General features: G+C 59.8%; 49 protein-coding genes (1 of these 49 running past the window's edge). 32 read left to right on the top strand and 17 right to left on the bottom strand.

From position 1 onward, the window contains the following. Positions 1-204: 204 nt before the first annotated feature. A complete protein-coding gene (gene clpA, locus N8H71_RS26205; protein ID WP_007951436.1) occupies positions 205-2,475 on the bottom strand; it encodes an ATP-dependent Clp protease ATP-binding subunit ClpA in 2,271 nt (756 codons plus the stop codon). A 30-nt stretch (positions 2,476-2,505) separates the two neighbouring features. Next, positions 2,506-2,889, bottom strand: a complete 384-nt coding sequence (clpS, locus tag N8H71_RS26210) for an ATP-dependent Clp protease adapter ClpS (RefSeq protein WP_011334948.1) — start codon at positions 2,887-2,889, stop codon at positions 2,506-2,508. A 224-nt stretch (positions 2,890-3,113) separates the two neighbouring features. Between clpS and N8H71_RS26215 the strand changes: the two genes are divergently transcribed. Next, positions 3,114-3,395 carry a cold shock domain-containing protein gene (locus tag N8H71_RS26215; RefSeq protein WP_262196215.1) on the top strand — a complete coding sequence of 94 codons (282 nt, stop codon included), beginning with the start codon at positions 3,114-3,116 and terminating at the stop codon, positions 3,393-3,395. A 79-nt stretch (positions 3,396-3,474) separates the two neighbouring features. Here N8H71_RS26215 and icd read toward each other — a convergent pair whose 3' ends face one another. After that, positions 3,475-4,731: an NADP-dependent isocitrate dehydrogenase gene (gene icd / locus N8H71_RS26220; RefSeq protein ID WP_007951441.1), complete on the bottom strand. Its 1,257-nt coding sequence runs from the start codon at positions 4,729-4,731 to the stop codon at positions 3,475-3,477. 481 nt (positions 4,732-5,212) lie between these two features. Between icd and N8H71_RS26225 the strand changes: the two genes are divergently transcribed. The 24 genes from N8H71_RS26225 (at position 5,213) to N8H71_RS26345 (ending at position 32,422) form a co-directional block, all read left to right on the top strand. Then, positions 5,213-7,438: an NADP-dependent isocitrate dehydrogenase gene (locus tag N8H71_RS26225; protein ID WP_127798716.1), complete on the top strand. Its 2,226-nt coding sequence runs from the start codon at positions 5,213-5,215 to the stop codon at positions 7,436-7,438. Positions 7,439-7,637: 199 nt separating this feature from the next. Further along, complete coding sequence (locus N8H71_RS26235; protein ID WP_262196216.1) at positions 7,638-8,084, top strand: NUDIX hydrolase; 447 nt, start codon at positions 7,638-7,640, stop codon at positions 8,082-8,084. Between the two features lie 59 nt (positions 8,085-8,143). After that, positions 8,144-9,268: a tRNA 2-thiouridine(34) synthase MnmA gene (gene mnmA, locus N8H71_RS26240; RefSeq protein ID WP_074688946.1), complete on the top strand. Its 1,125-nt coding sequence runs from the start codon at positions 8,144-8,146 to the stop codon at positions 9,266-9,268. Then, positions 9,265-9,888, top strand: a complete 624-nt coding sequence (gene hflD / locus N8H71_RS26245) for a high frequency lysogenization protein HflD (RefSeq protein WP_262196217.1) — start codon at positions 9,265-9,267, stop codon at positions 9,886-9,888. The genes mnmA and hflD overlap by 4 nt, the downstream gene beginning before the upstream one ends. A 127-nt stretch (positions 9,889-10,015) precedes the next feature. Continuing rightward, positions 10,016-11,386 (top strand): adenylosuccinate lyase, encoded by a 1,371-nt coding sequence (purB, locus tag N8H71_RS26250; RefSeq protein ID WP_262196218.1) that lies wholly within the window; start codon positions 10,016-10,018, stop codon positions 11,384-11,386. Between the two features lie 86 nt (positions 11,387-11,472). Beyond that, a complete protein-coding gene (locus N8H71_RS26255) occupies positions 11,473-12,648 on the top strand; it encodes a cupin domain-containing protein (protein WP_007951451.1) in 1,176 nt (391 codons plus the stop codon). After that, positions 12,641-13,066, top strand: a complete 426-nt coding sequence (locus N8H71_RS26260; RefSeq protein WP_007951452.1) for a GNAT family N-acetyltransferase — start codon at positions 12,641-12,643, stop codon at positions 13,064-13,066. The genes N8H71_RS26255 and N8H71_RS26260 overlap by 8 nt, the downstream gene beginning before the upstream one ends. A gap of 213 nt (positions 13,067-13,279) precedes the next feature. Beyond that, positions 13,280-14,032, top strand: coding sequence for a secretin N-terminal domain-containing protein (locus tag N8H71_RS26265; protein WP_262196219.1), 753 nt, complete (start codon positions 13,280-13,282; stop codon positions 14,030-14,032). Between the two features lie 476 nt (positions 14,033-14,508). Beyond that, a complete protein-coding gene (aceA, locus tag N8H71_RS26270; RefSeq protein ID WP_011334956.1) occupies positions 14,509-15,834 on the top strand; it encodes an isocitrate lyase in 1,326 nt (441 codons plus the stop codon). Positions 15,835-16,478: 644 nt separating this feature from the next. After that, a complete protein-coding gene (locus N8H71_RS26275; RefSeq protein ID WP_003223812.1) occupies positions 16,479-16,892 on the top strand; it encodes an NADH-quinone oxidoreductase subunit A in 414 nt (137 codons plus the stop codon). Between the two features lie 10 nt (positions 16,893-16,902). Beyond that, positions 16,903-17,577: a NuoB/complex I 20 kDa subunit family protein gene (locus N8H71_RS26280; RefSeq protein ID WP_007951456.1), complete on the top strand. Its 675-nt coding sequence runs from the start codon at positions 16,903-16,905 to the stop codon at positions 17,575-17,577. Between the two features lie 69 nt (positions 17,578-17,646). Then, positions 17,647-19,431: an NADH-quinone oxidoreductase subunit C/D gene (gene nuoC, locus N8H71_RS26285; protein WP_179694430.1), complete on the top strand. Its 1,785-nt coding sequence runs from the start codon at positions 17,647-17,649 to the stop codon at positions 19,429-19,431. 2 nt (positions 19,432-19,433) lie between these two features. Continuing rightward, positions 19,434-19,931 (top strand): NADH-quinone oxidoreductase subunit NuoE, encoded by a 498-nt coding sequence (gene nuoE, locus N8H71_RS26290; RefSeq protein ID WP_003223804.1) that lies wholly within the window; start codon positions 19,434-19,436, stop codon positions 19,929-19,931. Further along, positions 19,928-21,283, top strand: a complete 1,356-nt coding sequence (gene nuoF, locus N8H71_RS26295; protein WP_064597744.1) for an NADH-quinone oxidoreductase subunit NuoF — start codon at positions 19,928-19,930, stop codon at positions 21,281-21,283. Before nuoE ends, nuoF begins: the two co-directional genes overlap by 4 nt. Positions 21,284-21,419: 136 nt before the next feature. Continuing rightward, positions 21,420-24,134 (top strand): NADH-quinone oxidoreductase subunit NuoG, encoded by a 2,715-nt coding sequence (gene nuoG, locus N8H71_RS26300; protein WP_262196221.1) that lies wholly within the window; start codon positions 21,420-21,422, stop codon positions 24,132-24,134. Further along, entirely contained in the window at positions 24,131-25,138 is a 1,008-nt protein-coding gene (nuoH, locus tag N8H71_RS26305; protein WP_007951460.1) for an NADH-quinone oxidoreductase subunit NuoH, read from the top strand. The genes nuoG and nuoH overlap by 4 nt, the downstream gene beginning before the upstream one ends. 11 nt (positions 25,139-25,149) lie before the next feature. After that, positions 25,150-25,698, top strand: a complete 549-nt coding sequence (gene nuoI, locus N8H71_RS26310; RefSeq protein ID WP_007951461.1) for an NADH-quinone oxidoreductase subunit NuoI — start codon at positions 25,150-25,152, stop codon at positions 25,696-25,698. A 9-nt stretch (positions 25,699-25,707) separates the two neighbouring features. Beyond that, positions 25,708-26,208, top strand: a complete 501-nt coding sequence (gene nuoJ, locus N8H71_RS26315) for an NADH-quinone oxidoreductase subunit J (RefSeq protein WP_007951462.1) — start codon at positions 25,708-25,710, stop codon at positions 26,206-26,208. Positions 26,209-26,211: 3 nt separating this feature from the next. Beyond that, the gene (gene nuoK / locus N8H71_RS26320) at positions 26,212-26,520 is read left to right on the top strand and encodes an NADH-quinone oxidoreductase subunit NuoK (RefSeq protein ID WP_003180046.1); all 309 of its coding nucleotides are present in this window, start codon (positions 26,212-26,214) and stop codon (positions 26,518-26,520) included. Then, positions 26,517-28,370: an NADH-quinone oxidoreductase subunit L gene (gene nuoL, locus N8H71_RS26325; protein ID WP_262196222.1), complete on the top strand. Its 1,854-nt coding sequence runs from the start codon at positions 26,517-26,519 to the stop codon at positions 28,368-28,370. The genes nuoK and nuoL overlap by 4 nt, the downstream gene beginning before the upstream one ends. A 39-nt stretch (positions 28,371-28,409) precedes the next feature. Next, positions 28,410-29,942, top strand: coding sequence for an NADH-quinone oxidoreductase subunit M (gene nuoM, locus N8H71_RS26330; RefSeq protein ID WP_007951464.1), 1,533 nt, complete (start codon positions 28,410-28,412; stop codon positions 29,940-29,942). A gap of 7 nt (positions 29,943-29,949) precedes the next feature. Further along, a complete protein-coding gene (gene nuoN, locus N8H71_RS26335) occupies positions 29,950-31,413 on the top strand; it encodes an NADH-quinone oxidoreductase subunit NuoN (protein ID WP_007951465.1) in 1,464 nt (487 codons plus the stop codon). 203 nt (positions 31,414-31,616) lie between these two features. Beyond that, on the top strand, positions 31,617-32,048 hold the full coding sequence (locus tag N8H71_RS26340) for a type II toxin-antitoxin system Phd/YefM family antitoxin (RefSeq protein WP_262196223.1): 432 nt from the start codon (positions 31,617-31,619) through the stop codon (positions 32,046-32,048). Next, positions 32,045-32,422: a type II toxin-antitoxin system VapC family toxin gene (locus N8H71_RS26345; RefSeq protein ID WP_262196225.1), complete on the top strand. Its 378-nt coding sequence runs from the start codon at positions 32,045-32,047 to the stop codon at positions 32,420-32,422. The genes N8H71_RS26340 and N8H71_RS26345 overlap by 4 nt, the downstream gene beginning before the upstream one ends. 71 nt (positions 32,423-32,493) lie before the next feature. Here N8H71_RS26345 and N8H71_RS26350 read toward each other — a convergent pair whose 3' ends face one another. Continuing rightward, positions 32,494-32,958 (bottom strand): GNAT family N-acetyltransferase, encoded by a 465-nt coding sequence (locus tag N8H71_RS26350; RefSeq protein WP_262196226.1) that lies wholly within the window; start codon positions 32,956-32,958, stop codon positions 32,494-32,496. A 359-nt stretch (positions 32,959-33,317) separates the two neighbouring features. Between N8H71_RS26350 and N8H71_RS26355 the strand changes: the two genes are divergently transcribed. After that, a complete protein-coding gene (locus tag N8H71_RS26355; protein ID WP_262196227.1) occupies positions 33,318-34,643 on the top strand; it encodes an OprD family porin in 1,326 nt (441 codons plus the stop codon). Positions 34,644-34,792: 149 nt separating this feature from the next. Here the strand turns inward: N8H71_RS26355 and N8H71_RS26360 are convergent, their stop codons facing one another. The 5 genes from N8H71_RS26360 to N8H71_RS26380 form a co-directional block, all read right to left on the bottom strand. After that, positions 34,793-35,125 (bottom strand): DUF2790 domain-containing protein, encoded by a 333-nt coding sequence (locus N8H71_RS26360; RefSeq protein WP_262196228.1) that lies wholly within the window; start codon positions 35,123-35,125, stop codon positions 34,793-34,795. A 79-nt stretch (positions 35,126-35,204) separates the two neighbouring features. Further along, entirely contained in the window at positions 35,205-35,405 is a 201-nt protein-coding gene (locus tag N8H71_RS26365; protein WP_179694427.1) for a co-regulatory protein PtrA N-terminal domain-containing protein, read from the bottom strand. Between the two features lie 216 nt (positions 35,406-35,621). Beyond that, positions 35,622-38,777: an efflux RND transporter permease subunit gene (locus N8H71_RS26370; protein WP_262196229.1), complete on the bottom strand. Its 3,156-nt coding sequence runs from the start codon at positions 38,775-38,777 to the stop codon at positions 35,622-35,624. Positions 38,778-38,792: 15 nt separating this feature from the next. Further along, on the bottom strand, positions 38,793-39,986 hold the full coding sequence (locus N8H71_RS26375) for an efflux RND transporter periplasmic adaptor subunit (RefSeq protein ID WP_262196230.1): 1,194 nt from the start codon (positions 39,984-39,986) through the stop codon (positions 38,793-38,795). 49 nt (positions 39,987-40,035) lie between these two features. Further along, complete coding sequence (locus N8H71_RS26380; protein ID WP_262196232.1) at positions 40,036-41,283, bottom strand: TolC family protein; 1,248 nt, start codon at positions 41,281-41,283, stop codon at positions 40,036-40,038. A 408-nt stretch (positions 41,284-41,691) separates the two neighbouring features. Between N8H71_RS26380 and N8H71_RS26385 the strand changes: the two genes are divergently transcribed. From N8H71_RS26385 to N8H71_RS26395, 3 genes are all read left to right on the top strand, one after another. Next, positions 41,692-42,366 (top strand): heavy metal response regulator transcription factor, encoded by a 675-nt coding sequence (locus N8H71_RS26385; RefSeq protein WP_262196233.1) that lies wholly within the window; start codon positions 41,692-41,694, stop codon positions 42,364-42,366. Continuing rightward, a complete protein-coding gene (locus N8H71_RS26390) occupies positions 42,363-43,772 on the top strand; it encodes a heavy metal sensor histidine kinase (RefSeq protein ID WP_262196234.1) in 1,410 nt (469 codons plus the stop codon). Before N8H71_RS26385 ends, N8H71_RS26390 begins: the two co-directional genes overlap by 4 nt. Before the next feature lie 456 nt (positions 43,773-44,228). Continuing rightward, positions 44,229-45,107, top strand: a complete 879-nt coding sequence (locus N8H71_RS26395) for an alpha/beta fold hydrolase (RefSeq protein ID WP_262196235.1) — start codon at positions 44,229-44,231, stop codon at positions 45,105-45,107. A 43-nt stretch (positions 45,108-45,150) separates the two neighbouring features. On the opposite strand, the gene N8H71_RS26400 is transcribed toward N8H71_RS26395, so the two are convergent. From N8H71_RS26400 to N8H71_RS26425, 6 genes are read right to left on the bottom strand one after another with little or no spacing between them, the layout of a single operon-like run. Beyond that, positions 45,151-46,893, bottom strand: coding sequence for an ABC transporter substrate-binding protein (locus N8H71_RS26400; protein ID WP_262196236.1), 1,743 nt, complete (start codon positions 46,891-46,893; stop codon positions 45,151-45,153). Between the two features lie 47 nt (positions 46,894-46,940). Beyond that, positions 46,941-47,213 carry a DUF2160 domain-containing protein gene (locus tag N8H71_RS26405; protein WP_039767461.1) on the bottom strand — a complete coding sequence of 91 codons (273 nt, stop codon included), beginning with the start codon at positions 47,211-47,213 and terminating at the stop codon, positions 46,941-46,943. Positions 47,214-47,223: 10 nt separating this feature from the next. Next, positions 47,224-48,024 (bottom strand): carbohydrate ABC transporter permease, encoded by an 801-nt coding sequence (locus N8H71_RS26410; protein ID WP_007951486.1) that lies wholly within the window; start codon positions 48,022-48,024, stop codon positions 47,224-47,226. Positions 48,025-48,033: 9 nt separating this feature from the next. Then, the gene (locus N8H71_RS26415) at positions 48,034-48,900 is read right to left on the bottom strand and encodes a carbohydrate ABC transporter permease (RefSeq protein ID WP_262196238.1); all 867 of its coding nucleotides are present in this window, start codon (positions 48,898-48,900) and stop codon (positions 48,034-48,036) included. Then, the gene (locus N8H71_RS26420; protein WP_262196239.1) at positions 48,897-50,009 is read right to left on the bottom strand and encodes an ABC transporter ATP-binding protein; all 1,113 of its coding nucleotides are present in this window, start codon (positions 50,007-50,009) and stop codon (positions 48,897-48,899) included. Before N8H71_RS26420 ends, N8H71_RS26415 begins: the two co-directional genes overlap by 4 nt. Then, positions 50,009-51,103, bottom strand: a complete 1,095-nt coding sequence (locus N8H71_RS26425; protein WP_007951489.1) for an ABC transporter ATP-binding protein — start codon at positions 51,101-51,103, stop codon at positions 50,009-50,011. Before N8H71_RS26425 ends, N8H71_RS26420 begins: the two co-directional genes overlap by 1 nt. Before the next feature lie 364 nt (positions 51,104-51,467). On the opposite strand from N8H71_RS26425, the gene N8H71_RS26430 reads away from it, so the two are divergent. Next, positions 51,468-53,318: a sigma-54-dependent Fis family transcriptional regulator gene (locus tag N8H71_RS26430; RefSeq protein WP_262196241.1), complete on the top strand. Its 1,851-nt coding sequence runs from the start codon at positions 51,468-51,470 to the stop codon at positions 53,316-53,318. A 124-nt stretch (positions 53,319-53,442) separates the two neighbouring features. Here the strand turns inward: N8H71_RS26430 and cysS are convergent, their stop codons facing one another. Both cysS and N8H71_RS26440 read right to left on the bottom strand, forming a co-directional pair. After that, positions 53,443-54,825 carry a cysteine--tRNA ligase gene (gene cysS / locus N8H71_RS26435; RefSeq protein ID WP_262196243.1) on the bottom strand — a complete coding sequence of 461 codons (1,383 nt, stop codon included), beginning with the start codon at positions 54,823-54,825 and terminating at the stop codon, positions 53,443-53,445. A 20-nt stretch (positions 54,826-54,845) separates the two neighbouring features. Next, positions 54,846-56,546: a glutamine--tRNA ligase/YqeY domain fusion protein gene (locus N8H71_RS26440; RefSeq protein WP_262196245.1), complete on the bottom strand. Its 1,701-nt coding sequence runs from the start codon at positions 56,544-56,546 to the stop codon at positions 54,846-54,848. A 250-nt stretch (positions 56,547-56,796) separates the two neighbouring features. Here N8H71_RS26440 and N8H71_RS26445 point away from each other — a divergent pair, with 250 nt between their 5' ends. Both N8H71_RS26445 and lpxH read left to right on the top strand, forming a co-directional pair. Beyond that, complete coding sequence (locus N8H71_RS26445) at positions 56,797-57,303, top strand: peptidylprolyl isomerase (RefSeq protein ID WP_085690022.1); 507 nt, start codon at positions 56,797-56,799, stop codon at positions 57,301-57,303. Then, a protein-coding gene (gene lpxH, locus N8H71_RS26450) for a UDP-2,3-diacylglucosamine diphosphatase (protein WP_262196246.1) crosses the window boundary here: on the top strand, positions 57,300-57,671 show its start. It continues 381 nt past the right edge of the window; only the first 372 of its 753 coding nucleotides appear in the window; it begins with the start codon at positions 57,300-57,302; the stop codon falls past the right edge of the window. Before N8H71_RS26445 ends, lpxH begins: the two co-directional genes overlap by 4 nt.

The raw sequence follows: 57,671 nt of genomic DNA on the forward strand, positions 1-57,671 counted from the left end.
GAACCCGAGCCACAGCGAGGGCCGTACGTCAGGGTAAAGCCTTTTGGGTTACCTTTTCGGCGTTTGGAAAAGGTGACTCGCCGTAAGGGCGAAACCCTAAGAAGCCGTTACCGCAGCAACGGATATACAAACAAAACCCGAGGAAACACCCAAAACAAAAAAGGCGCCCGAAGGCGCCTTTTCGCTTTACAGCCAACCCAGCCGTCAGGCCATTTCTGCAGTGGTCTCGAAGTCAAACGTCAGCTCACCATCCTTGATGTCGATGTGAACCACACCGCCATGCTCGGCCAGTTCGCCAAACAGAATCTCCTCCGCCAGCGGACGCTTGATCTTGTCCTGGATCAGACGCGCCATCGGACGAGCGCCCATGGCCGAATCGTAACCACCGGCCGCCAGCCAGCTGCGCGCCGCGTCGGTAACTTCCAGAAGCACACGCTTGTCTTCCAGCTGCGCCTGAAGTTCGGTAAGGAACTTGTCCACCACGCTCTTGATGACCTCATGACTGAGGCGACCAAACTGAATGATGGTATCCAGACGGTTGCGGAATTCCGGCGTGAAGCTCTTCTTGATCACTTCCATCGCATCGGACGAGTGGTCCTGATGGGTGAAACCGATCGAAGCACGTGCCGCCGTTTCAGCACCGGCGTTGGTGGTCATGATCACGATCACGTTGCGGAAGTCCGCCTTGCGCCCGTTGTTGTCGGTCAGCGTGCCGTGGTCCATCACCTGCAGCAGCAGGTTGAAGACTTCCGGATGCGCCTTCTCGATTTCATCGAGCAGCAATACGCAATGCGGTTGCTTGGTGATCGCTTCGGTCAACAGACCGCCCTGGTCGAAACCGACATAACCCGGAGGCGCACCGATCAGACGCGACACGGTGTGGCGCTCCATGTACTCGGACATGTCGAAACGCACCAGTTCGATCCCCAACGCCTTGGCCAACTGACGCGCGGCTTCGGTTTTACCAACACCGGTCGGACCTGCAAACAGGAACGAACCGACAGGCTTGTCAGGCGACTTGAGACCGGCACGGGACAGCTTGATCGCAGTCGACAGCGAATCGATCGCAGCGTCCTGACCGAACACCGTCAGCTTCAGGTCACGCTCAAGGTTACGCAGCAGTTCCTTGTCGGAGCTGGTGACGTGCTTCGGCGGAATCCGCGCGATTTTCGCAACGATGTCCTCGACTTCAGGTACTTCGATGCGTTTCACACGCTTCTCGACCGGTTGCAGACGCTGGTAGGCGCCCGCCTCGTCGATCACATCGATGGCCTTGTCCGGCATGTGCCGATCATTGATGTAGCGCGAAGCCAGTTCCGCAGCGGCGCGCAGCGACTCATCGCTGTATTCGATGTTGTGATGCTGTTCGAAGCGACCTTTCAGACCACGCAGGATACCGATGGTGTCCTCCACCGACGGCTCGACGACATCGACCTTCTGGAAGCGACGTGCCAAGGCACGGTCTTTTTCGAAGATGCCACGGAACTCCTGGAACGTGGTCGAGCCGATGCAGCGAATGTCGCCAGACGACAGCAGCGGTTTGAGCAGGTTCGAGGCATCCATGACGCCACCGGACGCGGCACCCGCACCGATAATGGTGTGGATTTCGTCGATGAACAGGATCGCCTGCGGACGTTTTTTCAGTTCGTTGAGCAGCGCCTTGAAGCGCTTCTCGAAATCACCGCGATACTTGGTGCCCGCGAGCAGAGCGCCCAGATCGAGGGAATAAACGACGCTGTTGGCCAGCAGGTCCGGCACCTGGTTGTCGACGATGCGCTTGGCCAGGCCTTCGGCAATTGCGGTTTTACCCACGCCCGCCTCACCTACCAGCAGCGGGTTGTTCTTGCGACGACGTGCGAGAATCTGCGCGACACGCTCGACTTCCGTTTCACGCCCGACGAGCGGATCGATCCGCCCCTGACGTGCAAGTTCGTTGAGGTTGCTGGCATAAGCGTCCAGCGGATTGCCTGAAGAAGAAGACTCACCGCCCTCGTCGTCCTGCATATCTTGTTCACCTTCAGAGTGATCGCCATGCCCCGGCACTTTGGAAATGCCGTGGGCGATATAGTTGACGACATCAATGCGTGCAACGCTCTGCTGTTTAAGCAGGAACACCGCCTGACTCTCTTGCTCACTGAAAATTGCAACCAGCACGTTGGCGCCGGTCACTTCGCGTTTGCCCGAGCTCTGCACATGAAAGACAGCACGTTGCAGCACACGCTGGAAGCCCAGGGTTGGCTGGGTTTCGCGATCCTCGTCATGGACGGGGATCAGTGGCGTGGTGGAGTCGATGAACTCCTGCAGGTCGTGCTTGAGTTTGTCGAGGTTTGCGCCGCAGGCACGCAATACGGTGGCGGCAGCCTCATTGTCCAATAGGGCCAGCAGCAGGTGTTCGACGGTCATGAATTCATGACGTTTCGAACGCGCCTCCTTGAAGGCAAGATTGAGGGTGACTTCGAGCTCGCGGTTTAACATAGCTTCACCTCATACCCAAGTGGTCGGCGATTAACCGTCCTTCTCGATTTCACAGAGTAGCGGATGCTGGCTTTCCCTGGCGTACTGGTTGACCTGCATGGCCTTTGTCTCGGCGATGTCGCGGGTAAACACTCCACATACTGCCCGTCCTTCTGTGTGGACGGCCAGCATGACCTTGGTCGCCAGCTCGCGATTCAGGTTAAAAAACACCTCGAGCACTTCGACGACGAAATCCATCGGTGTGTAGTCATCATTAAACAAAACCACCTTGTACATCGGCGGCGCCTGTAACGCAGGCTTTGCTTCCTGAACAGCAACGCCTGCCGAATCGTCGTCGTGCTCCTGTGGAAGATCCTTTTGGAGAAGCGGGCGATCCTGATTGAATGTTAGTCGAATCTGGCTGATTGCATGCATGGAAAGAAAGGTTCGTCAGTTGTGCAAATACAGTGGTGGGGGCGGCTTGACACGTTTTCAACTCCGACTGCCCGGTCACCTTGACTATCGGGAAAACGGTGTTACAACCAATAGAACCCACAGTGGGGAAAAAAGATCCGCGGAGTCAATCTTTTTAACGGATTCGACTGCGGATGAATTGGATGATACTCCAGCGATGGAGACTGTTGCAGAGGGATTTGAGCATGGCTGTCGGCAAGGTGAAATGGTTCAACAACGCCAAGGGGTTCGGTTTCATCAATACCGACTCCCGCGAGGGGAAGGACGAGGACGGCAAGGAGATCGATTTCTTTGCCCACTATTCCGCCATTGAAATGGACGGATACAAAACCCTCAAAGCCGGGCAAATCGTCAAATTCGAGATCGTGCAAGGGCCCAAAGGCCTGCATGCCACAAAAATTCAGAATGTCGATGCCGTAAAAGATGCCGCCTCGGCAACCGCTCAGCACCAGTCGGTGACCAGCTGAAGCGACCCGAACACCTGCCAGAAAACAAACCGCCCGGCTCGATCACTCGAGCCGGGCGGTTTCGTTGCAGCTGCCGTTCTTACATGTGCTTGATCAGCGCTTCACCGAAGCCCGAAGAAGACACCAGCGTGGCGCCTTCCATCAGACGTTCGAAGTCGTAGGTCACGGTCTTGGCCTTGATGGCGCCATTGGTGCCCTTGATGATCAGGTCGGCCGCCTCGGTCCAGCCCAGGTGGCGCAGCATCATCTCCGCCGACAGAATCACCGAACCCGGGTTGACCTGGTCCTTGCCGGCATATTTCGGCGCGGTACCGTGGGTCGCCTCGAACATGGCCACGGTGTCGGACAGGTTGGCACCCGGCGCGATACCGATACCGCCCACTTCCGCCGCCAGGGCGTCGGACAGGTAGTCACCGTTGAGGTTGAGGGTGGCGATCACATCGTATTCGGCCGGACGCAGCAGGATCTGCTGAAGCATGGCGTCGGCGATGGCGTCCTTGACGACGACTTCGCGGCCGGTTTTCGGGTTCTTGAATTTCATCCACGGGCCGCCATCGAGCAGCTCGGCGCCGAATTCTTCCTTCGCCACCTCATAGCCCCAGTCCTTGAACGCACCTTCGGTGAATTTCATGATGTTGCCCTTGTGCACGATGGTCAGCGACTTGCGGTCGTTGTCCACTACATATTGCAGGGCCTTGCGCACCAGACGCTTGGTGCCTTCTTTCGAAACCGGCTTGATGCCGATGCCGCAATCCTGGTCGAAACGGATCTTGGTGACGCCCATTTCTTCTTTCAGGAACTTGATGACCTTGGTGGCCTCAGGCGAGCCGGCCTTCCATTCGATACCGGCATAAATGTCTTCGGAGTTCTCGCGGAAGATCACCATGTCGACGTCACCAGGCTTTTTCACCGGGCTCGGCACGCCTTCGAACCAAACCACCGGACGCAGACAGACATACAGATCGAGCTGTTGACGCAAGGCAACGTTGAGGGAACGGATGCCGCCACCGACCGGGGTGGTCAGCGGGCCTTTGATGGAAACCACGTAATCCTTGACGGCGTCCAGGGTTTCCTGGGGCAGCCAGGTGTCCTGGTCATAAACCTGAGTTGCTTTTTCGCCAGCATAAACCTCCATCCAGGAAATCTTGCGCTTGCCCCCGTAGGCTTTTTCTACGGCAGCATCAACCACTTTGATCATCACAGGGCTGACGTCGACGCCAATGCCGTCACCTTCGATGAAGGGAATGATCGGGTTATCAGGGACATTGAGAGAATGGTCTGCGTTGACGGTGATTTTGTCGCCGACGGCTGGAACCTGAATCTTCTTGTAACCCATGCTGAACTCCATTGTTTGGATTGAACATCTGGCTTGGTTCGAGCGTAACCCAGTTGAATCAACACGCAAACCCTCTGTTCCGGGCGCGGCCACATCTCGTTTCGTACAAGCCTGAAAGCAAAGGGAAAAGCGCCAATCTCAAGCATTCACGGCGACTCTACGCCCCACCCCGCCCTGCGACCTTTAGACCAATGGACGAGAATCGTTGCATATGAACCATCGGCAGATTGCCAGCTACCTATGTATAATGCCGCCCGCTGACCAAAGGGTCACGACGGCTGGCCTCTCTAGCACGAGACTTTCCGCCTGATTGGTCGGGTTGTTACCGCAGTCCGACTGCTTGACGCTCTACTGATGCACCCAACATCACCGCGAAGATTCTCGACATTCGGTTCATGGATGACTTTGAACGAACGCGCTTACCCGGCGCCCCTCGAGTTTCTGCGCACGCTTTAGCAAAGAAGAGAGAGTTAATCCGAATATGCCCACCCGCTCGAAGATCATCTATACCTTCACCGACGAAGCTCCAGCCCTCGCCACCTATTCCCTGCTGCCGATCATCGAGGCTTACACCGCCTCGGCCGATATCGCCGTGGAAACCCGCGATATCTCTCTTGCAGCACGTATTCTGGCCAGCTTCCCCGAGCAACTGGGCGACAAAGCCGTAGCCGACCACCTCGCCGAACTGGGCGACCTGGCCGTTACGCCTGAAGCCAACATCATCAAGCTGCCGAACATCAGCGCCTCGGTTCCGCAACTGCAAGCCGCGATCAAAGAACTGCAAGCCCAGGGCTACAACCTGCCGGATTACCCGGAAACCGTGACCAGCGACGCCGACAAAGACGCCAAGGCGCGCTACGACAAGGTCAAGGGCAGCGCCGTGAACCCGGTTCTGCGTGAAGGCAACTCCGACCGTCGCGCGCCGCTGTCGGTCAAGAACTACGCTCGCAAGCACCCACACAAAATGGGCGCCTGGGCCAAGGACTCCAAGTCCCACGTCGCTCACATGAGCACCGGCGATTTCTACGGCAGCGAAAAAGCTGCCCTGATCGACGCCGCTGACGCCGTGAAGATCGAGCTGATCGCCAAAGACGGCACCGCTACCGTCCTGAAAGAAAAAACCACCGTTCAGGCGGGCGAGATCCTCGACTGCTCCGTGATGAGCAAAAAAGCCCTGCGCGCGTTCATCGCCGCTGAAATCGACAGCGCCAAGCAACAAGGCGTGCTGCTGTCGGTTCACCTGAAAGCCACCATGATGAAGGTCTCCGACCCGATCATGTTCGGCCAGATCGTTGCCGAGTTCTACAAGGACGCCCTGACCAAGCACGCCGACGTGCTGGCCGAGATCGGCTTCAACCTGAACAACGGCATCGGCGACCTGTACGCCCGCATCAAATCCCTGCCGGCCGAGCAGCAAGCCCAGATCGAAGCTGACGTTCAAGCGGTCTACGCCGTTCGTCCGTCGCTGGCGATGGTCAACTCCGACAAAGGCATCACCAACCTGCACGTGCCGAGCGACGTTATCGTCGACGCCTCGATGCCGGCCATGATCCGTGACTCCGGCAAGATGTGGGGCACCGACGGCCAGTTGCACGACACCAAGGCCGTGATCCCGGATCGCTGCTACGCCACCATCTACCAGGCCGTGATCGAAGATTGCAAAGCCAACGGCGCTTTCGATCCGACCACCATGGGCAGCGTGCCAAACGTTGGCCTGATGGCTAAAAAGGCTGAAGAATACGGCTCCCACGACAAGACCTTCCAGATCAAGGCCGACGGCGTGGTTCGCGTGACCGACAGCAAAGGCACCCTGCTGATGGAACAGGCTGTTGAAGCCGGCGACATCTTCCGCATGTGCCAGACCAAAGACGCGCCGATCCAGGACTGGGTCAAACTGGCCGTCAACCGTGCTCGTGCAAGCGCAACTCCAGCCATTTTCTGGCTGGACCCGATGCGCGCCCACGACGGCGTGGTGATCGAGAAGGTTCAGGCTTACCTGAAGGATCACGACACCGCCGGTCTGGACATCCAGATCATGGCGCCGGTCGATGCCATGAAATACACACTGCAGCGCACCCGCGAAGGCAAGGACACCATTTCGGTGACCGGCAACGTACTGCGCGACTACCTGACCGACCTGTTCCCGATCATGGAACTGGGCACCAGCGCCAAGATGCTGTCGATCGTGCCGCTGATGAACGGCGGTGGCCTGTTCGAAACCGGCGCCGGCGGTTCGGCTCCGAAGCACGTGCAGCAACTGGTCGAAGAGAACTTCCTGCGCTGGGATTCGCTGGGTGAGTTCCTGGCCCTGGCCGCTTCTCTCGAGCACCTGGGTGTGAACTACAACAACCCGAAAGCGCTGGTTCTGTCCAAGACTCTGGATCAGGCTACTGGCCAGTTCCTCGACAACAACAAGTCGCCATCGCGCAAAGTCGGCAACATCGACAACCGCGGCAGCCACTTCTACCTGGCAATGTACTGGGCACAAGCCCTGGCCGCCCAGACCGAAGACACTGCACTGCAAGCGCAGTTCGCGACTCTGGCCAAGACCCTGACCGAGAACGAAGCGACCATCGTCGCCGAGCTCAACGCCGTTCAAGGCAAGCCAGTGGACATCGGCGGTTACTACCACGCCAATGCCGAGCTGATCAGCAAGGCCATGCGCCCAAGCGCAACCCTCAACGCGGCCATCGCTGCGCTGGTATAAGGTTGTAAAGGGAACATCACAAACCCCGGCCATGCGCCGGGGTTTGTGTTTTCAGCGTTCACACAATCCCCCTGTGGGAGCGAGCCTGCTCGCGAATGCGGTTTATCATTCAGCATCTTCATTGACTGACCCACCGCTTTCGCGAGCAGGCTCGCTCCCACAGAGGATTGGGTTTCAACCAATAGATTGAGGAAGGTTTATGGAATGGCTCCCCCACATCACCGTCGCCACCATCGTCGAGGACAACGGTCGTTTCCTGATGGTCGAGGAACACAAGGCCGGGCGTAACGTGCTCAATCAGCCTGCCGGTCATCTGGATCCGGACGAAACCCTGATCGAAGCCGCCGTGCGCGAAACCCTCGAAGAAACCGGCTGGGACGTCGAGCCCACCGCCGTGGTCGGCATTTATCTGTACACCGCCCCGAGCAACGGCGTGACTTACCAGCGCGTGTGCTTCAGCGCCAAAGCCGTGAAACATCACCCGAATTATCAGCTCGACGACGGCATCGTCGGCGCCAAGTGGCTGACCCGCGAGGAATTAATCGAGCAGCGCGAGCACTGGCGCAGCGAGCTGATCATCCGTTGCATCGATGATTATCTGGCCGGCAATCGCTTCGGCCTCGAACTGATCCGCCCTTCCCTTTAGCCTTGAGGCCGTGAGCCTGATAGAATCGCGTCCTTTTTCAAGACACTCATTGAATCCCTATGCGTGATCCAGCCCCTTCTGACACATCCAAGAAGCGCGTCATTGTCGGCATGTCCGGCGGCGTGGACTCTTCCGTTTCCGCTCTCCTGCTGATCGAGCAGGGTTATGAGGTGGAAGGCCTGTTCATGAAGAACTGGGAAGAAGACGACGGAACGGAATACTGCACCGCCATGGACGACCTGGCGGATGCTCAGGCTGTGTGCGACAAGATCGGTATCAAGCTGCACACCGCCAACTTCGCCGCCGAGTACTGGGACAACGTGTTCGAGCACTTCCTGGCCGAATACAAGGCCGGCCGCACGCCGAACCCGGACATCCTGTGCAACCGCGAGATCAAGTTCAAGGCATTCCTCGACTACGCCATGATGCTCGGCGCCGACCTGATTGCCACCGGTCACTACGTGCGCCGCCGCGACATTGATGGCCGCACCGAGCTGCTCAAGGGCCTGGATCCGAACAAGGATCAGAGCTACTTCCTGCACGCCGTCGGCGGCGAACAGATCGCCAAGACCCTGTTCCCGGTCGGCGAGCTGGAAAAACCGGAAGTCCGTGCCATTGCCGAGAAATACGAGCTGGCGACTGCCAAGAAGAAGGATTCCACCGGGATCTGCTTCATCGGCGAGCGTCGTTTCAGCGATTTCCTCAAGCAATACCTGCCGGCGCAACCGGGCGAGATCAAGACCACCGAAGGTGAAGTCATCGGCCGCCACCACGGCTTGATGTATCACACCATCGGCCAGCGTCAGGGCCTGGGCATCGGCGGTCTGAAAGACGCCGGCGATGAGCCGTGGTACGTGCTGCGCAAGGATCTGGACACCAACGAACTGATCGTCGGCCAGGGCAACAACCATCCGTGGCTGTTCTCCAGCGCCCTGCTCGCTTCGGAAATCTATTGGGTCAACCCGATCGATTTGAGCCAGCCGCTGCGCCTGACCGCCAAGGTTCGTTATCGCCAGAGCGATCAGGCCTGCACCCTGGAAAAAACCGAGACCGGTTATCGCGCCGTGTTCGACGAGCCGCAACGCGCGGTTACGCCGGGCCAGTCGGTGGTGTTCTATGACGGTGAAATCTGCCTCGGCGGCGGCGTGATCGAAGTCGCCGAGCCGTGGAGCGGCCAGGCATGAGCCCGACTCAGGAGCAATTGACCGCTCTGGGCGGCGTGTTTCTCGCCGCCGTGCTGGTCGACCGGATCGCCAAGACCGGCCAGACCAACGAGGCCGGCCTGAGCTGCATGCTCGGCAGCCTGCTGGTTCGCGACCCGAAAGACACCCTGGATGTGTACGGCGGCGACGATATCAACCTGCGCGAGGGTTACCGCGCGCTGGTCGGCGCCCTCGAACGCGACCCGAGCACCTTGCAGCGCGAACCGCTGCGCTACGCGCTGTCGATGCTCGGTCTTGAGCGGCAACTGGCCAAGCGCAACGACATGCTCGACGTGATCGGCAAGCGCCTGCCGCAGATCCAGTCGCAGGTCGAGCATTTCGGCCCGGCCCACGAAAACGTGATCGCGGCCTGCGGTGCGCTGTATCAGGACACCCTGAGCACGCTGCGCCAACGCATTCAGGTGCATGGCGACATGCGCAATCTGCAGCAGCCGAGCAATGCCTCGAAGATCCGCGCCCTGCTGCTCGCCGGCATTCGTTCGGCACGCCTGTGGCGTCAGCTCGGCGGTCACCGCTGGCAGTTGGTCGTCAGCCGGCGCAAATTGCTCAAAGAGCTGTATCCGTTGATGCGCAGCGAGTAAATCGCTGCGCAACAAAAGCTTTGTAGTCTGTAACGCGTAATACGCCGGTCAGTTGGCGACGGACCGGCGGATTTTTTCATGTATGATACGCGCCCCATTTCGTTGCCCGACTGTCCGAGAACACCCCATGCAGCTCTCTTCGCTCACTGCGGTTTCCCCTGTTGACGGCCGCTACGCCGGCAAAACCCAGGCCCTGCGCCCAATTTTCAGCGAGTACGGTCTGATCCGTGCCCGCGTTCTGGTTGAAGTGCGCTGGCTCCAGCGCCTGGCCGCTCACGCCGGCATCCCGGAAGTGCCAGCCTTCTCCGCCGAAGCCAACGCCGTTCTGAATGAACTGGCCGAAAACTTCTCGCTGGAGCACGCCGAGCGCGTGAGAGAGATCGAGCGCACCACCAACCACGACGTAAAAGCGATCGAATACCTGCTCAAAGAGCAAGCGGCCAAGCTGCCTGAGCTGGCCAAGGTCAGCGAATTCATCCACTTCGCCTGCACCAGCGAGGACATCAACAACCTGTCCCACGCCCTGATGCTGCGCGAAGGCCGTGACGACGTGATGCTGCCGCTGATGCGCCAGACTGCCAACGCCATCCGCGAACTGGCCATCCGCTTTGCCGACGTGCCAATGCTGTCGCGCACCCACGGCCAGCCGGCTTCGCCGACCACGCTGGGTAAAGAACTGGCGAACGTGGTTTACCGTCTCGAGCGTCAGATCGCTCAGGTCGCCGCCGTTCCGCTGCTGGGCAAGATCAACGGCGCTGTCGGCAACTACAACGCTCACCTGTCGGCCTACCCGCAGATCGACTGGGAAGCCAACGCCCGCGCCTTCATCGAAGACGAGCTGGGCCTAGGCTTCAACCCGTACACCACGCAGATCGAGCCGCACGACTACATCGCCGAGCTGTTCGACGCCATTGCGCGCTTCAACACCATCCTGATCGACTTTGACCGTGACATCTGGGGCTACATCTCCCTGGGTTACTTCAAGCAGCGCACCATCGCCGGCGAAATCGGTTCGTCGACCATGCCGCACAAGGTCAACCCGATCGACTTCGAAAACTCCGAAGGCAACCTGGGCATCGCCAACGCACTGTTCCAGCACCTGGCGAGCAAACTGCCGATCTCCCGCTGGCAGCGCGACCTGACCGACTCCACCGTTCTGCGCAACCTCGGTGTCGGTTTCGCCCACAGCGTGATCGCGTACGAAGCGAGCCTCAAAGGCATCAGCAAGCTCGAGCTGAACGCTGACAAGATCGCTGCCGATCTGGACGCTTGCTGGGAAGTCCTGGCCGAGCCGATCCAGACCGTGATGCGCCGCTACAACATCGAAAACCCGTACGAGAAGCTGAAAGAACTGACTCGCGGCAAGGGCATCAGCCCTGAAGCGCTGCAGACTTTCATCGATGGCCTGGACATGCCGGCCGCTGCGAAAGCCGAGCTCAAGCAACTGACGCCGGCCAACTACATCGGCAACGCTGTAGCGCAAGCCAAACGCATCTGATCGACTGCTTGACCCGTTTGAGACGCCCGGCCGCGCCGGGCGTTTTTATTCCCGTCTGAAAAATGCTTTTTTTCAATAGGTTACATATGAATCCCGATATTCCTCTTCAACTTCTGGGTGGTCTTACGGCGCGCGAATTCATGCGCGATTACTGGCAGAAAAAACCACTGCTGATCCGTCAGGCGATTCCTGATTTCGAAAGCCCGATCGACGCCGACGAACTCGCCGGCCTGGCCCTGGAAGAAGAAGTCGAATCGCGCCTGGTGATCGAGCACGGCGAGCGCCCTTGGGAACTGCGTCGCGGCCCGTTCGCCGAAGACGAATTCAGCAAACTGCCGGAGCGCGAGTGGACCCTGCTGGTGCAGGCGGTCGATCAGTTCGTGCCGGAAGTCAGCGAGCTGCTGGAAAACTTCCGCTTCCTGCCGAGCTGGCGCGTCGACGACGTGATGATCAGCTTCGCCGCCCCGGGTGGCAGCGTCGGTCCGCACTTCGACAACTACGACGTGTTCCTGCTGCAAGGCCACGGCAAGCGCAACTGGAAAATCGGCCAGATGTGCGACTCCGAAAGCCCGCTGCTGCAACACGCAGATCTGCGCATCCTCGCCGAATTCCACGAGACCGAAGAGTGGGTCCTGGAACCGGGCGACATGCTCTACCTGCCGCCGCGCCTGGCTCACTGCGGCGTTGCCGTCGATGACTGCATGACCTACTCGGTCGGTTTCCGCGCACCGAGCGCCGCTGAAGTGCTGACCCACTTCACCGACTTCCTCAGCCAGTTCCTGACTGACGAAGAGCGCTACACCGACGCCGACGCCAAGCCGGTCAGCGATGATCCACATCAGATCCAGCACGATGCCCTCGGTCGCCTGAAAGCGCTGCTCGCCGAGCACATGAGCGACGAACGCCTGCTGCTGACCTGGTTCGGCCAGTACATGACCGAGCCGCGCTATCCAGAGCTGGTGGTCGGCCCGGAAGAAGTCGAGGAAGAAGACCTCCTCGGCGCGCTCGAAGACGGCGCCATCCTGATCCGCAACCCGAGCGCGCGCCTGGCGTGGTCGGACGTCGATGACGATCTGCTGCTGTTCGCCAGCGGCCAGAGCCGTTACCTGCCGGGTAAGCTGCGCGAACTGCTGAAACTGATCTGCTCCGCCGACGCCCTGCACACCGACAACCTCGGTGACTGGCTGAGCGACGAAGACGGTCGCGGCCTGCTGTGCGAACTGGTCAAACAGGGAAGCCTGGGGTTCGCCGACGATGAATAAGATTCGCGTACGTGTTGCAGACTGGCAAAAGGACAACGCCGAGATCCGCCGCATTCGCGAAACGGTGTTCATTGCCGAACAATCGGTTCCACCCGAGCTTGAGTGGGACGCCGATGACGCCACGGCGGTGCATTTTCTGGCTTTCGAAGGCGACTTTCCGATCGGCACCGCCCGCCTCTTGCCCGACGGGCATGTCGGCCGGGTTTCGGTGCTCAAGGACTGGCGCGGGCTGAAGGTCGGCGATGCGCTGATGCAAGCGGTGATTGCCGAAGCGGAAGCACGCGGCTTGAAGCAGCAAATGCTTAGCGCTCAGGTGCAGGCCACGGCGTTCTATGAGCGCCTGGGCTTCAACCTGGTCAGCGAGGAATTCCTGGAAGCAGGGATTCCGCATGTCGATATGGTTCGTCATTCGGCTTAAGACCGAGGCGCTTTTTTCGCGAGCAAGCTCGCTCCCACAGGATTGACGCTGAACCTGTGGGAGCGAGCTTGCTCGCGATAGCGGCCTCAAGAACACTCAAAACGCCCCGCCATTTTCGGATGCCGGGGCGTTTTGCTGTCTACGATTCAACTTGCCCCACCCCGGGCCGACAAACTGGCAATATCAAGCCTTTCAAAAGCGGAGATAACGGACATGTCCCTACGCACCCTGCTCACCACCCTGCTGCTCGGCTGCAGTATTTCGGTGATGGCAGCCACAGAAATCGTGCCCCTCAAGTACCACACCAGCGCCGACATGCTGCCGGTGGCTCAGGACTTCCTCGGCAAGGACGGCCAGGTCAGCGCTTATGGCAATCAACTGATCGTCAAGGCCGAACCCGGCAAGATCGAAGAACTCAAGGACCTGCTCTCGCAACTCGACACCGTGCCCAAGCGCCTGCTGATCACGGTCGACACCAACGAAAACAACGGTCGTGGCGATGAAGGCTATTCGGTCAACGGCGCGCAAACCCGAATCATCAGCCGCAGCACCGCCAGCCGTGACGGCGGCATTCAGCAGATCCAGGCCAGCGAAGGCGCACCGGCGCTGATCCAGGTCGGCCAGAGCGTGCCAATCACCAGCAGCCAGACCAACTCCTACGGCGATTACAGCAGCCAGACTCAATATCGCAACGTCACCCAAGGGTTTTACGTCACCGCCAGCGTCACCGGCGAAACCGTTCACCTGGCCATCAGTACCAACCGTGACCGCATGAGCCAGGAGCGTCCCGATGTAGTGAACGTACAAAGCACCGACACAACTGTCACCGGGCGCCTCGGCGAATGGATCACCCTCGCCGGCGTGAATCGCCAGACCCAGGCCGACAAACAGGGCCTGGCCCGCAGCTACTCGACTCAAGGCCGGGATGACATGACGTTGCGGGTGAAAGTCGACACGTTGGACTAAAGCACCAAAAACTGACTGATTAGTCGTATTAGACGAAAGATGTAGTGCTTTAAAAAAAGCACTACAAAACGTTTGACGAGCCAAAAAAGCGAAGGCATGATGGCCTCGCTCCCGCTAATCAGAGGCCCTGGCAAGGGCCTTCGAAGCGATGCTCGCAACCATCCCCGCGAGCCGTTTCGTGTCTGTACCGCCCACAAGGTGTGTTTGACGAGGTTGCCGACTGGAACGAAGTTGTCCCGAGGGACGGAAGCGTAATTAGGTAACCCGGCTTTACACTGTAGTTCGTATAAAGGCCCACGACGCCCGAATGCGCCCGCCAGTTCGCCTTTACCTGCTCACTTCCCCTCGAGCCCATCGTTCATCCCGTCGCCTGCCCCGCCGAACCCGACCTGACCACCTAAGCTTCTGGTCAGCGAGCGCAAGGAATTTTCCACCGCAGAACAACTTTTCATAAAGACGCGACGAGGTTTATCTCCATGGCACTGACACGCGAACAGCAAATTGCAGCCCTTGAAAAAGACTGGGCTGAAAACCCGCGCTGGAAAGGCGTGACTCGCAATTACTCCGCTGCTGACGTCGTCCGTCTGCGTGGCTCGGTTCAACCAGAGCACACCTTTGCAAAAATGGGCGCCGAGAAGCTGTGGAACCTGGTTACCCAGGGTGCCAAGCCGTCCTTCCGCCCAGAGAAAGATTTCGTCAACTGCATGGGCGCCCTGACCGGCGGCCAGGCTGTGCAGCAGGTTAAAGCCGGTATCCAGGCGATCTACCTGTCGGGCTGGCAAGTCGCTGCGGACAACAACTCCGCCGAATCGATGTACCCGGACCAGTCGCTGTACCCGGTGGACTCGGTTCCAACCGTGGTCAAGCGCATCAACAACTCGTTCCGTCGTGCCGACCAGATCCAGTGGAAAGCCGGCAAGAACCCGGGCGACGAAGGCTACATCGACTACTTCGCGCCAATCGTGGCTGACGCTGAAGCCGGTTTCGGCGGCGTACTGAACGCCTACGAGTTGATGAAGAGCATGATCGAAGCAGGCGCTGCCGGCGTTCACTTCGAAGACCAGCTGGCTTCCGTGAAGAAATGTGGCCACATGGGCGGCAAGGTTCTGGTTCCAACCCAGGAAGCCGTACAGAAGCTGACCGCTGCTCGTCTGGCTGCCGACGTTGCTGGCGTACCGACCATCATCCTGGCCCGTACCGACGCCAACGCTGCCGACCTGCTGACTTCCGACTGCGACCCGTACGACCAGCCGTTCGTGACTGGCACCCGTACCCAGGAAGGCTTCTACAAGGTTCGTGCAGGTCTGGATCAGGCAATCGCCCGTGGCCTGGCCTACGCGCCGTACGCCGACCTGATCTGGTGCGAAACCGCCAAGCCGGACCTGGACGAAGCCCGTCGTTTCGCCGAAGCGATCAAGAAGGAATACCCGGACCAGATCCTGTCGTACAACTGCTCGCCTTCCTTCAACTGGAAGAAAAACCTGGACGACGCGACCATCGCCAAGTTCCAGCGCGAACTGTCCGCCATGGGTTACAAGCACCAGTTCATCACCCTGGCCGGCATTCACAACATGTGGCACAGCATGTTCAACCTGGCGCACGACTACGCCCGCAACGACATGACTGCCTACGTGAAGCTGCAAGAGCAGGAATTCGCTGACGCCGCCAAGGGTTACACCTTCGTGGCTCACCAGCAGGAAGTGGGCACTGGCTACTTCGACGACATGACCACCGTGATCCAGGGCGGCACGTCCTCGGTGACCGCGCTGACCGGTTCGACCGAAGAAGAACAGTTCCACTGATCGACTTCGCCTGAGCGAACGGCCTTTGCGGACCGTATAGAAAGCTAACCGCACTGCCGAAAAACTGACGCCCCGACTGGTTCGGGGCGTTTTTTTGCCTGCAGGAATCTCACAGACACTACAAATTCCATGTGGGAGCGAGCCTGCTCGCGAAGGCGTTCAGTCAGTTTGCAACTGCACTGACTGATCCGTCGTTTTCGCGAGCAGGCTCGTTCCCACAGATTTCTCAACCTGCGAGAAAAAAACATTGATCCAGAGCGGTACGAGCGCAAGAAAAATCGGCTAAAACGGGGGCTGCCGCTACTTGTAGTAACGCGCATATAAGACAACTTCCCAACTACTGACCCGTTAAACAGTTACCAAACCACTCCAAACGATATTAATTATCATTTAGCGGCAACTATGTTCGTTACATTTCCTACAAAACATAATTCGTGAAATCCCGGCTAATGCCCGCAACGCATGGGCTGCGGGCCCTTCGAGGTGCGCTATGTCCTTATTCCAATAAATAATTTCGCTATAGGAATTTTACTTGCCGGGTGTTTAGCCATAAAATCAGCGCGATTGATTGCTGCGACATATCGTCACTGCCTTATTTCTTTATCAAGCTCAGAGACCTTTGCTCTCTGTTAAGGATTTCCAGCATGCCCGAAGCGACAGGACTCATGGCCCACAACTGGGGCTTTGCCATTTTCCTTCTGGGTGTAGTCGGCCTGTGTGCCTTCATGCTCGGTGTCTCCAGCCTCCTCGGGTCAAAAGCCTGGGGCCGCAGCAAAAACGAACCGTTCGAGTCCGGCATGCTACCTACCGGTGGCGCCCGCTTGCGGCTCTCAGCCAAATTCTATCTGGTCGCGATGCTCTTCGTGATCTTCGATATCGAAGCCCTCTTTCTCTTTGCATGGTCTGTGTCCGTCCGCGAAAGCGGCTGGACCGGATTCGTCGAAGCTCTCGTTTTCATAGCAATTCTGTTGGCAGGTCTTGTCTACCTGTTCCGAGTGGGCGCCCTTGACTGGGCTCCGGAAGCTCGTCGCAAGCGGCAGGCGAAGCTGAAACAATGAGGCTTTGGCAATGCAATACAATCTCACCAGAATCGACCCCGATGCTCCTAACGAGCAGTATCCGATCGGCCAGCGGGAAACCGTTTCCGATCCGTTAGAAGATCAAGTCCACAAAAACATTTTCATGGGCAAGCTGGAAGACGTGCTGAGTGGCGCGGTCAACTGGGGACGTAAAAACTCCCTGTGGCCGTACAACTTCGGTCTGTCGTGCTGCTACGTGGAAATGACCACCGCCTTCACGGCGCCCCACGACATCGCGCGCTTCGGCGCCGAAGTTATCCGGGCATCACCGCGTCAGGCCGACTTCATGGTTATCGCCGGGACCTGCTTCATCAAGATGGCGCCGATCATTCAGCGCCTGTACGAGCAGATGCTCGAGCCCAAGTGGGTGATCTCGATGGGTTCGTGCGCCAACTCCGGCGGCATGTACGACATCTACTCCGTGGTTCAGGGGGTGGACAAGTTCCTGCCCGTTGACGTCTACGTACCTGGCTGCCCGCCCCGTCCAGAAGCATTTCTGCAAGGCTTGATGCTGTTGCAGGAATCCATTGGCCAGGAGCGTCGCCCACTTTCCTGGGTCGTTGGCGATCAAGGCGTTTATCGCGCCGACATGCCTTCGCAGAAGGAACAGCGCCGCGAACAGCGAATCGCAGTCACCAACCTGCGCAGCCCTGACGAAGTCTGATCCAGTCTGTTTCAAAGAAACGAGAAGCTGGCTTCATTCTTTACGTTGACCGAAAGCGAAAAAATAACCATGACTACAGGCAGTGCTCTGTACATCCCGCCTTATAAGGCAGACGACCAGGATGTGGTCGTCGAACTGAACAACCGTTTTGGCGCCGAAGCGTTCACCGCTCAGCCGACCCGCACCGGCATGCCGGTGCTGTGGGTGGCTCGCGCCAGACTCGTCGAAGTCCTGACCTTCCTGCGCAACCTGCCCAAGCCGTACGTCATGCTCTATGACCTGCACGGCGTGGACGAGCGTCTGCGCACCAAGCGTCAAGGGCTGCCGAGCGGTGCCGATTTCACCGTGTTCTATCACCTCATGTCGCTGGAACGTAATAGTGACGTGATGATCAAGGTCGCCTTGTCCGAGAGCGACCTCAGCTTGCCGACCGTCACCAGCATCTGGCCGAACGCCAACTGGTACGAGCGTGAAGTCTGGGACATGTACGGCATCGACTTCAAAGGTCACCCGCACCTGTCGCGCATCATGATGCCGCCGACCTGGGAAGGTCACCCGCTGCGCAAGGACTTCCCGGCGCGCGCCACCGAATTCGATCCGTTCAGCCTGAACCTGGCCAAGCAACAGCTTGAGGAAGAAGCCGCGCGTTTCCGTCCTGAAGACTGGGGCATGAAGCGTTCCGGGGCGAACGAGGACTACATGTTCCTCAACCTGGGTCCGAACCACCCTTCGGCTCACGGTGCGTTCCGCATCATTCTGCAACTGGACGGTGAAGAGATCGTCGACTGCGTTCCGGACATCGGTTACCACCACCGTGGTGCCGAGAAGATGGCCGAGCGTCAGTCCTGGCACAGTTTCATTCCTTACACCGACCGTATCGACTACCTCGGCGGCGTGATGAACAACCTGCCGTACGTGCTCTCGGTCGAGAAGCTGGCCGGCATCAAGGTGCCCGAGAAGGTCGACGTCATCCGGATCATGATGGCCGAGTTCTTCCGGATCACCAGCCACCTGCTGTTCCTGGGTACTTACATCCAGGACGTCGGCGCCATGACCCCGGTGTTCTTCACCTTCACCGACCGCCAGAAGGCGTACACGGTGATCGAAGCCATCACCGGTTTCCGTCTGCACCCGGCCTGGTACCGCATCGGTGGCGTCGCCCACGACCTGCCACGCGGCTGGGAAAAACTGGTGAAAGACTTCGTTGAATGGCTGCCAAAGCGCCTCGACGAATACACCAAGGCCGCCCTGCAGAACAGCATCCTCAAGGGTCGTACCATCGGCGTTGCCCAGTACAACACCAAAGAGGCACTGGAATGGGGCGTCACCGGTGCCGGCCTGCGTTCCACCGGTTGCGACTTCGACCTGCGTAAAGCGCGCCCGTACTCCGGCTACGAGAACTTCGAGTTCGAAGTGCCGCTGGCTGCCAACGGCGATGCCTACGACCGCTGCATGGTTCGCGTCGAAGAAATGCGCCAGAGCGTCAAGATCATCGACCAGTGCCTGCGCAACATGCCGGAAGGCCCGTACAAGGCGGATCACCCGCTGACCACGCCGCCGCCGAAAGAGCGCACGCTGCAGCACATCGAAACCTTGATCACGCACTTCCTGCAAGTTTCGTGGGGCCCGGTCATGCCGGCCAACGAATCCTTCCAGATGATCGAAGCGACCAAGGGCATCAACAGTTATTACCTGACGAGCGACGGCGGCACCATGAGCTACCGTACCCGGATCCGCACTCCAAGCTTCCCACATCTGCAACAGATCCCTTCGGTGATCAAAGGCAGCATGGTCGCGGACCTGATTGCGTACCTGGGTAGTATCGATTTCGTTATGGCCGACGTGGACCGCTAAGCATGAACAGCACGCTTATCCAGACAGACCGTTTCACCCTGAGTGAAACCGAGCGCTCGGCCATCGAGCACGAGCTGCATCACTACGAAGACCCGCGCGCGGCGTCGATCGAAGCCCTGAAGATCGTTCAGAAAGAACGCGGCTGGGTGCCGGACGGCGCTCTGTACGCCATCGGCGAGATCCTCGGCATCCCGGCCAGCGACGTTGAAGGCGTGGCCACGTTCTACAGCCAGATCTTCCGTCAGCCGGTCGGCCGTCACATCATTCGCGTCTGCGACAGCATGGTCTGCTACATCGGCGGCCACGAGTCGGTGGTCAGCGAGATCCAGAACAACCTGGGTATCGGCCTGGGTCAGACCACTGCCGACGGTCGCTTCACCCTGCTGCCGGTCTGCTGCCTCGGCAACTGCGACAAGGCACCGGCGCTGATGATCGATGACGACACCTTTGGCGATGTCCAGCCTGCCGGCGTCGCCAAACTGCTCGAGGGCTACGTATGACCCTGACCTCTTTCGGTCCTGCCAACCGCATTCAGCGTTCGGCCGAGACTCACCCGCTGACCTGGCGCCTGCGTGACGACGGCGAAGCCGTGTGGCTCGACGAGTACCAGGCCAAGAACGGTTACGCCGCTGCGCGCAAAGCCTTCGCCGACATGGATCAGGACGCCATCGTCCAGACCGTGAAAGACGCCGGCCTCAAGGGTCGCGGCGGTGCAGGCTTCCCCACTGGCGTGAAGTGGGGCCTGATGCCAAAGGACGAATCCATCAACATCCGCTACCTGCTGTGCAACGCGGATGAAATGGAGCCGAACACCTGGAAAGACCGCATGCTGATGGAGCAACTGCCCCATCTGCTGATCGAAGGCATGCTGATCAGTGCCCGCGCGCTGAAAACCTACCGTGGCTACATCTTCCTGCGTGGCGAGTACACCACCGCCGCCAAGCACCTGAACCGTGCCGTGGAAGAAGCCAAGGCAGCCGGCCTGCTGGGCAAGAACATTCTGGGCAGCGGCTTCGATTTCGAGCTGTTCGTCCACACCGGCGCCGGGCGTTACATCTGCGGTGAAGAAACCGCACTGATCAACTCCCTCGAAGGCCGCCGCGCCAACCCGCGCTCCAAGCCGCCCTTCCCTGCCGCCGTTGGCGTGTGGGGCAAGCCGACCTGCGTGAACAACGTTGAAACCCTGTGCAACGTGCCGGCGATCATCGCCGACGGCGTGGACTGGTACAAATCGTTGGCCCGCGACGGCAGCGAAGACATGGGCACCAAGCTCATGGGCTTCTCCGGCAAGGTCAAGAACCCCGGCCTGTGGGAACTGCCATTCGGCGTGACCGGTCGCGAGCTGTTCGAAGACTACGCCGGCGGCATGCGCGACGGTTACAAGCTCAAGGCCTGGCAGCCAGGCGGCGCCGGTACCGGTTTCCTGTTGCCGGAACACCTCGACGCACAAATGTACGCCGGCGGCATCGCCAAGGTGGGCACCCGTATGGGTACCGGCCTGGCCATGGCGGTGGACGACAGCGTCAACATGGTGTCCCTGCTGCGCAACATGGAGCAGTTCTTCGCTCGCGAATCCTGTGGTTTCTGCACCCCTTGCCGTGATGGTTTGCCATGGAGCGTCAAGCTGCTGATGGCCATCGAACAAGGCCGCGGTCAGCCAGGCGACATCGAGACCCTGCTGGGTCTGGTCAACTTCCTCGGCCCGGGCAAGACCTTCTGTGCTCACGCACCGGGTGCCGTGGAGCCGTTGGGCAGTGCCATCAAATACTTCCGTCCAGAGTTCGAAGCCGGTATCGCGCCTGCAAGCGCCGCCGTCCCGCCCCTGGCGAAGCCGATCACAGTCGGCGCGTAAACGCTTAAAAAGGCGAAGGGTCCGTGCCCTTCGCCTTTCGTCCGATGACGCCTTTCGGGGCTGACTGGATTCGGACGGATAACAAGATTCCATTAGCCACGCCCGCTGACACCGGGCCAACGAAGACCTTTGAACCATGGCCACTATCCACGTAGACGGCAAAGCGCTCGAAGTCGACGGGGCAGACAACCTGTTACAGGCATGTCTGTCGCTGGGCCTCGACATCCCTTATTTCTGCTGGCACCCCGCGCTTGGTAGCGTCGGGGCCTGCCGCCAGTGCGCGGTCAAGCAGTACACCGACGAGAACGACACCCGTGGTCGCATCGTCATGTCCTGCATGACCCCTGCCACCGACAACACCTGGATCTCCATCGACGATGAAGAATCCAAGGCGTTCCGCGCCAGTGTCGTCGAATGGCTGATGACCAATCACCCGCACGACTGCCCTGTGTGCGAAGAAGGCGGTCACTGCCACCTGCAAGACATGACCGTGATGACCGGCCACAACGAGCGCCGTTATCGCTTCACAAAACGTACTCACCAGAACCAGCAACTGGGCCCGTTCATTTCCCACGAAATGAACCGCTGCATTGCCTGCTACCGCTGCGTGCGTTTCTACAAGGACTACGCCGGCGGCACCGACCTCGGTGTGTACGGCGCCCACGACAACGTGTACTTCGGTCGCGTTGAAGACGGCACCCTCGAAAGCGAGTTCTCCGGCAACCTCACCGAGGTCTGCCCGACCGGTGTGTTCACCGACAAGACTCACTCCGAGCGCTACAACCGTAAGTGGGACATGCAGTTCTCGCCGAGCATCTGCCATGGCTGCTCGAGCGGTTGCAATATCTCCCCGGGCGAGCGTTACGGCGAACTGCGTCGCATCGAAAACCGTTACAACGGTTCGGTGAACCAATACTTCCTGTGCGACCGTGGCCGTTTCGGCTATGGCTACGTCAACCGCACCGACCGTCCACGTCAGCCGCTGCTGGCCGACGGCACCAAGCTGAGCCTGGACGACGCGCTGGACAAAGCCGCCGACCTGCTGCGTGGTCGCAACATCGTCGGTATCGGTTCGCCGCGTGCCAGCCTCGAAAGCAACTACGCGTTGCGTGAACTGGTCGGCGCCGAGCACTTCTACTCCGGTATCGAAGCCTCCGAGCTGGAACGCATCCGTCTGGTCCTGCAAGTGCTGAAAGACAGCCCGCTGCCAGTGCCGAACATGCGCGACATCGAAGACCACGACGCCGTGTTCGTCCTCGGTGAAGACCTGACCCAGACCGCCGCCCGCATGGCCCTGGCCCTGCGTCAGTCGGTCAAAGGCAAGGCCGAAGACATGGCCGAAGCCATGCGCGTCCAGCCTTGGCTCGACGCCGCGGTGAAGAACATCGGTCAGCACGAGCTGAACCCGCTGTTCATCGCCAGCCTGGCTGAAACCAAACTCGACGACATCGCCGAAGAGTGTGTACACGCCGCTCCAGACGATCTGGCCCGCATCGGTTTCGCCGTGGCTCACGCCCTGGACGCCAGCGCACCGGCCGTTGAAGGCCTGGACGCCGAAGCCCTGGAACTGGCCAAGCGCATCGCCGACGCCCTGCTCGCGGCCAAGCGCCCGCTGATCATCGCCGGTACTTCGCTGGGCTCCAAAGCCTTGATCGAAGCCGCTGCAAACATCGCCAAGGCCCTGAAGCTGCGTGAGAAGAACGGTTCGATCAGCCTGATCGTGCCGGAAGCCAACAGCCTCGGCCTGGCCATGCTCGGTGGCGAATCGGTCGATGCAGCGCTGCAAGCGGTCATCGACGGCAAGGCAGACGCCATCGTCGTGCTGGAAAACGATCTGTATACCCGCACCGCCAAGGCCAAGGTCGATGCGGCTCTGAACACTGCGAAAGTAGTGATCGTTGCCGACCATCAGAAGACCGCCACCAGCGACCGCGCGCATCTGGTTCTGCCAGCCGCCAGCTTCGCTGAAGGCGACGGTACGCTGGTCAGCCAGGAAGGTCGCGCCCAGCGCTTCTTCCAGGTTTTCGACCCGCAATACATGGACGCGAGCATTCTGGTCCACGAAGGCTGGCGCTGGCTGCACGCCCTGCGCGCCACCCTGCTGAACCAGCCGATCGACTGGACGCAACTCGACCACGTCACCGCTGCCGTTGCTTCGAGCACCGGGCAACTGGCCCGTATCGTCGACGCCGCGCCGTCCGCCTCGTTCCGCATCAAGGGTCTGAAACTGGCCCGTGAGCCGCTGCGTTATTCCGGTCGCACCGCGATGCGCGCCGACATCAGCGTTCACGAACCACGCACCCCGCAAGACAAGGACACCGCGTTCGCCTTCTCGATGGAAGGTTACTCGGGCTCCGCCGAACCGCGCTCGCAAGTGCCGTTCGCCTGGTCGCCGGGCTGGAACTCGCCGCAAGCCTGGAACAAGTTCCAGGACGAGGTCGGTGGTCACCTGCGCGCTGGCGATCCGGGCACTCGCCTGATCGAAAGCAACGGTGATTCGCTGAACTGGTTTGCTGCTGCTCCACGCGCATTCAACCCGGCGCCGGGCACCTGGCAAGCCGTGCCGTTCTTCCACCTGTTCGGCAGCGAAGAGAACTCTTCGAAAGCCGCTCCGGTTCAGGAACGTATCCCGGCCGCCTATGTTGCACTGGCCAAGTCCGAAGCCGATCGCCTGGGCGTCAACGACGGTGCTCTGCTGAGCCTTAACGTCGCTGGCCAGACTCTGCGTCTGCCGCTGCGTATCAATGAAGAACTGGGCGCAGGTCTGGTGGCATTGCCTGCGGGCATCGCCGGCATTCCACCGGCATTCGCCGGCGTATCCGTTGATGGTCTGCAGGAGGCAGCGCAATGACCTGGTTCACCCCTGAAGTGATCGATGTGATCCTGACGGTCATCAAGGCCATCGTGATCCTGCTGGCTGTGGTGGTCGCAGGCGCGTTGCTCAGCTTTGTCGAGCGTCGCCTGCTGGGCTGGTGGCAGGACCGTTACGGTCCGAACCGCGTTGGCCCGTTCGGCATGTTCCAGATCGCGGCCGACATGCTGAAGATGTTCTTCAAGGAAGACTGGACCCCGCCGTTTGCCGACAAGGTGATTTTCACCCTGGCGCCGGTGGTGGCCATGTCCGCCCTGCTGATCGCGTTCGCGATCATCCCGATCACCCCGACCTGGGGCGTGGCGGATCTGAACATCGGCCTGCTGTTCTTCTTCGCCATGGCTGGTCTCTCGGTCTACGCGGTGCTGTTCGCCGGCTGGTCGAGTAACAACAAGTTCGCCCTGCTGGGCAGCTTGCGTGCCTCGGCGCAGACCGTGTCCTACGAAGTGTTCATGGGCCTGGCCCTGATGGGCATCGTGGTGCAGGTCGGCTCGTTCAACATGCGCGACATCGTCGAGTACCAGGCGCAGAACCTGTGGTTCATCATTCCGCAGTTCTTCGGCTTCTGTACCTTCTTCATCGCTGGCGTGGCCGTGACTCACCGTCACCCGTTCGACCAGCCGGAAGCGGAACAGGAACTGGCCGACGGTTACCACATTGAATACGCCGGTATGAAATGGGGCATGTTCTTCGTCGGTGAATACATCGGCATCATCCTGATCTCGGCGCTGCTGGTCACCCTGTTCTTCGGTGGCTGGCACGGTCCGTTCGGCATCCTGCCGCAACTGTCCTTCGTCTGGTTCGCACTGAAGACCGCGTTCTTCATCATGCTGTTCATCCTGCTGCGCGCTTCCATCCCGCGTCCGCGTTATGACCAGGTGATGGATTTCAGCTGGAAATTCTGCCTGCCACTGACCCTGATCAATTTGCTGGTGACCGCTGCAATCGTGTTGTGGAACACGCCTGCGGTTGCGGTTCAGTGAGGATTTGACCCATGTTCAAATATATTGGCGACATCGTTAAGGGTACCGGTACCCAGTTGCGCAGCCTGGTCATGGTCTTCGGCCATGGCTTTCGCAAGCGCGACACCCTGCAATACCCGGAGGAGCCGGTCTACCTGCCACCACGCTACCGTGGCCGCATCGTCCTGACCCGCGACCCCGATGGCGAAGAACGCTGCGTTGCCTGCAACCTGTGCGCCGTGGCCTGCCCGGTGGGTTGCATCTCGCTGCAGAAAGCTGAAACCGAAGACGGTCGCTGGTACCCGGACTTCTTCCGTATCAACTTCTCGCGCTGCATTTTCTGCGGTCTCTGCGAGGAAGCCTGCCCGACCACCGCAATCCAGCTGACCCCGGATTTCGAGATGGCCGAGTTCAAACGTCAGGACCTGGTGTACGAGAAAGAAGATCTGCTGATCTCCGGCCCCGGCAAAAACCCTGATTACAACTTCTATCGTGTTGCAGGTATGGCCGTTGCGGGCAAGCCGAAAGGCGCCGCACAAAACGAAGCCGAGCCGATCAACGTGAAGAGCTTGCTGCCTTAAGGAAGAACGATGGAATTCGCTTTCTATTTCGCATCGGGTATCGCTGTTGTGTCCACACTGCGTGTGGTCACCAACACCAATCCTGTGCACGCCCTGCTCTACCTGATCATTTCGTTGATCGCCGTGGCCATGACCTTCTTCGCACTCGGCGCTCCGTTCGCCGGCGTGCTGGAAGTGATCGCCTACGCTGGCGCCATCATGGTGCTGTTCGTGTTCGTGGTGATGATGCTGAACCTCGGTCCCGCCTCGGTTCAGCAGGAACGCACCTGGCTCAAGCCCGGGATCTGGGCGGGGCCGGTGATTCTCGCCGCCCTGCTGCTGGCCGAACTGCTGTATGTGCTGTTCGCTCACCAGAGCGGTCAGGCCATCGGCCACACCACCGTCGATGCAAAAGCCGTGGGCATCAGCCTGTTCGGTCCGTATCTGCTGGTGGTCGAACTCGCCTCGATGCTGCTGCTTGCTGCAGCCGTCACGGCGTTCCATTTGGGCCGTAACGAGGCGAAGGAGTAAGACATGCCTGCTATCCCTCTCGAACATGGTTTAGCCGTCGCCGGCATCCTGTTCTGCCTTGGTCTGGTCGGCCTGATGGTCCGCCGCAACATTTTGTTCGTGTTGATGAGTCTGGAAGTGATGATGAACGCCTCTGCACTGGCCTTCATCGTTGCGGGCGCCCGCTGGGCGCAACCGGATGGACAGATCATGTTCATCCTGGTGATCAGCCTTGCAGCCGCCGAAGCCAGTATTGGCCTGGCGATCCTGCTGCAACTGTATCGCCGCTTCCACACGCTCGATATCGACGCTGCCAGTGAGATGCGCGGATGAACCTACTCTTTCTGACTTTCGTATTCCCTCTGATCGGGTTCCTGTTGCTGTCGTTCTCGCGCGGCCGCTTCTCGGAAAACCTGTCGGCGCTGATCGGTGTCGGCTCCATCGGCCTGTCTGCCATCGTCGCGGCCTACGTGATCTGGCAATTCAACGTCGCTCCACCGGAAGGTGGCGTCTACACCCAGGTGCTGTGGCGCTGGATGTCGGTGGAAGGTTTCCAGCCTGACTTCGCGCTGTACCTGGATGGTCTGTCCGTGACCATGCTCGGTGTGGTCGTCGGTGTCGGCTTCCTGATCCACCTGTTCGCCTCCTGGTACATGCGTGGCGAAGACGGTTACTCGCGCTTCTTCTCGTACACCAACCTGTTTATCGCCAGCATGCTGTTCCTGATCCTGGGCGATAACCTGCTGTTCATCTACTTCGGTTGGGAAGGCGTGGGCCTGTGCTCGTACCTGTTGATCGGTTTCTACTACAGCAACCGCAACAACGGTAACGCAGCACTCAAAGCCTTCATCGTCACCCGTATCGGCGACGTGTTCATGGCGATCGGCCTGTTCATCCTGTTCCAGCAACTGGGCACGCTGAACGTCCAGGAACTGCTGGTGAAGGCGCCTGAGCACTTCAAGGTCGGTGATTTCTGGATCGTACTGGCGACCCTGATGCTGCTGGGCGGTGCGGTGGGTAAATCGGCTCAACTGCCGCTGCAAACCTGGCTGGCGGACGCGATGGCCGGCCCTACCCCGGTTTCGGCACTGATCCACGCTGCAACCATGGTGACTGCGGGTGTCTACCTGATCGCCCGTACCCACGGTCTGTTCGCCCTGGCGCCGGACATCCTGCACCTGGTCGGCATCGTCGGCGGTGTGACGCTGGTACTGGCCGGTTTTGCCGCACTGGTTCAAACCGACATCAAACGTATCCTCGCCTACTCGACCATGAGCCAGATCGGCTACATGTTCCTGGCGCTGGGCGTTGGCGCCTGGGAAGGCGCGATCTTCCACCTGATGACCCACGCCTTCTTCAAGGCCCTGCTGTTCCTTGCCTCCGGTGCGGTGATCGTTGCCTGCCACCACGAGCAGAACATCTTCAAGATGGGCGGCCTGTGGAAGAAACTGCCGCTGGCCTACGCCAGCTTCATCGTCGGTGGTGCCGCTCTGGCCGCCCTGCCGCTGGTGACCGCAGGTTTCTACTCCAAGGACGAAATCCTCTGGGAAGCGTTCGCCAGCGGCAACCACGGTCTGCTTTACGCAGGTCTGGTCGGCGCATTCATGACGTCGCTGTACACCTTCCGCCTGATCTTCATCACGTTCCACGGTGAAGCCAAGACCGAAGCCCACGCCGGTCACGGCATCGCTCACTGGCTGCCGCTGTCGGTGCTGATCGTGCTGTCGACTTTCGTCGGCGCCATGATCGTTCCACCGCTGCACGGCGTACTGCCTGAAAGCGTTGGCCATGCCGGTGGCGAAGCCAAGCACAGTCTGGAAATCGCCTCGGGCGCCATCGCCCTGGCCGGTATCCTGCTGGCGGCCCTGCTGTTCCTCGGCAAGCGTCGCTTCGTGACCGCGATCGCCAACAGCGGCATCGGCCGTTTCCTTTCGGCCTGGTGGTTCGCTGCCTGGGGCTTCGACTGGATCTACGACAAACTGTTCGTGAAGCCGTACCTTGCGATCAGCCACATGCTGCGCAAAGACCCGCTCGACCAGACCATCGGTCTGATCCCGCGCATGGCCAAGGGTGGTCACACTGCCTTGAGCCGTACCGAAACCGGTCAACTGCGTTGGTACGCTGCTTCGATGGCTGCTGGTGCCGTGTTGGTCATCGGCGCTGTCGTGCTGGTAGCGGTCTGATATGAACCTTGCGAATTTGCGAAAGGAAACGAGCCCGTCATGATTCTGCCTTGGCTAATCCTGATCCCCTTCATCGGCGGCCTGCTGTGCTGGATGGGTGAGCGCTTCGGCGCTACCCTCCCCCGCTGGATTGCGCTGTTGACCATGACCCTGGAACTCGCCCTCGGCCTCTGGCTGTGGGCCCACGGTGACTATTCATTTGCTCCGGCGCCTGGCGCCGATCCGACCTGGGCGCTTGAGTTCAAGCACGTCTGGATCCAGCGCTTCGGCATCAACGTGCACCTGGCCCTCGACGGCCTGTCGCTGCTGATGATCCTGCTGACCGGTCTGCTGGGTATCCTGTCGGTACTCTGCTCGTGGAAAGAGATTCAACGTCACGTTGGCTTCTTCCACCTGAACCTGATGTGGATCCTGGGCGGCGTTGTCGGCGTGTTCCTCGCCCTCGACCTGTTCATGTTCTTCTTCTTCTGGGAAATGATGCTGGTGCCGATGTACTTCCTCATCGCGCTCTGGGGTCACAGTTCTTCGGACGGCAAGAAAACCCGTATCTATGCAGCGACCAAGTTCTTCATCTTCACTCAGGCTTCCGGCCTGATCATGCTGGTGGCGATCCTCGGTCTGGTACTGGTCAACTACAACAGCACTGGCGTAATCACGTTCAACTACGCCGATCTGTTGAAGACCAAGATGTCGATGACCACCGAGTACATTCTGATGCTCGGCTTCTTCATCGCCTTCGCGGTCAAGCTGCCAGTGGTTCCGTTCCACTCCTGGCTGCCTGATGCTCACGCCCAGGCACCGACTGCAGGTTCCGTCGACCTCGCCGGTATCTTGCTGAAAACCGCAGCCTACGGTCTGCTGCGTTTCGCCCTGCCGCTGTTCCCGAACGCTTCGGCCGAGTTCGCGCCGATCGCGATGACCCTCGGTCTGATCGGGATCTTCTACGGTGCGTTCCTGGCGTTCGCACAAACCGACATCAAGCGTCTGATCGCCTTCTCGTCCGTTTCCCACATGGGCTTCGTACTGATCGGCATCTACTCCGGCAGCCAACTGGCACTGCAAGGTGCCGTGATCCAGATGCTGGCGCACGGTCTGTCGGCAGCAGCACTGTTTATCCTCAGCGGTCAGCTGTACGAGCGTCTGCACACGCGTGACATGCGTGAGATGGGCGGTCTGTGGTCGCGTATCGCTTACCTGCCGGCGATCAGCCTGTTCTTCGCAGCCGCCTCTCTGGGTCTGCCGGGCACCGGTAACTTCGTCGGTGAATTCCTGATCCTTATCGGTACGTTCGCCAGTGCGCCATGGATCACCGCGATTGCCACCTCCGGTCTGGTGTTCGGTTCGGTCTACTCGCTGATCATGATCCACCGCGCTTACTTCGGTCCGTCCAAATCGGATTCGATCCTGCACGGCATGGACGGTCGCGAACTGATCATGGTGCTGGGCCTTGCGGTACTGCTGATTTACCTCGGCGTCTACCCGCAACCGTTCCTCGACACTTCCGCCGCCACGATGCATGGCGTGCAGCAGTGGCTCGGCACCGCCTTCACTCAACTCGCTTCGGCCCGGTAAGAGCGCTATGGAATTCACGATTCAACACTTTATTGCGCTTGCGCCACTGTTGATCACCAGCCTCACCATTATCGTGGTGATGCTGGCAATCGCCTGGCGCCGCAACCACTCGCAGACCTTCCTGATTTCGGTGGCAGGTCTGAACCTGGCCTTGCTGTCGATCCTGCCAGCCCTGAAAGTCGCGCCTCTGGCCGTGACTCCATTGCTGCAGATCGACACCTTTGCCTGCCTGTACATGGCGCTGATCCTGGTCGCCACCCTCGCTTGCGTCACCCTCGCCCACGCCTACCTCGGCGATGGCGGTTCGGGTTACCCGGGCAACCGTGAAGAACTGTACCTGCTGATCCTGATGGCCGCCGCCGGTGGCCTGGTTCTGGTCAGCGCGCAGCACCTGGCCGGGTTGTTCATCGGTCTGGAACTGCTGTCGGTGCCGGTCTACGGTCTGGTGGCCTACGCCTTCTTCAACAAGCGTTCGCTGGAAGCCGGCATCAAGTACATGGTGCTGTCGGCCGCCGGTTCCGCATTCCTGCTGTTCGGTATGGCGCTGCTGTACGCCGACTCGGGTTCGCTGAGCTTCGTCGGTATCGGTCAGGCACTGGCTGCAACCGGTCTGCCAAGCTCGCTGGCGCAACTGGGCCTGGGCATGATGCTCATCGGTCTGGCGTTCAAGCTGTCGCTGGTACCGTTCCACCTGTGGACGCCGGACGTGTACGAAGGTGCTCCGGCACCGGTAGCCGCGTTCCTCGCCACCGCTTCGAAAGTGGCCGTGTTCGCGGTCATGGTTCGTCTGTTCCAGATCTCCCCTGCCGCAAGCAGTGGCGTACTGAGCAACGTGCTGACCATCATCGCCATCGCCTCGATCCTGTTCGGTAACCTGCTGGCCCTGACCCAGAGCAACCTCAAGCGACTGCTCGGTTACTCCTCCATCGCGCACTTCGGCTACCTGCTGATCGCACTGGTGGCGAGCAAGGGTCTGGCGGTGGAAGCCATCGGCGTGTACCTGGTCACCTACGTGATTACCAGCCTCGGCGCCTTCGGCGTGATCACCCTAATGTCCTCGCCGTACAACGGCCGTGACGCAGACGCGCTGTACGAGTACCGCGGCCTGTTCTGGCGCCGTCCGTACCTGACCGCCGTACTGACCGTGATGATGCTGTCCCTGGCCGGTATCCCGCTGACCGCTGGCTTCATCGGCAAGTTCTACATCATCGCCACCGGTGTCGAGTCGCACCAATGGTGGCTGGTCGGTTCGCTGGTACTGGGCAGCGCCATCGGCGTGTTCTACTACCTGCGCGTGATGGTCACCCTGTACCTGATCGAACCAAACCTGCGCCGCCACGACGCCCAGCTGCACTGGGAACAGAAAGCAGGCGGCGTGATGCTGCTGGCAATCGCCCTGGTGGCGTTCTTCCTCGGCGTCTACCCACAACCGTTGCTGACCCTGGTTCAGCAATCGGGCCTGGCGGGCTGATCGCTCAGCGACAGTTGGCTACAAACAGAAACGGCACCTTCGGGTGCCGTTTTTGTTTGTGGGATTTGTTACCACTGCTTTGTTCTCCTGCTGATTTTCCCGAAAGCTCGCGCAGTACTGTCAGGTCCGTCCTACAGCCAGAATTGAGAGAGTGCATCTATCCTGAGTGCCTGCGGAAAATATCAATCGAGGCAAAACAGATTATGAAACGCGAGACCTTTTACGAGTTGGTCGATGGTTATGGCGCTTTTGCGGGTGGAAGCCGAAACGAAGTTCCGTCTGAGCGCTACAACGAAAAACCTCGCCTTGCGTCATTCATCTGCACTGAGGCTTCGCTCAACTTTGCAGCCCCACAAAATTCTGGCTATATTTGTCCAGAATACGAGGGGCGAACCATGATCATTGTTCCGCTGGCCGAAGCCAAAAACAATTTATCCAAACTAGTCGATGACGCGGCTGCCGGACAAGTCATCACCATCGCCAAGCATGGCCGACCACTTGCTCGCCTGGTTCCTGTGGAACGACCACGCGGGCAACGAATAGGCGCGATGAAAGGCAAACTTATCGTTACCGACGACTTCGATGCCGCCCTACCAGACGATCTACTGGATGCCTTTGAAGGCCAGAAAGCATGAGGGTGTTACTCGATACCCATGTTTTAATCTGGGTACTCGCCGATGATCAGAAGCTGTCCAGCAAAGCCAGACAGCTCATCAATAACGCTGCTGAAATCTATGTCAGCGCCGCAACGTTCTGGGAAATGGCGATCAAGGTCGGCCTGGGAAAACTGAGCGTTGATCTGGACGAGATTCGGCGATACTGCGTTGAAAGCGGGTTCATTGAGTTGCCCGTTTCATCAGAACACGCGATTGCGGTGAAGGATCTGGAATCTCACCACCGTGACCCGTTCGACCGCCTTATTGTGGCAACCGCCATGACGGAACCCATGAAGCTTCTCACTGCAGATCCTATCGTTGCCAAATACACTTCATTGGCCATTTTGATCTAGCCCTCACGCCAGTTGCGCTGAAGCTTTGCCCGCACACTAAAAAACGGCACCTTCGGGTGCCGTTTTTGCCATCACAGTTTCTTCACCATTGGCACGCAAGCCAGTTGCAGACCTGAAGGCGATTGATAGATCGCCCTCCCCTCCCCGACGTAACCGCAGCGCCGATAAAAATCAGCGGCATTCAACGTCGCATCCAGACAAACCTCTGCCAGTCCCAGATCCTGTGCCAGCGCTTCCAGAAAGTGCAGCACACGCTTACCCAGCCCGCGCTGCATGAAATCCGGATGGATGAAGATTGCGCCAATTTCGCGGTGCTCCAGATCGAGCATGCCGGTTGCCACGGGCTCACCTTCAACGCAACCCAGATAGAAATGCTTTTGCATGAGCGTGTCATAACCGTCTGCTGCCGAGCCCTTTGTCCAGTCGAGCATTTGCTGCTCGCTGTAGGCACCGATGCATTGATGCCGGATCGCCAGTCGCCGAATCTCGAACGCTATCCCAGCATCGTCCGGGTTGGCTCTTTTCATTTCGAACATTTCTCTCTCCTTGAGCCATGTGCGGACGGGCAATGAAAAAGCCCCGTCCATTTCTGGCGGGGCTTTGGGTAACACGTCATTGACCAGACATGCATGACCCTATGGCCCGCAGGAAGCGGTCATAGAGGAGCACATCATGGTCATTCGAAGTTGGGTGGTCATGGCGGGATAGTGCTGCGGATTGTTCCGTCACGTCAATCGCAGGCCACCTAACGAAATTGTAATTCCCCAATCACCTCCGCGTTATCTGCAGCCTGCAACGATGTCACCCGGCGACCATGCCGGCGGGCCCTTGCCCGTCGAACAATAAAACCCACGCCGAAGCTCGTTCCCGTTCTGCCGAACCCAAGGAGTGATTGATGGTTAACAACCCAAAAATGTCGATGGCCGCTCTGGCAGTGGTTGTCGGCGCCGTGCCGTCCACGGTGTTTGCAGAAGAAAAACCCGAAGGATTTATCGAAGGCAGCAGCCTGACGGTGCTCAACCGTAACCTTTACTTTAACCGTGACCACCGCAACGGCCAGTCCAGCCCCACCGGCAATGGTTATTCCGAAGCCTGGGCCCACGGCATCATCGGCAAGTTCGAATCCGGTTTCACCCAGGGCACCGTCGGGGTCGGGTTGGATGCGTTTGCGATGATCGGTCTGAAACTCGACACCGGCGACGGCCGCAACGGTGGCCGCAGTTCGTTCGATGTGTTGCCGGTCAACAGCGACGGTGAAGCGCGGGACGAATACACCAAGGTCGGTGGCGCCGCCAAAGTGCGCGCTTTCGATACGGTGGTGAAAGTCGGTGATGTGTTCCCGGCCAACCCGGTGGTCGCGGCGGGCGATTCGCGATTGCTGCCGGAAAGCTTTCGCGGGGTGACGGCGACCAACACCAGCATCGAAGACCTGTCGATCCAGGGCGGCCGGTTGCATGCGATGAGCCAGCCAGTGTCCAGCGACCTTCGCGAGAACTTCGCGACCTTCTATGCCGGGCCGGTCAACTCGCCGTGGATCGCCTATGGTGGCGGCGATTACGCGCTAAACAAAAATCTGAGTTTCAGCCTGTACTCCAGCCGCCTCAAAGATGCCTGGAACCAGTACTACGCAGGCACCGCCTGGACGTTTCCACTGTCGGATGACCTTTCGCTGTTCGGCGGCCTGAACTATTACAAGGCGGTCGACGAGGGCAAACAATTGCTCGGCGAGTTCGACAACAACATCTGGAGCGGCCGCGTCGGCGTGAAGCTCGGCGCGCACTCCGTCGCCCTCTCCCACCAGCGCAACAACGGCAACGACGACTTCGACTACCTGCGTCAGTCCGACTCGATCTTCCTCGACAACTCAATCCAGTACAGCGACTTCAACTCGCCGAAAGAGCGTTCTTGGATGGTGCGCTACGACCTCGACATGACCACCTACGGCGTGCCCGGCCTGTCGTTCATGACCCGTTACGCACGCGGCACCGACGCCGATTATTCCAACGCCAACGCCGTGTACATGCGCCGCGATGCCGAGGGCAATCCGCTGACTGACCAGAAGCGCTGGGAGCGTGATATCGAAGTCAAATACGTGGTGCAGAGCGGTTCGATGAAAGACCTGTCGCTGCGTCTGCGCCAGGCCACCACCCGGGCCACGGCATTCGAGTCGGATCTGGATGAAGTACGGGTGATCGTCGAATACCCGCTGGCGATTCTCTGAGTTTCACGAGCAACGCCCATTCACCTTTAGAAGCTCCTTGCTCCTTTGGTAAGAGGTGAATCTTTGGCGTCCTTCGGGGCGCCTTTTTTATGCCCGAAAAAAAGCCCGACTCACTGAACATGAACCGGGCGTTTCAGCAGGGATTAGCGTCAGCCCCCCTGCTGACGACAATTCCCCATCACGTTGTAAGTGACCGTATTGAGTTGCCCCTTGGAGTCTTCGTAAGTCATCGCAGCCGGCACGACCGCGCATTCATTCTTTGGCCGGACAACGCTCACCACTTTCTTCACATCCAGCTTCATTCCGTACTCGTATTCCTTGATCACCGGCGCCGCTTTACCCTGGGCGGCCGCGTACTGCTCCATGGCTTTGGTGTTGGCGCTGAGCGCCCGGTCGAACGTTCTGTCGCCACCGCCTTCGGCCAACGCATTCAAAGACATTGTCATGACACCGGTGAACGCCATCCACTTGAGAAGCTTCATATTCGTTTCCTTCAAAACACGACTCATAAAAAAGCCCACCATCGATGCGCGATGACGGGCTCATTCACTGGCAGCACACTTACAGGTCTTGGGTCTTGTCGTCCTTCTTGTCGTTCACGACGACCGGATCACGGGCCTTTTCCTTCGCAGCAAACACCTCCATCGAACGGTCGTTGGCGGCCATCATTCTGTCGAAAGTGCGGTCGCCGCCACCTTCGGCCAACACCAGGGAAGACATCATCAGAGCCACGGCAAACGCGCCAATCTGTGCAAGTTTCATCGTTGATTCCTCATTCAAGTCACTGACGGGATCAAGGTAACAATCCGAACCTTTCGTGACGGTGGCGCCGAAATTACATATCCGTTATGTGCCACCGTCCTACTGGATCAATACAAAAACTGTGGGAGCGAGCTTGCTCGCGAAAGCGGTCCGTCATTCAGCTCATCAGTCGACTGACACGGCCTCTTCGCGAGCAAGCTCGCTCCCACAGGTAGGTCATCTATACAGTTGACCAGTGTCCTCCTCCCGCCGATGGGCGAGCTGGTAGAGCGCCGGCAGGATCAGCAACGTGAGAATGGTCGAGGACAGGATCCCGCCAATCACCACCGTCGCCAGCGGTCGCTGCACCTCGGCCCCGGTGCCGGTCGCAAGCGCCATCGGAATGAAGCCCAGGGACGCCACCAGCGCCGTCATCAACACCGGGCGCAATCGCGTCAGCGCACCTTCGTGAATCGCTTCGGACAGCGAACGCCCCTCCTCCCGCAAGTTGCGGATAAACGCGATCATCACCAACCCGTTCAGCACCGCCACGCCGGACAGCGCGATAAAACCGACGCCCGCCGAGATCGACAGGGGAATGTCCCGCAGCCACAACGCCATGACCCCGCCGGTCAGCGCAAACGGAATCCCGGTGAACACCAGCAAGCCGTCCTTGAGGTTGTTGAACATCATGAACAGCAACCCGAACACCAGCAGCAACGCCACCGGCACCACGATCTGCAAGCGCTTGGCCGCCGATTGCAGTTGCTCGAACTGCCCGCCCCAGGTGGTCCAATAACCTGCCGGCACCTGCACATCGCGCTCGATCACTTCGCCTGCCTCGGCGACAAAAGAACCGATGTCACGCCCACGCACGTTGGCGCTGACGATCACCAGGCGTTTGCCATTCTCGCGGCTGACCTGATTCGGCCCCAGCACCAGATCGAGGCTGGCAACGTCCTTCAGCGCAATGAAGCCGATCTGACTCGAGGCATCGCCCCCAGCCGCCGGCACCGGAATCAGCAACGCCGACAACCCGTCGATGTCCTTGCGCATGGCGTCGGACAAACGCACGACCATGTCGAAGCGACGGTCACCTTCATACAAGGTCCCGGCCTTTTGCCCGCCGACGGCCACCGCAATGGTGTCCTGCACATCGCCAACGTTGAGCCCGTAACGCGCGGCCTTGTCGCGATCAATGTTGATGGTCAGCACCGGCAGACCGGTGGTTTGCTCAACCTTGACCTCAGACGCACCGTTGACCTTCTGCATCGCGGCGGCAATCTTCGCCGCCGTGGCGTTGAGCACGTCCATGTCATCGCCGAACACCTTGACCGCCACGTCGCTGCGCACGCCGGAGATCAGCTCGTTGAAGCGCAACTGGATCGGCTGCGACAATTCATAGTTGCTGCCCGGCAGCGTCGCGGCGGCTTGCTGCAGCTCCGCCATCAGGGTTTCGCGGGACTTGCCCGGATCCGGCCATTGCTCTTTGGGCTTGAGCATCACGTAGCTGTCGGAGATGTTCGGCGGCATCGGGTCGGAGGCGATTTCCGCAGTGCCAGTGCGGGCGAATACACGCTCGACTTCCGGCACCTTATTGAGGATCAACGTTTCCAGCCGCTGCTGCATGTCCACCGATTGCGTCAGGCTGGTGCCCGGCACCCGCAATGCCTGCAAGGCAAAATCGCCTTCGCTGAGACTCGGCACAAACTCGCTGCCCATGCGACTGGTGACCACACCGCTGAGCACGATCACACCCAACGCCGCGCCGACCGCCATCGTCCGGTGGGACATGACCCAGTCCAGCGCCGGTGCATAAACGCGACGGGCGCCGCGCATCACCACGCCCTCTTCTTCCTTGACCTTGCCGGTCACGAACAACGCAATCGCCGCCGGCACAAAGGTCACGGACAAGAGCATGGCGCCGAGCAACGCGATGACCACGGTGAACGCCATCGGGTGGAACATTTTTCCCTCGACGCCGCTCAGGGCGAAGATCGGCAGGTACACGACCATGATGATCAACTGACCGAAAATCAGCGGTCGCCGCGCCTCTTTCGCCGCCGCAAACACTTCATGAAAACGCTCGGATCGCGTCAGCAGACGCCCGTGATGCTGCTGCGCATGGGCCAGCCGGCGCAGGGTGTTTTCGACGATCACCACCGCGCCGTCGACGATGATGCCGAAGTCCAGCGCGCCGAGGCTCATCAGATTGGCGCTGACCTTGTTGCTGAACATGCCGGTGAAGGTGAACAGCATCGACAGCGGAATCACCATCGCCGTGATCAGCGCAGCGCGGATGTTGCCGAGGAACAGGAAGAGGATCGCGATCACCAGAATCGCGCCCTCGACGAGGTTCTTCTTCACCGTGGCGATGGCCTTGTCGACCAGATGCGTACGGTCATACACCGGCACCGCGACCACGCCGGGGGGCAACGACTTGTTGATCTGTTCGAGCTTCGCGGCGACGGCCTGGGAGACCGTGCGACTGTTTTCGCCGATCAGCATGAACACGGTGCCGAGCACTACTTCACGGCCATTTTCCGTGGCGGCGCCGCTGCGCAGTTCGCGGCCGATGTCCACGGTGGCGACGTTCTTGATCCGGATCGGCGTGCCGTCAACGTTGGCCATGACGATGTTGGCGATGTCCTCGGTGCTCGCTACCTGGCCCGGCGCGCGAATCAGCAATTGCTCGCCGCTGCGCTCGATGTACCCGGCGCCGACGTTGGCGTTGTTGCGCTCCAGCGCCGTCACCAGATCGGTGAGAGTCAGTTTGTAGGCCGCGAGTTTTTTCGGATCGGGCGCGATCTGGTACTCCTTGGCAAAACCGCCAATGGTGTTGATCTCGGCCACGCCGGGGACGTTGCGCAGTTGCGGCTTGATGATCCAGTCCTGAATCACCCGCAAGTCGGTCGGCGTGTAGGGCGTGCCGTCATCTTTCAGCGCGCCCTCCTTGGTCTCGACCGTCCATAAGAAGATCTCTCCGAGCCCGGTGGAAATCGGCCCCATCACCGCTTCCACGCCCTCGGGCAATTGCTCCTTGGCCGACTGCAAGCGTTCGTTGACCAATTGCCGGGCAAAGAACAGATCGGTGCCGTCCTTGAAGATCACAGTGACCTGGGACAACCCCGAACGCGACAGCGAGCGGGTCTGCTCCAGCGCCGGCAGGCCGGCCATCGCGGTTTCAATCGGGAAAGTGATGCGCTGCTCGGTTTCCAGCGGCGAGAACCCCGCCGCACCGGTGTTGATCTGCACCTGGACGTTGGTGATATCAGGCACGGCGTCGATCGGCAGTTTCTGATAACTGGCGATGCCGAGGCCGGCCATGAGCAGAACGGCGAGCAGCACGATGATGCGCTGCTCGATGGCAAACTGGATCAGGCGTTCGAACATGGGAGTCTTCCGCGATTAATGACTGTGCTCGGCCGAGGCTTTGCCCAGCTCCGATTTGAGGACAAAGCTGCCGGCGCTCGCGACTTGCACGCCAGGCTCCAGTCCGGCGATGACTTCCACCTGACCCGCCGCGCGACTGCCCAGCTCCACCGCTTGCGCCTTGAAGCCGTCGTCGGTGCGCACGAATACCGTGGGTTTGTCCTCGACGGTCTGGATCGCGGTCTCGGGTACGGCGACTTTGGCCTGACGGCTGTCGGTGGCGACCAGCGCGGTGACAAACAGGCCGGGACGCCATGAACCTTGCGGGTTTTCCAGGGTGACGCGCACGGTCGCGGTACGGGTCTGTTCGCCGAGCAGGCTGCCGACGTAAGCCACGGTGCCGCTGACTTCGGCGTTCAACTCCGCCGCGCTGACGGTGACGGTTTTGCCCACTTGCACCTTGTTCAAGTCCTTCGGTGAAACGCCGAACGTAACCCACACCCGCGACAAATCCGAGAGCGTGAACGCCGCCGTGGTTTCATCGACCACCTCGCCCGGCGTCAGGTGTTTTTCCACTACCACACCGTCGAACGGCGCCCGCAGCTCGTAGCGATTGCCACCGGTGGCGACCACGCTGCCACTGAGCACGCTGATCTTTTGCCGGGCATTGCTCACGGCGATTTCGGCTTCTTCCAGAGCCTGGCGCGCCTGAAGGAAATCCTGTTCGGCGGAGATCTTGTCCTGCCACAGTTTCTTCTCGCGCTCGAACGTCGTGCGGGCCAAAGCCAGACGACGTTGCGCGGCTGCCTGTTCACTGCGCTGATCGGAAATCTGCTGACTGGCGATCACCGCCAGCAACTGGCCTTTCTTCACCGACTGCCCGAGATTGACCGACACCGACTCGACCACGCCCGGCACACGCGGTACGACGTGTGCGGTGCGGTCCTCGTCGAAACGCACTTCGCCGGGAAACGACAGACCGAGGCTGAAGTTCCGCGCCTGGGCGGCGGCCAGTTGAATCCCCGCCGCCGCGATCTGCTCGGCAGTCAATTCGATGTGCCCTTCTTCGCCGTGCTCGCCGTCAGCAGCGGCGCCTTCTTCGGCGTGATCGGCGTGTTCCGCCGCTTCATCGGCATGCGCATCGATAGACGCATTGCCGCCCCACATCGAGCCGATGCCAATGCCCAACGCCAACGTCGCCGCAGCGACCACGATCAGTTTTTTGTCCATGGAAACTCCTCTGCGCCGTGCCATCGCGCAGTGATCAGAAAGTTGAAATTCAAGGGTTGGCGCTGAGGTCGCCGAAGATGCGTTCGATGCGGACCCGGGCGTCGGTCGCCTCGCTCACCGCCTGGATGTATTGGCTGCGAGCGGCGATCAATGTGCGCTGGGCGTCGAGCACGTCGAGGAAGCCGAACTTGCCCATTTCGAAACCGCGAGTAGCGCTGTCCACCGCACTTTGCGCGGCGGGCAGGATGGTCCGGTCGAACGCCTGGATTTCGCCGTTGGCGGTCTGCCATTGCGCCAGCGTGGTCTGGATTTCCGTGCGCAAGCGCAGCTCGGTGGCGTTGCGCAAATCCCGCGCCTGATCGGTACGCCGAGCGGCCGCCAGCACATTGCCCTGATTGCGGTTGAACAACGGAATCGGCATCGACAGCCCGACCACGTTGACCCGCTCGCGCTCGGTTTCGCTGTACTGGCTGCCGATGCTGACGGTGAGATCGGGAATCCGCTGGGACTTTTCCAACCCCAGCGACGCTTCGCGCTGATCAATCTGCAACCTGGCCAGACGCAGCTCCGCCGTCTCGTTCAGGCGCTCAAGCAAACGGGTGGGCAGCGGTACGCTCGGCAGACTTTGAGTCGCGGTCTGTACCGTGGTCGACTTCGGCAACGCTGCGCCCATGACTTGAGCCAATTGCTGGTACGCATTGGCCTGATCGCGCTCGGCGCGGCTCAATTCCAGGCGCACTTCCGAGAGCTGCACTTGCGCCCGCGTGCCTTCCACCGGCGACGACTTGCCCGCCTCGATTCGTCCCTGCGCCACGCGCAAACCGTGCTCGGCAAGTTGCAGCGACTGCCTGGCCAGTTGCAAACGTTGTTGCGCGGTCTGTGCGCCGTTGAACGCTTGAAGCACGTCGGCGCGCAGTGCGTTGCGCTTGCGCTCCAGCTCGATGCCGGCGGCATCCTGCGCACGACTCGCCACATCAATCCGCGCGCCACGCTTGCCGCCCAGTTCGATCGGCTGGCTGAGCATCACCGTGGTGGTACGCGATTCGCGCCGGGTGTCTTCGGCCTCCCACGACACCTCGGGGTTGGGGATCAGCCCGGCCTGCTTGCGGTCACCTTCGGCAATGCCGATTTCCCACTGCGCGGCGGCCAGATCCGAATTGCCGGCGAACGCGGTTTGTAGCGCCTGTTCCAGCGTCAAAGTCGATGCACTGGCAAGGCTGGTACAGGCCAGCAACAAGAGGCCGCTGGCGGTTTTTTTCAGGCGTGATCGCGCCGTCAGTTCAATTAAACCGGGCAATGGAAGGCTTCCTTCAATCAAGAATCGTTGATGGCGCCACGGTAGGGTTTCGAACTTATCGACAAGGTGACGTGAACATTACAAATCCGTTATCCACGGTTTAACGAAGTTGTTTTGCTCTAGGATTCGAAGTTCGACTAGCGCTATTGCAATACATGGAAACAAATACGCGTTAGTTATCTGCCGAACAGCACTTGCCGAAATGGAAGTCATGAAAAACTGATGATTACGCTGCGACAGGCTGTCACAGAAGGCCGATTTAAAGGGCTCAGGTGTTGACTCTGTAGCCACTACAGCCTTTACCGTGCGCGCCACTCAGTTTCAAAGTCCGTCAGGAAGTCCCCACAAAAACTGCAACTTCCAGACTCACTTACTTAAATACCCATTCATTAAAAGTGGTGAAACATCATGCGAATCCTTGTCGTCGAGGACGAGCTTAAAGCTGCCGAATACTTGCATCAGGGCCTGACCGAAAGTGGTTATATCGTTGATCACGCGGTCAATGGCTCGGATGGTTTGCACCTGGCGCAACAACAGGTTTATGACCTGATCATTCTCGATGTGAACCTGCCGGAACTCGACGGCTGGAGTGTGCTGGAACAACTGCGTCGCACCCACTCCACCCGGGTGATGATGCTCACCGCACGCGGGCGGCTGGCGGACAAGATCCGGGGTCTGGATCTGGGCGCCGATGATTATCTGGTCAAGCCGTTCGAGTTCCCGGAACTGCTGGCGCGGGTACGCACGTTGATGCGTCGCAGTGAAACCATCCCGGTGCCGCAGGTGCTTAAAGTCGCTGATCTGGAACTCGATCCGGGCCGTCACCGGGCGTTTCGTGGCACGCAGCGCATCGACCTGACCACCAAGGAATTCGCCCTGCTGCATCTGCTGATGCGCCAGTCCGGCGAAGTGCTGACCCGCACCCAGATCATCTCGCTGGTGTGGGACATGAATTTTGACTGCGACACCAACGTGGTCGAAGTCTCGATCCGCCGCTTGCGGGCGAAGATCGACGACCCGTTCGACAGCAAACTGATCCACACCCTGCGCGGTGTCGGCTATGTGCTGGAGGCGCGGGAATGAAGCCGGCCAGCCTGTCGCTGCGGCTGGGTCTGACGGTCAGTATTCTCGGCGCATTGCTGGTGGTGTTCCTGGCGATCCTCGCGTATTTCGCCCTGACTCATGAGCTGAACGCATTGTCCCGGGACAGCCTGGAAAAAAAGATGGAACAGGTCGAGCACAGCCTGACGCTGTACGCCGACACCGGTGAGATCAGCGCGAAACCGCACATTCTGCTCGATCAGGTCATGGGGCATGACAACCTGACATTGACGATCTATGACCGTAGTAATCTGCGCTCACCACTGCTCAAATCCGGATCGGGATTGACGGATCCGCGAATTGAGTTGAAAGCCGTCCGCGCAACGACTGATCAGTTGACCTACACGGATAATTCCGACGGCGAAGGTGCAAAATTCCTCACCGTCTCCAAGTTGATTCGCCTCAAGAACGGCAGCAACGTCCCGGTGCTGCTGTCGATGGATAACGCCCACGATCAGGCTCTGCTCAGCGCTTATTTGCGCTCGACGCTGATGGCCTTGCCGTTGCTGCTGGTATTCATCGGCCTGACTGCCTGGGGCGCCGTGCAACGAGGACTGGCGCCGTTGCGCGAGTTTCGCAAAGTGGCGGCGCGAGTGACGACGCAGGATCTCGATCACCGGTTGTCGGTGCTGAACATGCCCCAGGAACTCAGCGAACTGGCGCAGGGCATCAACGTCATGCTCGATCGCCTGGACAGCGGCGTGCAGCAGTTGTCGCAGTTCTCCGACGATCTGGCCCACGAGCTGCGCACGCCGATCAACAACCTGATGGGCAAGGCGCAGGTGACGCTGTCGCGGGAGCGCTCGGTCGAGGAATACACCAACGTTCTGGTGTCCTGCACCGAAGAGCTGGAGCGGGTCGCGCGGATTGTCTCGGACATGCTGTTCCTGGCCCAGGCCAGCCAGCCTGCGGCGCACGCCTCGTTCGAACCGATTTCGCTGGAGCAAGAGGCGTTCAGGGTGGCCGATCTGTTTTCTCTGACGGCGCAGGACAAACAGATCGATCTGAAAGTCATCGGCAGCGCCCAGGTGTCGGGCGACCGGCTGATGATTCAGCGAGCGATTTCCAATCTGCTGTCCAATGCCCTGCGCCACTGCCCGTCCGGCAAGACCGTTTCGCTGTTCATCGAACAGGCGCCGAACGAAGTGTCATTGCGGGTGAGCAATCCCGGTGCGGGCATCGAAGCTCAGCACCTGCCGTATCTGTTCGACCGTTTTTACCGGGTCGACAGCAGTCGCACCCGTTCACAGGGCAGTACCGGTCTGGGGCTGGCCATCGTGCACTCGATCATGACCCTGCATCAGGGCAGCGCGCAGGTTCAAAGCCGTCCGGGAGCGATGACGGTGTTCAGCCTGGTGTTTCCCGAGATGCACCGGCAGCAGCACTAAATCTTCAAGCCGATTTGTGCGGTGTTTTCTCAAACCTCATGGGAAAAATCACCGCACAAGTGTTCCATATAGCCGCGTAAATCCTTCAGTACGAATTTGCATCAACCATGCGATGAAACATCTGACGAATCGAGGAAACAAAACTCTTCAGAAAGTAACTTCCAATCGTTTCATTGCCCCGTTGCCATGCGCCTCCTCCCCCTTTAAATCAAGCCAGATCACTGACCCAGACGGGTCAATTCACGTTTTGTCAGTACGTGTTTCGAAACACGAAAATTCTGCGCACGGAAACATCCGCACATTTTTGACCCCGCTATTGCCACAGTTCTAGATTCGGTTCGTGTCTGAAATCGCTCACTTACAATACTGTCAGGGGAAACACGCTATGAGCTACGTCAGCGGCATGAAGACCAACGCGTGCCATCCGCTTCAAAGTCTCCAGACTGCGCAACCGACATGACCCATTCCCTGCACAGCCGAGGTTATTACCCGACCGGCGACGGCCATCAACTCTACTGGGAACGCCATGGTGTTCCGGGACACGAACCGGTGTTTTTCCTCCATGGCGGCCCGGGCGGACGTATCAGTCGCCACCATTTGCAGTTCTTCGAATCGGGCCGGTTCGACATCATCCTGTTTGACCAGCGGGGCTGCGGGCGCTCGACGCCTTACGGCGAACTGCGGGACAACAGCACCGGGCTGTGTGTCGAAGACATCGATGCCTTGCGACAGCATTTCGGCTTCGAAAAAATCAGCGTGTTGGGCGTGTCATGGGGTAGCTGGCTAGCGATTCAGTACCAGCAGCGTTACCCGCAGCACCTGCTGAAAACCACGTTGGTCTCGGTATTCGTGCCGTTTGCCGACAATGTCCGGGTCTACGATAAGGCGCTCAATGACGGGTTGGCACAATCGCCTCAAACGTCGTCAGGCCATCGCGCGAAGGACATCTACCGGATCCTCGGCGAAGGCTGTCCATCGCAGCAACACCGCGCCGCCATCGAATGGTTGAACGCTGTTTTACGTCGCACAGGCCAGACGATCTGCCCCGACACACTGGAGCGTTTCGTCGATCAGGAAGCGGTGCTCGCGATCCGTCTGGAACTGCATTACCACCTGCAGAACTACTGCTTCACGCCAAAGGATGAACACCTGACCCTCGACGACAACACCTTGCTGATCCAGGGCATCCGCGACACCCATGGCATGGCCAGCGTGCGCTGGCTCAGACAACGCATGAACATCCACTGCCGGCTGCTGCACGCCGGGCACAATGCCTTTGAAAACGCCCTCCTAAAAGCGGTGCGCCGGGCGGTGAAACGTGAAATCGAGGGCTAAAAAAAACGGCACCCGAAGGTGCCGTTCCGTCCCGCAAAAGCGCTTACTTGCGTGCCGCCTCCCACGACTTGAGCAGTTCGTTGTAGCTCACGGTTTCGCCTTTCGGTTTCTCGTTGGCCAGTTTCGGTTTTGGTGCGCCCGGCTGGTCGAACCAGTATTGCGCGTCGCGCTCGGGGTTCATTTTCGGTGCGCACACCGCTTGGGCCTTGGAGCGTTCCAGACGGGTCATGATCGCGTCCTGATCCTTGGCCAGACCGTCGAGGGCCTGTTGCGGGGTCTTGTCGCCGCTGGCGGCTTCGGCGATGTGACTCCACCACAGCTGTGCCAGGCGAGGGTAGTCCGGCACGTTGGTGCCGGTCGGGGTCCACTGCACGCGGGCCGGGCTGCGGTAGAACTCGACCAGACCACCGAGTTTCGGTGCCAGATCGGTCATCGCTTGCGAGTTGATGTCCGACTCGCGAATCGGCGTCAGGCCGACGATGGTTTTCTTCAGCGACACGGTTTTCGAGGTCACGAACTGCGCATACAGCCAGGCCGCGAGTTTCTGTTTCTCAGGCGTGGATTTCATGAAGGTCCAGGAACCCACGTCCTGATAACCGAGTTTCATCCCCTCTTCCCAGTACGGTCCCCGCGGCGACGGCGCCATGCGCCATTTCGGCGTGCCGTCGGCGTTGACCACCGGCAGGCCCGGTTTGGTCATGTCGGCGGTGAAGGCGGTGTACCAGAAGATCTGCTGGGCGATGTTGCCCTGGGACGGCACCGGGCCGGACTCGGAGAAGGTCATGCCCGCCGCTTCCGGTGGCGCGTACTTCTTCAGCCAGTCGACGTATTTGGTGGTGGCAAAGACTGCCGCCGGGCCGTTGGTGTCGCCGCCGCGAGTCACGCTGGAGCCGACCGGGTGGCAATCCTCGACGCGAATCCCCCACTCGTCCACCGGCAAGCCATTGGGAATGCCCTTGTCGCCGCCACCGGCCATGGAGAACCAGGCATCGGTGAAGCGCCAGCCCAGCGACGGGTCTTTCTTGCCGTAGTCCATGTGCCCGTAGATACGTTTGCCGTCGATTTCCTTGACGTCTTCGCTGAAGAACTTCGCGATGTCTTCATAGGCCGACCAGTTCACCGGCACGCCCAGTTCATAACCGTACTTTTCCTTGAACTTGGCTTTCAGGTCGGCGCGTTCGAACCAGTCGGCGCGGAACCAGTACAGGTTGGCGAACTGCTGGTCGGGCAATTGATAGATCTTGCCGTCCGGCGCGGTGGTGAAGGAGATGCCGATGAAGTCCTTGATGTCGAGGGTCGGCGAAGTAAAATTCTTGCCTTCGTTGGCCATCAGGTCGGTGATCGATTCGGTCTTGCCGTAGCGAAAGTGCGTACCGATCAGGTCCGAGTCGTTGACCCAGCCGTCGTAGATGTTCTTGTCCGACTGCATCACCGTCTGCATTTTTTCCACGACGTCGCCTTCCTGCAGCAGGTCGTGGGTCAGTTTGATGCCGGTGATTTCACTGAAGGCCTTGGCCAGCACCTTGGATTCATATTCGTGGGTGGTCAGGGTTTCCGAGACGACCTTGATGTCCATCCCGCGAAACGGCTCGGCCGCCTTGATGAACCACTTCAGCTCTTCGAGCTGCTGCTCGGCCGTCAGGGTCGACGGCTTGAACTCGCTGCCTATCCATTTTTTTGCGGCATCTTCGTAGGCGTCGGCCCAGGCGGACGCGCTCAAACCGCTGAGTGCCAGCATGGCTGCCAATGAAATGCTATGTCGCAGCTTATTTTTCTTATCGAACATAGAGACCTCCTGTTTAAGTTCTGGAGCAAGATTGCCGAGCGATTCGACTAGCCCCAACGCATCACAGCCAACAGCCACACCAGGGACAACGCGGACGCTACCCAGATGCTCCAGTCGGTCACGCCGATTACCAGCAGATGCAGGTAGGCGCTGCCGAGAAGACCGATGAACAAGCGATCGCCACGGGTGGTGGCAATCGGCAGAAACCCTCGCCGCAAGATGCTCGGCGAGCGCAGTTCCCAGGTGGTCATGCCCACCAGGATCAACCCGATCACGATGAAAAACGCCGCCGTCGGGACGGTCCAGCTCATCCATTCCATCATCAGTTCCTCAGACCCGGCCCAGGGCAAAGCCCTTGGCCACGTGGTTGCGAACGAACCAGATCACCAGCATGCCGGGGAGAATAGTCAACACCCCCGCCGCCGCCAGTACGCCCCAGTCAATGCCGGATGCCGACACCGTGCGCGTCATCACTGCCGCGATCGGTTTGGCGTTCACCGAGGTCAGCGTGCGCGCCAGCAGCAGTTCGACCCAAGAAAACATGAAGCAGAAAAACGCCGTCACACCGATGCCGGAGCCAATCAGCGGAATGAAGATCTTCACGAAGAACTTGGGAAAGCTGTAGCCGTCGATGTAGGCGGTTTCGTCGATCTCCTTCGGCACCCCGGACATGAAACCTTCGAGGATCCACACCGCCAGCGGCACATTGAACAGGCAGTGCGCCAGCGCCACGGCAATGTGGGTGTCGAACAGGCCGATAGACGAATACAGCTGGAAGAACGGCAACAGGAAGACCGCCGGCGGCGCCATACGGTTGGTCAGCAGCCAGAAGAACAGGTGCTTGTCGCCGAGAAAGCGATAGCGCGAAAACGCGTAGGCTGCCGGCAGTGCCACGGTCAGAGAAATGATCGTGTTCAGACTGACGTAGTACAGCGAGTTGATATACCCGGTGTACCAGCTCGGGTCGGTGAAGATCACCTTGTAGTTCGCCAGCGTGAAATCCTGTGGGAAAAGGGTCAGTCCGCCGAGGATTTCGGTGTTGCTCTTGAACGACATGTTCAGCAGCCAGTAGATCGGCACCAGCAGGAACAGGATGTAGAGCAGCAGGGGAATCAGCTTTCTTTTGCTCATGGCCGGGCCTCAGCGGTTGGCATCGTTGTGGGTCATGGCGGTGTAGAACAGCCAGGACACCAGCAGGATGATCAGGAAGTACACCAGCGAGAATGCCGCCGCCGGCCCCAGGTCGAATTGGCCTACGGCCATCTGGGTCAGGGTCTGACTCAGGAAGGTCGTGGCATTGCCCGGCCCGCCGCCGGTCAGCACAAACGGCTCGGTGTAAATCATGAAACTGTCCATGAACCGCAGCATCACCGCGATCAGCAGCACGCTCTTCAACTTGGGCAACTGAATGTGCCGGAACACCGCCCAGGCCGAAGCCCGGTCGATGCGCGCGGCCTGGTAATACACGTCGGGAATCGCTCGTAAGCCGGAGAAACACAACAGCGCCACCAGCGAAGTCCAGTGCCAGACGTCCATCACCAGCACGGTGACCCAGGCGTCCATGGTGTTGGCCGCATAGTTGTAGCTGATGCCCATGGCGTTGAGGCTCGAACCCAGCAGACCGATGTCGGCGCGGCCGAAAATCTGCCAGATGGTGCCGACCACGTTCCACGGAATCAGCAGCGGAATCGCCAGCACGATCAGCACCACCGATGACCAGCGGCCCTTGGTCGGCATGGTCAGCGCAATGGCGATACCGAGGGGGATTTCGATTAGCAGCACACACGCCGAGTAGATGAACTGGCGCAGCAACGAGTCGTGCAGCCGCGGATCGAGCAGCACCTGCTTGTACCAGTCGGCGCCGACGAAGTAGCGGCTGGACTGGTCGAAGATGTCCTGCACCGAATAGTTGACCACGGTCATCATCGGGATCACGGCACTGAAGGCCACCAGCAGGAACACCGGCAACACCAGCCACCAGGCCTTGTTGTTCTGCACCTTGTTCATGGCTGTACCTCGCTGTCGGTGGCATCCAGCAGAAACTCGTCGGCATAGACCATCAGCCACTGCGCCGGAAAACTGATGTACGCCATGCCCTGCGGCACCGGCTTGTCTTCGGCCAGACGCACTTTCAGCGGTGCACCGTCGAGGTCCAGGGTCATGATCTTGTAGGTGCCGAGGTCTTCGACGTGTACGACCCGCGCCTGCATCGCGTCATCAAACGGCTCGTCCCACACATGGATGAACTCGGGGCGGATGCCGACCTTCAGATTTTTCCATTGACCGTGTTCGATATGGCGCTGCAAGGCGTCGGACAGCGGCAGGTGGGTCGAGTTGAAACCGACCCCGCCCGGTTGCGGCTGCACTTCGATCAGGTTCATCCCCGGGCTGCCGATGAAGTAGCCGACAAAGGTGTGGCTCGGCCGCTCGAACAATTCCCGTGGCGTACCGAACTGGACGATCTGGCCGCCGTACATCACCGCAATCTTGTCGGCGAAGGTCGAAGCCTCCAGCTGATCGTGAGTGACGTAGACCATGGTGATGTTGAACTGCTCGTGGATCTGCTTGAGCTTGCGCCGCAGTTTCCATTTCAGGTGCGGGTCGATCACTGTCAGCGGCTCATCGAAGAGGATCGCCGACACGTCATCGCGCACCAGGCCACGGCCCATGGAGACTTTCTGTTTTTCGTCGGCGGTGAGGTTGCGCGCCTTTTTACTCAGCAGGTTTTGCAGATCGAGGACTTCGGCGATTTCCTGCACCTTGCTGTGCACTTTCGCCTCGGCCAGGCCCTGATTGCGCAGGGGAAAGGCCAGGTTGTCGAACACGGTCATGGTGTCGTACACCACCGGAAACTGGAACACCTGGGCGATGTTGCGCTTCTCCGGCGTCAGGTCGTTGACCGCTTTGCCGTCGAACAGCACATGCCCCTGAGACGGGCTGAGCAGACCGGAAATAATGTTGAGCAACGTCGATTTGCCGCAACCCGAAGGGCCGAGCAAGGCATAGGCGCCGCCCTGCTCCCAGATATGATCCATCTCGCGGATCGCGTAATCCTCGGGCCCGCTCGGGGTTTTGCTGTAGCTGTGGGCGAGGTGCTGCAAACGGATTTCGGCCATCAGGCAACCCTCGCGACACGCCGGCCCGGTGCCTGCACCAGACGGCCCTGCGCATCGAACACAAACAGTTTATGGGTCGGGATATAGATGCGGATCGGCGCATCGACGTCGTATTCGTGAACACCGGGCAAATGCAGCACCAGCAGAAAATGCTCGTTGCGCACGTGGAGGAAGGTTTCCGAACCGCTGATTTCCGCCACCTCGACGGTCACCGCCAGTTCCAGGTCGTCATCGTTGCTCGGTACTAGCGAGATGTGGCTCGGGCGCACGCCAAAGCGGAACTCGCCCTCGCCCACCGGCCGCAGATCGACGTTCAACGGAAAGTGTACGAAGTTGGCGAAACTCACTTCGTTGCCGGCGATGCGTCCCGGCATCAGGTTGATCGGCGGCTCGGAGAACAGTTCGGCCGCCAGCACCGTTTGCGGCTGGTGATAGACCTCGGTCGAGGGGCCGCTCTGGATCACCCGGCCCTCGTGCAGAATGGTAGTGGTGCCGCCCAGCGCCAGCGCTTCGTTGGGTTCGGTGGTGGCGTAGATGGCGATGGTGTGGCGCGCCTTGAACAGCTCGCGCATTTCCTGGCGCAGTTCTTCGCGCAGTTTGTAGTCGAGGTTGACCAGCGGCTCGTCGAACAGGATCAGTTCGGCATCCTTGACCAACGCCCGGGCCATGGCCGTGCGCTGCTGCTGGCCGCCTGACAGTTCCAGCGGATAGCGCTTCAGAAACTTCTCGATGCGCAGCATCTTCGCGGTTTCCTGCACCTTGCTCTGGATCTGCTCGTTGGAGATCCCGGCCTGGCGCAGCGGCGAGGCGATGTTCTCGAACACCGTCATGGTCGGGTAATTGATGAACTGCTGATAGACCATCGACACGTTGCGCAAGCGCACCGGGCGCTGGGTGACGTCGACGCCGTTCATCAGGATGCGGCCACTGTCGGGCTTGTCCAGACCAGCCATCAGGCGCATCAGGCTGGTCTTGCCGGACAGCGTGCGCCCGAGCAAAACGTTGAAGGATCCAGGTTCGAATTTCAGGCTCGCATCGTCGATCCAGGTCTGGCCCTCGACGGTACGGCTGACGTGCTCCAGGGTGAGTGACATGGCTCGGCCTTTTTATTATTGGAGTCAAGCGACCTGTGCTGTAGAGCGACATTCGTGCCAGAAACGGCAAGCTGTTGATTTACCGCAAAATTCGCTGGAGGCCACGCAAACCGGGGTTCGTAGCTGAACACAAGTGAACAGTCGCGACTGAACAATTGAACAGTCGGGCGATTGACAATGAACAATAGTGAACAACACTCTATGGATGCTTTTTTGGCACGGATCCTGTGAGAGCGAGCTTGCTCGCGATAGCGGTATGTCATTCACCGTTGATGTAACTGACACATCGCTATCGCGAGCAAGCTCGCTCCCACAGAGATCTCAATAACAATAATAAAAATGCTGTATTCAGAGGCTGACTGCCATGGCCGCACCTGCCCCGCCGCTTTCCCACGACGCCATCGTCCAGGACTCTTGGTCCCGTTGCCGCGCCTTCGGTCTCAATCATCAAAGCGCCCCGGCCTTCGATCAGTTGCCCGCCGCCGGCATCGCGCAGTTGCTCGACCGCCATCATTCGCTGGTACAGACCACTCACCAGGAAGTGCTGCCGTATTACGAAAACATCCTGAGCAATTCCAATTGCCTGATCATGCTGGCCGACAATCAGGGCCAGGTGCTGACGTCCTGGGGCACCCAGCGCTTTATCGAGCCGAACCTGGCGCGGGGTTTTCAGGCCGGCGCCAGTTGGGTCGAGCGCGCCAGCGGTACCAACGCCATCGGCACCGCGCTGGCCTGCGAGCAAGCGGTGCACATCGAACACGATGAACACTTTCTCAAGGCCAACCGCTTCATGACCGGTTCCGCCGCGCCGATTTTCGATGCCGAGCGCAAGATCATCGCCGTGCTAGACGTGTCCAGCGACAGCTACCTGCCGCCCTCGCACACCCTCGGCATGGTCAAGATGATGAGCCAGACCGTGGAAAACCGGCTGATCCTCAACCTGTTCCATGGCCAACACTTTCAACTGACCTTCAACACCGGGTTGAACAACCTCGACAGCCAGTGGGCCGGGCTGCTGATCTTTGATGAAAGCGGTCAGGTGCTGTCGGCCAACCGCCGGGCCGACAATCTGTTGGGGGTGCGGTTATCGCGGGTCAGCGTTGAAAGCCTGTTCAAGGTGTCGTTGCTGGAGTTGATCAATCAGCCGGACGGTATGCCGTTTGCCTTGCAGACCTCCGGGCACAATCGTTTCCAGTGTTTGTTGAAACGGCCTAAACAGGCGCCGATCCAGGCGCGAGTCTTCGCTGAAACAAGAACCGCTGAACCGAGAGTTGCTGTACCGACGGCCATCAGCCTGAACACGTTGCACTTCGGCGACAGCCGCGTGGAAAAAGCCGTGCGTCAGGCCGAGCGGCTGTTGGAAAAAGACATTCCGCTACTGATTCACGGGGAAACCGGGGTCGGCAAGGAAGTCTTCGTCAAGGCCCTGCACCAGGCCAGCTCCCGCAGCAAACAGGCGTTCATCGCCGTCAACTGCGCAGCGATCCCCGCCGAACTCGTGGAGTCCGAGCTGTTCGGCTATGAAAAAGGCGCGTTCACCGGCGCCAACCAGAAAGGCAGCATCGGCCTGATCCGCAAGGCCGACAAGGGCACGCTGTTCCTCGACGAAATCGGCGACATGCCGCTGCCAACCCAGGCCCGGCTGTTGCGGGTGTTGCAGGAGCGCTGCGTCCAACCGGTGGGCAGCAGCGAGCTGTTTCCGGTGGACCTGCGGATCATCTCCGCTACCAACCGTTCGCTCAGGGAACAGGTGCAACTGGGGCGTTTTCGCGAGGATCTGTACTACCGCATCGGCGGCCTGACCCTGGAATTGCCGCCGCTGCGCGAGCGCAGTGACAAGCAGGCACTGTTCAAACGGCTGTGGGATCAGCATCGCGAGCCGTCGCAGTGGGCGGGATTGAGTCGCGAAGTGCTGGAGTTGTTCGAGCGGCATCCGTGGCCGGGCAATCTGCGTCAGGTCAGCAGTGTGATGCAGGTGGCGCTGGCGATGGCCGAGGAACAACCGATTCGGCCCGAGCATTTGCCGGACGACTTTTTTGTCGATCTGGAAATGGAGCCGGTGGAAGTGGCCGAGCCCTTGGGCATCAATCTGAACGATGCCGAGGCGTTGAACCGGGAGTTGCAACTGGCCGGGGGCAATATTTCCCATCTGGCGCGACGGTTGGGGGTGAGCCGCAATACGCTGTACAAGCGATTGCGGCAGCTTGAAAACTGAGCGCCCCACGTGATCGTTCCCACGCACTGCGTGGAAACGATCAACGTCGAGTCGTCGAACGATCAAGCCGTCAGAAAAACAAAAAACCGCACAAGGCGGGTTTTGTTTGTAACAGGCGCTTCGATCAGTCAGCCAGACGCCAGGTCGTGCCGCCCTTGCCGTCTTCCAGCACCACGCCCATGGCGGTGAGCTGGTCGCGGATGCGGTCGGATTCGGCCCAGTCTTTACCAGCACGTGCCGCCAGACGCGCAGCGATCAGCGCCTCGACTTCGGCTGCATCGACACGCCCTTCGGCGCCGGCCTGCAGGAAGTCATCGGCTTCGAGCTGCAACACACCCAGCACGCTGGCCAGTTCTTTCAGGCGCGCCGCCAGACCGGCCGCAGCATCGAGATCGCTCTCGCGCAGACGGTTGATCTCACGCACCATCTCGAACAGCACCGCGCAGGCTTCCGGTGTGCCGAAGTCGTCGTTCATCACCGTGGTGAAACGCTCGACGAACGCTTCGCCACCAGCCGGCGCCACGTTCGGCAGGCCTTTCAACGCGTGGTAGAAACGCTCCAGTGCGCCCTTGGCGTCCTTGAGGTTGTCTTCCGAGTAGTTGATCGCGCTGCGGTAGTGGCTCGACACCAGCAGGTAACGCACGACTTCCGGGTGGTACTTGTCGAGCACGTCGCGAATGGTGAAGAAGTTGTTCAAGGACTTGGACATCTTCTCGCCATTGATACGGATCATGCCGCAATGCATCCACGCGTTGGCGTAGGTCTTGCCGGTGGCCGCTTCGCTCTGGGCGATTTCGTTTTCGTGGTGCGGGAACTCGAGGTCGCTGCCGCCGCCATGAATGTCGAAGGTCTCACCGAGGCAGCAGGTGGACATCACCGAGCATTCGATGTGCCAGCCCGGACGCCCGGCGCCCCACGGCGATTCCCAGCTCGGCTCGCCCGGCTTGACGCCTTTCCAGAGCACGAAGTCCAGCGGATCTTCCTTGGCTTCGTCGACTTCAATCCGCGCACCGATGCGCAGGTCTTCGATCTTCTTGCGCGAAAGCTTGCCGTAGCCCATGAACTTGCCGACGCGGTAGTACACGTCGCCATTGCCCGGAGCGTAGGCGAAGCCCTTGTCGATCAGGGTCTGGATCATCGCGTGCATGCCAGGGATGTGATCCGTGGCGCGCGGTTCCATGTCCGGCTTCTTGATGTTCAGGCGCGCTTCGTCTTCGTGCATCGCCGCGATCATGCGTTCGGTCAACGCTTCGAACGACTCGCCGTTCTCGTTGGCCCGGTTGATGATCTTGTCGTCGATATCGGTGATGTTGCGCACGTAGGTCAGGTCATAACCGCTGAACCGCAACCAGCGGGTCACCAGGTCGAACGCGACCATGCTGCGGCCATGGCCCAGGTGGCAGTAGTCGTACACGGTCATCCCGCAGACGTACATGCGCACCTTGTTGCCATCCAGCGGCTTGAAGACTTCTTTGCTCTTGGTGAGCGTGTTGTAGATCGTAAGCACGGTGTTTCCTTAAGACTTGATCACTGGCCCCACGAATCACGCAGGGTTACGGTACGGTTGAATACCGGCTGGCCTGGTTTCGAGTCCTTGATATCCGCGACGAAGTAGCCTTCGCGCTCGAACTGGAAACGGTCTTCCGGCTGTGCATTGCCCAGCGAAGGCTCGGCACGACAACCGGTCAGCACTTGCAGTGAGTCAGGGTTGATGTTGTCCAGGAAACTCGCGCTGTCTTCGGCCTTCTCCGGGTTCGGAGAACGGAACAGGCGATCGTACAGACGCACTTCGCACTCGATGCTGGCAGCGGCCGGCACCCAGTGGATCACGCCCTTGACCTTGCGGCCTTCAGGGTTCTTGCCCAGGGTGTCCGGATCGTACGAGCAACGCAGCTCGACGATGTTGCCGTCGGCGTCCTTGATCGCTTCGTCGGCACGGATCACGTAGCTGCCGCGCAGACGCACTTCGCCGTTCGGCTCCAGGCGCTTGTAGCCTTTTGGCGGCTCTTCCATGAAGTCATCGCGGTCGATGTAGATTTCACGAGCGAACGGCAGCTTGCGCACACCGAGTTCTTCTTTCTGCGGATGACGCGGCAGTTCGAGGTTGTCGACCTGATCTTCCGGGTAGTTGGTGATCACGACTTTCAACGGACGCAGCACGCACATGGCGCGCGGGGCGTTCGCGTCCAGGTCCTGACGGATGCTGAACTCGAGCATGCCGAAATCGACCACGCCGTCGGAACGGTTGGTGCCGATCATGTCGCAGAAATTGCGGATCGACGCCGGGGTGTAGCCACGGCGGCGGAAGCCCGACAGCGTGGACATGCGCGGATCGTCCCAGCCGTTGACGTGTTTCTCGTCAACCAGTTGCTTGAGCTTGCGCTTGCTGGTGATGGTGTAGTTGAGGTTCAGACGGCTGAATTCGTACTGACGCGGGTGCGCCGGTACTGGCAGTGCGTCGAGGAACCACTCGTACAGCGGACGATGGCTTTCGAACTCCAGGGTGCAGATCGAGTGAGTGATGCCTTCGATGGCGTCCGACTGACCGTGGGTGAAGTCGTAGTTCGGGTAGATGCACCACTTGTCACCGGTCTGATGGTGATGGGCGTGGCGGATGCGGTACATGATCGGGTCGCGCAGGTTCATGTTCGGCGAGGCCATGTCGATCTTGGCGCGCAGTACGCGGGCACCGTCCGGGAACTCGCCGGCGCGCATGCGGGCGAACCAGTCCAGGTTCTCTTCCACCGAACGGTCGCGGAACGGGCTGTTCTTGCCCGGCTCGGTCAGGCTGCCACGGTATTCCTTGGCTTGCTCGGGCGTCAGGTCGTCGACGTAGGCCTTGCCGGCCTTGATCAGCTCGACGGCCCAGTCGTGCAACTGGTCGAAGTATTGCGAGGCGTAGCGCACTTCGCCAGACCATTCGAAGCCCAGCCATTTGACGTCGCTTTCGATCGCGTCGATGTATTCCTGGTCTTCCTTGGCCGGGTTGGTGTCGTCGAAACGCAGGTGAGTGACGCCGCCGAACTCCTGGGCCAGGCCGAAGTTCACACAGATCGACTTGGCGTGGCCGATGTGCAGGTAGCCGTTGGGCTCAGGCGGGAAACGGGTGACGATCTGCGTGTGCTTACCCGAGTCCAGGTCCGCCTGGATGATCGGGCGCAGGAAATTGACCGGCGTAACGGGGCCGGTCTTGGAATTCGAGGTAGGGTCGACAGTGGGCTTGCTCATAGGATCCTTGAACGTACAGTGCGCGGCCGGGACACGGGCCTGACAAAACAAAGCCGCTATCATAGCCGATGCTGTCAAGCCCCTGACAGAGCAGGGCTTAAAAGGAATGCATTTAATCGCCGGGTTTTGAAAAACAGCCTCGAAATTCGCGCCTGTCACGCTAAACTGCGCACCTTGGCCCTCAGGGGCTGAACCGGTACGGGGCCGAAATGTCCCAATACCCACGAATTCCTTATAAAGAGTAGCGATCATGACTCAAGTTAAATTGACCACCAACTTCGGTGACATCGTCCTGCAACTGGACGCTGAAAAGGCGCCGGTCACCACCGCCAACTTCATCGAGTACGTTAAAAAGGGTCACTACGAGAACGTCGTGTTCCACCGCGTCATCAAAGGCTTCATGATCCAGGGCGGCGGTTTCGAGCCAGGCATGAAAGAAAAGAAAGACAAGAGCCCGAGCATTCAGAACGAAGCCGACAACGGTCTGAAGAACGACAAGTACACCATCGCCATGGCCCGTACCATGGACCCGCATTCGGCTTCGGCGCAGTTCTTCATCAACGCCTCCGACAACAGCTTCCTGAACCACACCGCCAAGACCGCTCAGGGCTGGGGTTATGCCGTGTTCGGTAAAGTGGTTGCGGGCACCGACGTTGTCGACAAGATCGAAGGCGTTTCCACCACGTCCAAGGCAGGCCACCAGGACGTACCAGCAGACGACGTGATCATCGAGAAAGCCGAGATCATCGAAGCGTGATATTGCTGATTTCAGACTTGCATCTGGAAGAGGAGCGCCCGGACATTACCCGGGCGTTTCTGGATTTGCTCGCCGGACGCGCCCGCTCGGCGAGTGCGTTGTACATTCTGGGCGACTTTTTCGAGGCGTGGATTGGCGACGACGCCATGACCCCCTTTCAGCGTTTCATCTGCCAGGCCCTGCGCGAACTCAGCGACAGCGGCACGGCCATTTTTCTGATGCACGGCAATCGCGACTTCATGCTCGGCAAGGCGTTCTGCAAGGAAGCCGGCTGCACGCTGTTGAAGGATCCGAGTGTCGTGCAGTTTTACGGCGAACCGGTGCTGCTGATGCACGGCGACAGCCTGTGCACCCGCGACGAAGCCTAT

It is taken from the genome of Pseudomonas koreensis (assembly GCF_025447595.1).
In the GTDB taxonomy this organism is placed as follows: Bacteria; Pseudomonadota; Gammaproteobacteria; order Pseudomonadales; family Pseudomonadaceae; genus Aquipseudomonas; species Aquipseudomonas koreensis_H.

What these genes read in the sequence shown, in the direction of transcription:
- N8H71_RS26375 (WP_262196230.1), bottom strand. Translation starts at nt 39,986, where the DNA reads ATGGACAAAAAACTGATCGTGGTCGCTGCGGCGACGTTGGCGTTGGGC.
- nuoL (WP_262196222.1), top strand. Translation starts at nt 26,517, where the DNA reads ATGAACCTACTCTTTCTGACTTTCGTATTCCCTCTGATCGGGTTCCTG.
- nuoG (WP_262196221.1), top strand. Translation starts at nt 21,420, where the DNA reads ATGGCCACTATCCACGTAGACGGCAAAGCGCTCGAAGTCGACGGGGCA.
- nuoI (WP_007951461.1), top strand. Translation starts at nt 25,150, where the DNA reads ATGTTCAAATATATTGGCGACATCGTTAAGGGTACCGGTACCCAGTTG.
- N8H71_RS26415 (WP_262196238.1), bottom strand. Translation starts at nt 48,900, where the DNA reads ATGAACAAGGTGCAGAACAACAAGGCCTGGTGGCTGGTGTTGCCGGTG.
- N8H71_RS26425 (WP_007951489.1), bottom strand. Translation starts at nt 51,103, where the DNA reads ATGTCACTCACCCTGGAGCACGTCAGCCGTACCGTCGAGGGCCAGACC.
- N8H71_RS26280 (WP_007951456.1), top strand. Translation starts at nt 16,903, where the DNA reads ATGCAATACAATCTCACCAGAATCGACCCCGATGCTCCTAACGAGCAG.
- nuoN (WP_007951465.1), top strand. Translation starts at nt 29,950, where the DNA reads ATGGAATTCACGATTCAACACTTTATTGCGCTTGCGCCACTGTTGATC.
- N8H71_RS26225 (WP_127798716.1), top strand. Translation starts at nt 5,213, where the DNA reads ATGCCCACCCGCTCGAAGATCATCTATACCTTCACCGACGAAGCTCCA.
- N8H71_RS26385 (WP_262196233.1), top strand. Translation starts at nt 41,692, where the DNA reads ATGCGAATCCTTGTCGTCGAGGACGAGCTTAAAGCTGCCGAATACTTG.
- N8H71_RS26235 (WP_262196216.1), top strand. Translation starts at nt 7,638, where the DNA reads ATGGAATGGCTCCCCCACATCACCGTCGCCACCATCGTCGAGGACAAC.
- clpS (WP_011334948.1), bottom strand. Translation starts at nt 2,889, where the DNA reads ATGCATGCAATCAGCCAGATTCGACTAACATTCAATCAGGATCGCCCG.
- nuoF (WP_064597744.1), top strand. Translation starts at nt 19,928, where the DNA reads ATGACCCTGACCTCTTTCGGTCCTGCCAACCGCATTCAGCGTTCGGCC.
- purB (WP_262196218.1), top strand. Translation starts at nt 10,016, where the DNA reads ATGCAGCTCTCTTCGCTCACTGCGGTTTCCCCTGTTGACGGCCGCTAC.
- N8H71_RS26275 (WP_003223812.1), top strand. Translation starts at nt 16,479, where the DNA reads ATGCCCGAAGCGACAGGACTCATGGCCCACAACTGGGGCTTTGCCATT.
- N8H71_RS26440 (WP_262196245.1), bottom strand. Translation starts at nt 56,546, where the DNA reads ATGAGCAAGCCCACTGTCGACCCTACCTCGAATTCCAAGACCGGCCCC.
- N8H71_RS26405 (WP_039767461.1), bottom strand. Translation starts at nt 47,213, where the DNA reads ATGGAATGGATGAGCTGGACCGTCCCGACGGCGGCGTTTTTCATCGTG.
- nuoM (WP_007951464.1), top strand. Translation starts at nt 28,410, where the DNA reads ATGATTCTGCCTTGGCTAATCCTGATCCCCTTCATCGGCGGCCTGCTG.
- N8H71_RS26260 (WP_007951452.1), top strand. Translation starts at nt 12,641, where the DNA reads ATGAATAAGATTCGCGTACGTGTTGCAGACTGGCAAAAGGACAACGCC.
- N8H71_RS26365 (WP_179694427.1), bottom strand. Translation starts at nt 35,405, where the DNA reads ATGAAACTTGCACAGATTGGCGCGTTTGCCGTGGCTCTGATGATGTCT.
- N8H71_RS26340 (WP_262196223.1), top strand. Translation starts at nt 31,617, where the DNA reads ATGAAACGCGAGACCTTTTACGAGTTGGTCGATGGTTATGGCGCTTTT.
- hflD (WP_262196217.1), top strand. Translation starts at nt 9,265, where the DNA reads ATGAGCCCGACTCAGGAGCAATTGACCGCTCTGGGCGGCGTGTTTCTC.
- N8H71_RS26215 (WP_262196215.1), top strand. Translation starts at nt 3,114, where the DNA reads ATGGCTGTCGGCAAGGTGAAATGGTTCAACAACGCCAAGGGGTTCGGT.
- N8H71_RS26355 (WP_262196227.1), top strand. Translation starts at nt 33,318, where the DNA reads ATGGTTAACAACCCAAAAATGTCGATGGCCGCTCTGGCAGTGGTTGTC.
- N8H71_RS26430 (WP_262196241.1), top strand. Translation starts at nt 51,468, where the DNA reads ATGGCCGCACCTGCCCCGCCGCTTTCCCACGACGCCATCGTCCAGGAC.
- nuoH (WP_007951460.1), top strand. Translation starts at nt 24,131, where the DNA reads ATGACCTGGTTCACCCCTGAAGTGATCGATGTGATCCTGACGGTCATC.
- N8H71_RS26255 (WP_007951451.1), top strand. Translation starts at nt 11,473, where the DNA reads ATGAATCCCGATATTCCTCTTCAACTTCTGGGTGGTCTTACGGCGCGC.
- clpA (WP_007951436.1), bottom strand. Translation starts at nt 2,475, where the DNA reads ATGTTAAACCGCGAGCTCGAAGTCACCCTCAATCTTGCCTTCAAGGAG.
- N8H71_RS26400 (WP_262196236.1), bottom strand. Translation starts at nt 46,893, where the DNA reads ATGTTCGATAAGAAAAATAAGCTGCGACATAGCATTTCATTGGCAGCC.
- N8H71_RS26410 (WP_007951486.1), bottom strand. Translation starts at nt 48,024, where the DNA reads ATGAGCAAAAGAAAGCTGATTCCCCTGCTGCTCTACATCCTGTTCCTG.
- N8H71_RS26420 (WP_262196239.1), bottom strand. Translation starts at nt 50,009, where the DNA reads ATGGCCGAAATCCGTTTGCAGCACCTCGCCCACAGCTACAGCAAAACC.
- aceA (WP_011334956.1), top strand. Translation starts at nt 14,509, where the DNA reads ATGGCACTGACACGCGAACAGCAAATTGCAGCCCTTGAAAAAGACTGG.
- N8H71_RS26360 (WP_262196228.1), bottom strand. Translation starts at nt 35,125, where the DNA reads ATGAAGCTTCTCAAGTGGATGGCGTTCACCGGTGTCATGACAATGTCT.
- mnmA (WP_074688946.1), top strand. Translation starts at nt 8,144, where the DNA reads ATGCGTGATCCAGCCCCTTCTGACACATCCAAGAAGCGCGTCATTGTC.
- icd (WP_007951441.1), bottom strand. Translation starts at nt 4,731, where the DNA reads ATGGGTTACAAGAAGATTCAGGTTCCAGCCGTCGGCGACAAAATCACC.
- nuoK (WP_003180046.1), top strand. Translation starts at nt 26,212, where the DNA reads ATGCCTGCTATCCCTCTCGAACATGGTTTAGCCGTCGCCGGCATCCTG.
- N8H71_RS26345 (WP_262196225.1), top strand. Translation starts at nt 32,045, where the DNA reads ATGAGGGTGTTACTCGATACCCATGTTTTAATCTGGGTACTCGCCGAT.
- N8H71_RS26395 (WP_262196235.1), top strand. Translation starts at nt 44,229, where the DNA reads ATGACCCATTCCCTGCACAGCCGAGGTTATTACCCGACCGGCGACGGC.
- N8H71_RS26445 (WP_085690022.1), top strand. Translation starts at nt 56,797, where the DNA reads ATGACTCAAGTTAAATTGACCACCAACTTCGGTGACATCGTCCTGCAA.
- N8H71_RS26350 (WP_262196226.1), bottom strand. Translation starts at nt 32,958, where the DNA reads ATGTTCGAAATGAAAAGAGCCAACCCGGACGATGCTGGGATAGCGTTC.
- N8H71_RS26390 (WP_262196234.1), top strand. Translation starts at nt 42,363, where the DNA reads ATGAAGCCGGCCAGCCTGTCGCTGCGGCTGGGTCTGACGGTCAGTATT.
- nuoJ (WP_007951462.1), top strand. Translation starts at nt 25,708, where the DNA reads ATGGAATTCGCTTTCTATTTCGCATCGGGTATCGCTGTTGTGTCCACA.
- N8H71_RS26265 (WP_262196219.1), top strand. Translation starts at nt 13,280, where the DNA reads ATGTCCCTACGCACCCTGCTCACCACCCTGCTGCTCGGCTGCAGTATT.
- nuoC (WP_179694430.1), top strand. Translation starts at nt 17,647, where the DNA reads ATGACTACAGGCAGTGCTCTGTACATCCCGCCTTATAAGGCAGACGAC.
- nuoE (WP_003223804.1), top strand. Translation starts at nt 19,434, where the DNA reads ATGAACAGCACGCTTATCCAGACAGACCGTTTCACCCTGAGTGAAACC.
- N8H71_RS26370 (WP_262196229.1), bottom strand. Translation starts at nt 38,777, where the DNA reads ATGTTCGAACGCCTGATCCAGTTTGCCATCGAGCAGCGCATCATCGTG.